This window comes from Microvirga sp. GCM10011540 (assembly GCF_042650665.1).
Taxonomy (GTDB): Bacteria; Pseudomonadota; Alphaproteobacteria; order Rhizobiales; family Beijerinckiaceae; genus Microvirga; species Microvirga lenta.
This window is the reverse complement of record NZ_JBHSBQ010000138.1, coordinates 53,056-97,258: the sequence shown is the minus strand read 5'-3', so window position 1 is coordinate 97,258 and position 44,203 is coordinate 53,056. Positions and strand designations below refer to the sequence as shown.

Genomic DNA, 44,203 nt, shown 5'->3' with positions numbered 1-44,203 from the left:
GGAACGACCCGTCCCCTCCCACCGCCAGCGAGCTCGCGACTCGCTGGCGGTATCCTCATCTTGCTCGATCAGGACGGGAAAATCATAAGACAAGCATCGTGCGGAACCGAAGGTCCGCGCCAGCGAAAAGGGGATCCGGTTTTCCGCATGAACGATGCTCTCATCCATAGGGAAAGCATCGGATCAGCCCCAAAAGTGCAAGTCCACTTCTGGGTCCGGTGCTTTAGGCGTTCTCCTCGTTCTCGATCATCGCCAGCAGCTCGTCCTTGAGCCTGACGCGGCGGCGCTTGAGGTCCTCCTCGACGTCCTCGGTGGTCGGCTCCACCCGGGTCTCGACCCGATGGATGGTGCGGTTCAACTCGTTGTACTCGTCGTAGAGCCGCGCGAAGTGGTTGTTGCTCGTCTTGAGCTGGTGGATCCGGTCGGTCTTGTCCGGAAAGTCCCCGGCGAGGTCGTTGGGGGCGTTGCTCATCGCCTGTCGTCTCCCTTTTCGTTTTCGACGTGTCGACACGACAACGTCACCCCGCATTTTCCGTTTCATCGCAAAAGGTGAGGACCATGGCCTCCGACTTCCACGAGGTGCGCTTTCCCCTCGACGTCAGCCTGGGCAGCCGCGGCGGGCCCGTGCGGCGCACCGACATCGTCACGCTGGCTTCGGGCCGCGAACACCGCAACAGCCGCTGGGCCCAGTCGCGCCGCCGCTACGATGCGGGCCTGGGCGTACGGACCGTGGACGCGCTGCATGCGGTCATCGCCTTCTTCGAGGAAAGGCGCGGGCGCCTCATCGGCTTCCGCTTCCGCGACCGCGCCGACTGGCGCTCCGGTCCGCCCTCGCGGGAGCCGACGCCCCTGGACCAGCGCATCGGCACCGGCGACGGGGCGAGCGTGGCCTTTCCCCTGGTCAAGACCTACGGCTCCGCTGACGCGCCCTACCGGCGCCCGATCGCCAAGCCGGTGGGCGGTACCGTGCGCGTCGCCCTCGACGGCGTGGAGCAGCCCGTCGGCGCCGCCTTCACCTGCGACCCGGCCGCGGGCGTCGTGCCCGACGGCAGCGCGTGGCACGATGCGCTCCGCGTCGATGCGGCGACGGGGCTCGTGTCGTTTCCCAGCGGCCACGCGGGGGAGACCGCGCCGAACTTCCTCGTCAACGGCCACTTCCTCGTCAACCAGAGCGCCTTCGCAGGCGGCGCCCTGGCGGCGGGCGCCTCCGGCTTCGACCGCTGGAAGGCGGGGCCGGGGGGCTGCACGATCACACGCACGGCCGACGGAACCGTGATCCTCACCGGGCCGGTCGAGCAGGTGGTGGACGTAGCGCAGGCGGCGGCGCTCACCGGCGCGTCCTCCTATGCGGGCAGCACCCTGACCCTCTCGGTCGAAAACCCTTCGGCCCCGATCCCCGTGGTCGTCGGCACGAAGGCCGCGACCATCCCGGCCGAAAGTGGCCGCCGCTCCGCCACCGTGACGCTCGATGCATCGGAGACCGGGCACGTCACCGTCCGCCTTCATCCGGCATGGGCCTGCACCTTCGCCCGCGTCCGGCTCGAACGCGGAGCGGTCGCGACGCCATGGAGCGCGGAGCCCATCGAGGTCACGGAGGCCCGCTGCCGCCGCTACTACCAGCGCATCGCGAGCGGCGGCGGCATGGTTCTCGCCCAGCGGGTCTCGGGCAATCTCATCGACGTGTTCTGTCCGGTGCCCGCGCCCATGCGGGCCGCTCCGGCCCTCCTGACCAGCGGCTTCGCGTGGTCGGGTGCGGCGCCTTCGGGCAACCAGATCGCCTTCTTCGACAATGCCGCCGGGCTCTGGGCGGGCCTGTCGGGCGGGCTCGCCCTGTCGCTGGCGCGCGCGGGGGCCGGCTCCGCCGTCGTGAGGCTGCAGGCGGGCACCTCGTTCAGCGGGTCGCCGGGAGCGGTCGGCGCGCTCCATCTCGGCGCCTCCGCCTTCATCGCCCTGCAGGCGGAACCGTGATGGCGGCGACCTTCGAGGCCTGCCTCGCCTGCGCGCCGCGGCACGAGGGCGGGTTCGTCCACCACCCGGCCGATCCGGGCGGAGCGACCAAGTTCGGCATCACCCGCGCGACCCTCGCCCGGTCCCGGGACCGCCCCGTCTCGGTGGAGGAGGTGCGCGGGCTCAGCCGGGAGGAGGCGGACGGGATCTATCGCCGCCTCTACTGGGACGTGGTCCGGGCCGACCTCCTGCCGCCCGGGCTCGATCTCGCCCTGTTCGATTTCGCGGTCAATTCCGGTCCGGCGCGGGCCGTGCGGACGCTGCAGGGCGTCCTCGGCGTCGCGGCGGACGGCGTCGCCGGGCCACTGACCCTGCAGGCCGCGCGGGAGGCGGACACGGCGGACGCCATCCGCCGCCTGACCCGCGCGCGGCTTGCCTTCCTTTCCCGGCTCGCCGCCTGGCCGTCTTCGGGCGGGGCTGGCGCATCCGGGTTCTCGCGGTCGAGCGGGAGGCTCTCCGGCTCGCCCCTTCCTCCATCCACCCTGAAAGGGAACCATCCTCATGATCGACACCAAGACCATTCTCGCCAGCCGCACCGTCTGGGCCAATCTGGTCGGCCTCGCGGCGCTCGTCCTCGGCCTCCTCGGCTTCGACGCCTCGGAGCTGGACTCGGGCGCCTTCGCGGAAGCGGCGGCGCAACTCGTTGCCGGCGCGAGCTTTATCGCTTCGACGGTGTTCCGGATCCTGGCCACGAAGCAGATCCTGAGCTAGTGTTACATTCAGACTTCGTTCAGTGCTGGAAAGGCATGGTCGCAACATGCGTCTGGTTTGGTCGATCATCGTCTTGTGTGGGTTGATGGGTTCCGCGCACGCGCAGAGCGCGTCGGCGGCGCTCCGGAACTGCCTGCCGCCCCGGGAAATGCAGGAGGCCGTGGCCTCCAAGGGCGTGGTCGCGCCCGCCGTCGCCGTGATGACGGCGAGGCGCCAGGTTCCCAACGCCGACGTGGTCCGGGCCAATCTCTGCCGAAGCAGCGATGCCCTGGTTTATGTGATCATGGCCTTGCAGAAGAACGGCCGGATCGTGCAAGTGATGATCGACGGTTCTTCGGGACGCGTGAAATCGGTTCAATAAGGAAAGCTGAAAAGCGTGCGCCTTCTCGTTGTCGAGGATGACAATACCCTCAATCGCCAGATCGTGACCGCCCTGGAGCAGGCCGGCTACGCGGTCGACTCCGCCTCGGACGGGGAGGAGGGGCAGTTCCTGGGCGACACGGAGCCCTACGATGCCGTGATCCTCGATCTCGGCCTGCCGAAGGTCGACGGCGTGTCCGTGCTCAACGCCTGGCGGCGCGAGGGGAGGAAGATGCCCGTCATCATCCTCACCGCCCGCGACCGCTGGAGCGACAAGGTGCAGGGCTTCGACGCCGGCGCCGACGACTACGTGACCAAGCCCTTCCACATGGAGGAGCTGCTGGCCCGGGTGCGGGCCCTGCTGCGCCGGGCCACGGGCCATGCGACGAGCGAGATCAGCTGCGGCCCGGTCAAGCTCGACACGCGCTCCGGCCGCGTGGCGGTGGACGGCAATCCGATCAAGCTCACCTCGCACGAATACCGGCTGCTGTCGTACCTGATGCACCATACCGGCCGCATCGTCTCCCGGGGCGAGCTGACCGAGCATCTCTACGACCAGGACTTCGACCGGGATTCCAACACCATCGAGGTGTTCATCGGCCGGCTGCGCAAGAAACTCGGCGTCGACATCATCCAGACCGTGCGCGGCCTGGGTTATCTCCTCGACGCGAGCCAGTCGAAGACGTGAGCGGGCTCCGCCCGATCCTCAAGGGCTTCACGGGCCGGTCCATCGCGGTCCGCCTGGCGGCTTCCTCGGTCTTCTGGAGCTTCGCGATCCTGCTGATCGCGGGGCTCATTCTTTCGACCCTCTACCGGGACACCACCGAGAGGGCGTTCGACCAGCGCTTGCTGGTCTATTCCAACACCCTGGCCTCCAACCTCGTCGCGCCGGGCGATCCCGACCGGGACCTCGGCCCCATCGGCGACCCCCGTTTCGAGCTGCCCCTGTCGGGCTGGTACTGGCAGGTGGCGCGGCCGAATGCGGGGCCGGGGGAGGTGCGCTCCTCCAAGTCGCTCTTCGGCGGAATGCTGCCGAGCCTCGGGCCGGTGAGCGACGAGACCTTCGGGCAGATCCGCCGCGGCTACGGCAAAGCCCCGGACGAGCGCGGCCTGCGCATCATCGAGCGCGACATCGACCTGGGCGAGGACGGCCGGTTCATCATCCGCGTCGCCGGCCCCTCCGACGAGATCGCCACGGACGTGCGCAACTTCGTGTTCGCGATGACCGTGACCTTCGCGCTGCTCGGGCTCGCGCTCGGCTTCACGACCCTGCTGCAGATCCGCTTCGGCCTGCGCCCGCTCGCCAACCTGCGCAGCGCCCTCGGGGCCATCCGGCGCGGGGAGGCGGAGCGCATCGCGGGCGAGTACCCGCAGGACATCGCGCCGCTGGCGAGCGAGCTCAACCTGCTCCTCGACACCAACCGGGAGATCCTGGAGCGGGCGCGGACCCAGGTGGGCAACCTCGCCCATGCCCTCAAGACGCCGCTGAGCATCGTCGTCAACGAGGCCGAGAACGCGCCGGAGGAGGTGGCCGCCAGGGTGCGTGAGCAGGCGGCGGTCATGCGCGACCAGGTGAACTACTATCTCGACCGCGCCCGCGCCGCGGCGCTCGCCGGCACCCTGGGCACGCTGACGGATGTGGACCCCGTGATCGACAGTCTCGCCCGCACCTTCGCGAAGATCTACCGCGACAAGGATCTGGCGGTCGAACTCGCCGTTCCGAAGGGCCTGCGCTTCCGGGGCGAGAAGCAGGACCTGGAGGAGATGGCGGGCAACCTCATCGACAACGCGGCCAAGTGGGCTTCGGGCAAGGTGGCGGTGACGGCCGAGATCGTCCGCACCGACGCGGACCGGACCAACCTGCGCCTGTTCATCGACGACGACGGCCCCGGCCTGCCCGAAGCCGCGCGGGAGGAGATGCTCAAGCGCGGACGCCGCCTCGACGAGACCAAGCCGGGCTCGGGGCTGGGCCTATCCATCGTCAGCGACCTGGCCGCGCTCTACCGGGGCTCCCTCAAGCTCGACGCCTCGCCCATGGGCGGTCTGCGCGCGATCCTCGAACTCCCCGGGGACAGAGCTTGACCCTGTGCGCTTTGCGCGTGACACCGTGCCGCCATCGTGCTTGACGGGTGCGCGGGTTAATTAGGAGCCCATGGTGATCTGGATAATACTCCTGGCGATGACGGCCGCGGCCGTGATGGTGGTCCTGTGGCCCCTGTCGCGCCACGCCGCCGCGCGCGGGCAGGCGGATCCCGACATCCAGTTCTACCGCGAGCAGATCGCCGAGATCGAACGCGACCAGGAAAGAGGTGCGCTCCTGCCGGGCGAGGCGGAGGCCGCCAAGGCCGAGGCCGGACGCCGCCTCCTGCGCGCCACCGGCACCCAGGACGAGGGCTTCGCGGCTCTCGGCGAGCCCGCCCTGCGCCGCCGTCGCGCCGTATCGGCCCTGGCCCTGTCCGTCGTTCCGATTCTCGCCATCGCCCTCTACGGCGCCTACGGCTCGCCCCACATCTTCGACCGCCCCGCGATGATGGCGAGTCGGCCACAGGCCGCTGCGCCCGACCTCGACGTGGCCGTCACCCAGATCGAGACCCATCTGGCCCAGAACCCGCAGGACGGGCGCGGCTGGGAGGTTCTGGCGCCGGTCTACCTGCGCATGGGCCGGGTGGACGATGCGGTGAAGGCCTACGGGAATGCCCTGCGCATCCTCGGCGAGAATGCGGACAGGCTCTCCAATTACGGGGAGGCCATGGTGCTCGCCGGGAACGGGTTGATCTCGTCCGAGGCGCAGGCCGCCTTCGAGAAGGCGGTGGCCCTCGACAAAGCCACCCCCAAGGCCCGGTTCTATCTCGCCAAGGCCGCCGAGCAGGACGGGCGGACCGACAAGGCCAAGGCGGCCTACGAGGAGCTCCTGGCCGTCTCTCCCGCCGATGCCCCGTGGACCCCGCTCGTGAAGGAGCAGCTGGCCCGGCTCGGCGCCCCGCAGGCCGCTCCGGCTCAGAGCGGAGAGCCGCAGATGGGCCCGGAGGATATCCTGCGCATGGTCTCGGGCCTCGCCGAGCGCCTGGAAAGCCAGGGCGGCAGCGCCGAGGAATGGGCGCGACTCATGCGCTCCTATGCGGTCCTCGGCCAACGTGATAAAGCAGAGGCCGCAGCTCGACGTGCGCGCCAGGCACTGGCGAAGGACGACTCAGGGCTGAAGACCATCGAAACGATGGCCCGTGAACTGAAACTGACTGACGCCGCGCAATGACCAGAAAACAACGCCGCCTGACCTTGATCGGTGTCGCGGGCTGCTTCCTCGCGATCGCCCTGGGCCTTGTGTTCTATGCGATGAACGACACCATCGTGTTCTTCAACTCCCCTGCGGACGTTGTTGCCAAGAACGTGCAGCCCGGCACGCGCTTTCGCCTCGGCGGGCTCGTGAAGGAAGGCTCCGTCCAGCGCGGGGACAATCAGCAGGTGGCCTTCGAGGTCATGGACGCCGAGCGCTCGATCAAGGTGAGCTACCAGGGAATGCTGCCCGACCTGTTCCGCGAGGGGCAGGGCGTCGTCGCCGAGGGCATGCTCGACCCGGCCGGGATCTTCAAGGCCGACACGGTTCTCGCCAAGCACGACGAGAACTACATGCCCCGCGAGGTGGCGGACACCCTGAAGAAGCAGGGCCATTGGCAGGGCGAGGCCAGCGCCGCGCCGCCGACTCAGTAACGAAGGAGTGCCATCCGTGTTGGTCGAGGCCGGACATTTCGCGCTCGCGCTCGCGCTTGGCTTATCCCTGATCCAGTTCGTGGTGCCGCTCTGGGGCGCCCGTTCGAATGATCCGGTCCTGATGGCGGTGGCCCCGGCCGCCGCCCTGGCGGTTCTGGCCTGTCTGGGCTTCGCCTTCCTCAGCCTGACCGTCGCCTACGTGACCTCCGATTTCTCGGTGCTCAACGTGGTCGAGAACTCGCACTCGACCAAGCCGATGATCTACAAGATCTCCGGCGTGTGGGGGAACCACGAGGGCTCCATGCTGCTCTGGGTCCTGATCCTGGCCCTGTTCGGAGCCGTGGTCGCCCTGGCGCGCAACAGCGTGCCCGCGCGCCTCCAGGCCAACACCCTGGCCGTGCAGGGCCTCGTCACGGTCGCGTTCCTGCTCTTCATCCTCACCACGTCCAACCCCTTCACCCGGGTGGTTCCGATGCCGGCCGAGGGACAGGACCTCAACCCGCTGCTGCAGGACCTGGGGCTCGCGATCCATCCGCCGCTGCTCTACATCGGCTATGTCGGCTTCTCGATCTGCTTCGCCTTTGCGTGCGCCGCCCTCATCGACGGGCGCATCGACGCTGTCTGGGCGCGGATCGTCCGACCCTGGACGCTCGGGGCCTGGGTGTTCCTGACGCTGGGCATCGCCATGGGCTCCTACTGGGCCTATTACGAGCTCGGCTGGGGCGGCTGGTGGTTCTGGGACCCGGTGGAGAATGCCTCCCTCATGCCGTGGCTCGCGGGAACGGCCCTCGTGCATTCCACTGTCGTCATGGAGAAGCGCGACGCCCTCAAGGTGTGGACGATCCTGCTCGCGATCCTGACCTTCTCGCTGTCGCTGCTCGGCACCTTCCTGGTCCGCTCCGGCGTGCTGACCTCGGTTCATTCCTTCGCGGTGGACCCGGAGCGCGGCGTGTTCATCCTCGGCATCCTGGTCCTGTTCATCGGCGGATCCCTGGCGCTCTTCGCGTGGCGCGCGCCCCTGCTCAAGCAGGGCGGCCTGTTCGCACCGGTCTCGCGGGAAGGGGCGCTGGTCCTCAACAACCTCTTCCTGGCGACCGCCTGCGCCACCGTGTTCATCGGCACCCTCTACCCGCTGGCTCTCGAGGTGGTCACTGGCGACAAGATTTCGGTCGGTGCGCCGTTCTTCAACTTCACTTTCCTGCCGCTCGTGGTCCCGCTGCTCCTGCTCGTGCCGCTGGGGCAGACGCTGGCCTGGAAGCGCGGCAACTTCCTCGGCACGGCGCAGCGGCTTTACGCGGTGCTGGGCATCTCCCTCGTCGCCACGCTGGCCCTCGTCGCCTTCCGCAACGGCGGCCCCGTGGCCGCGCCCCTGGGAATCGGCCTCGGCATCTACCTGATCCTGGGCTCCTTCAACGAGATCGTGACCCGGTCCTGGAGCCGGGGCACTCCCCTGGCCTCGGCCTGGCGCAAGGCCTCGGGCCTGCCGCGCTCGACCTGGGGCACGGTGCTGGCCCATGCGGGAGTGGGCGTGACCGTGATCGGCATCGCCGCCACCGCCTGGGACGCGGAGGGACTCGGAACCCTGAAAATCGGCGACACCATGCGGGCCGGCGCCTACGAGGCGCGGCTGGAGCGGGTGGTGCCGCGTCAGGCGGCCAATTACCGCGAGGACGTCGCAACCCTGCGCATCTCCCGCGGCGGGCGGGAGCTCGGCACGGTCGAGACCATGAAGCGCCTCTACGTGACGCGCGGCATGCCGACCACCGAGGCGGGAATCATGACGGTCGGCCTCAGCCAGGTCTATGTCAGCATCGGCGAGATCCTGCCCGACGGCTCCATCGGCATGAGGATCTATCACAAGCCCCTGGTCCTGCTGATCTGGCTCGGCGCCGTGGTCATGGCCGCGGGCGGCACCCTGTCGCTCACGGACCGGCGCCTGCGCATCGGCGCCACGTCGCGGGCGAGGGCCATGCAGGCGGCATCCGTACCGGCGGAGTAAGGGCATGCGGTTCGTTCTGGCGCTCGTCGCAACCCTGTTCATCGGCACCGCGGTCCATGCGGTCCAGCCCGACGAGGTGCTGAAGGATCCCGCCCTGGAGCGGCGCGCCCGCGACATTTCGGCGGGCCTGCGCTGCCTCGTCTGCCAGAACCAGTCCATCGACGATTCCGACGCGCCTCTCGCCAAGGACCTGCGCCTGATCGTGCGCGAGCGCCTGCAGGCGGGGGACACGGATGCGGAGGTCGAGTCGTTCCTGGTCCAGCGCTACGGCGAGTTCGTGCTGCTGAAACCCACCTTCGGCACGCACACGCTGCTGCTGTGGCTCGCGCCGGCCCTGGTGCTCGTCCTGGGCGGAATCGGGGCCTATGCCGCCCTGCGCCGCCGGCCGCAGCCCGCGGCCGCGCTCGATATCGAGGAGCAGCAGGCTTTGGAGGCCGTGCTCAAACGGGACGAGGGCGCCCGGTCCTGACCGGATGCCAGCCTTGCCTTTCGGAGGCGTCAGCTCTTGGGATTCACGCCGCTGCAGAATTGCGGGGTGTTGATGTTCCAGTTCCCGCACTTGTCGCAGGCCGACGCCAGGAGCCCGAGCCCGACCACGCATGCGACCTGAATAATACGCTTCATCTTCAAACCCCCACTCTGCGCCGCCACCCTATGACACGACCCTCGAGGCTTCCAGCCTCCCGGGGCCGGCGCGGACGGCCGGGCAGGGACCCTATGGGGTCATGCCCAACAAAACCTTACCAACATTTCATCTGCGCGTGAGGGTACGGTAACGCGGGGGACCCCATCTTCCTCTCACGACGATCCCACAAGGGTTCCTCCCCAAGGGTCCTCGAGGAGAGACAGAAATATGATGGACAAGGTTTCCACACCCCGCAAGCGTATGACCACGTGGCTCGGCGCGGCGGCCGTCGCAGCATTGATTGCAGGCGGCGCTGTCGAGTCCGGTCTCATCGCTCCCAATTCCGCCCATGCCGAACTGCGCTCCATGACGCAGGCCGTTCCGGCCGCCCCGTCCTTCGCGGACGTGGTCGAGCGCGTGAAGCCCGCCGTGGTCTCGGTCAAGGTCAAGGTGCAGAACGTGGCCGACCGCAGCGGCGACGGCGACGGACAGCAGTTCTCGATGCCCGACCTCCCGCCCGGCCACCCGATGGAGCGCTTCTTCCGCAACTTCCGCGACCGGCAGGAGCCGGGCGAGCGCGGTCAGCGCGGCCAGCGTCAGCAGCCCCGCCGCTTCGGCCAGGCCGTCGGCTCCGGCTTCTTCATCTCGGCCGACGGCTATGTGGTGACCAACAACCACGTGGTCGACAAGGCCAGCGAAGTGACCGTAACCATGGACGACGGCAAGGAGCTCGACGCCAAGGTGATCGGCACCGACCCGAAGACCGACCTCGCCCTGCTGAAGGTCGAGGGCAGCGACTTCCCTCACGTCCGCCTTGCCGGCCAGAAGGCCCGGATCGGCGACTGGGTGGTGGCGATCGGCAACCCCTTCGGCCTCGGCGGCACCGTGACGGCAGGCATCGTCTCGGCCCAGCACCGCGACATCGGCGCGGGTCCGTACGACGACTTCATCCAGATCGACGCCTCCGTGAACCGGGGCAACTCGGGCGGCCCGACCTTCAACCTCGCGGGCGAGGTCGTGGGCGTGAACACGGCGATCTTCTCGCCGTCCGGCGGCAATGTCGGCATCGCCTTCGCGATCCCGGCCAGCACGGTGGACAACATCGTGACGGCGCTCAAGGAGAACGGCTCCGTGACCCGCGGCTTCATCGGCGTGCAGATGCAGGCGGTGACCAAGGAAATCGCGGAAGCGATCGGCCTGTCCGAGCCCAAGGGCGCCCTCGTTGCGGAAGCCATGAAGGACGGCCCCGCCGCCAAGGCGGGCGTGAAGACCGGCGACACCATCGTGGCCGTCGACGGCCAGCCGATCCGCGAGGCCAAGGACCTGTCCCGCAAGGTCGCCCAGGTCGCGCCCGGCAAGTCCGTGTCGCTCACGCTCTTCCGTGACGGCAAGGAGCGCACCGTGACCCTCGAGGTCGCCCCTCAGCCGAAGGGCATCTAAGCCCTTCGCCCAAGTCGGATACCGGGTTTCTTGTTGATAGCCCCCGTACCCGGTGTCCCTTGCCCACGGCAGGCCGGCCTCTTTCCCCTCCAGGGCTGGCCTGCCGCTGGGAAATCAGTACGTTACGCTCATGTCCATGCGGATTCTCATCATCGAGGACGACCGAGAGGCGGCCTCCTACCTCGTGAAGGCGTTCCGTGAGGCCGGCTACGTGGCCGACCATGCCGCCGATGGCCTCGACGGCTACGCCATGGCCGAATCCGGCGATTACGACGTGCTCGTGGTGGACCGTATGCTCCCCAAGCTCGACGGCCTCTCCCTCATCCGCTCCCTGCGCGAGCAGAAGGTCGAGACTCCGGTGCTGATCCTTTCGGCCCTCGGCCAGGTGGACGACCGGGTGAAGGGCCTGCGCGCGGGCGGCGACGACTACCTCCCCAAGCCCTATGCCTTCTCAGAGCTTCTCGCCCGGGTCGAGGTTCTCTCGCGCCGTCGCGCCGCGACGCCGAACGCCGAGCCCACGATCTATCGCATCGCCGATCTTGAGCTCGACCGCCTGTCCCATCGCGTCACCCGCTCCGGCCAGGAGATCGTGCTGCAGCCGCGCGAATTCAGGCTGCTCGAATACCTGATGAAGAACGCCAACCAGGTCGTGACCCGCACCATGCTGCTGGAGCACGTCTGGGACTATCATTTCGATCCGCAGACCAACGTGATCGACGTCCACGTCTCGCGCCTGAGGGCGAAGATCGACAAGGGCTTCGACAAGCCGCTGATCCACACCATCCGCGGCGCGGGCTACATGGTGCGCGTGGGGGCGGAAGGGGCCGAGGAGTGACGGGGGCCGATCCATGACCGCCCTCGGCAAGCTCTTCCGGACGACCGCGTTCAAGCTGTCCTTCGCCTATCTGCTGGTCTTCACGATCTTCGCCTTCGTGACCCTGGGCTATGTGGCCTGGAGCGCACAGAGGCTCCTGACCGAACAGTTCATCTCCACCATCGAGGCCGAGATCAACGGCCTCTCCGAGCAGTACCGGGTCGGTGGATTGCGCCGTCTGGTGAACATCGTCGAGCGGCGCTCCCGGGCGCCCGGCGCCTCCCTCTACCTCGTGACCACGAATGCCGGCGAGCGGATCGCCGGGAATGTCGGGGCGCTGCCGCCGGGCGTGATCGACCGGCCCGGGCAGTTCGAGACGCCCTATAGCCGGACCGAGGATGCGGATGCCGGGCCCAACCACGCCATCATCCGGGTCTATCGCCTGCCGGGAGGTTTCCGCCTGCTGGTGGGACGGGACGTGGAGGAGCGCATCCGTCTGCGGGACATCATCCACCGCGCCTTTGGTTATTCCCTTCTCTTCATCGGCATTCTCGGCTGCGCCGGAAGCTGGTTCATCGCCAGGCGCGTGCTCAAGCGCGTCGACGACATGACGGAGACCACCCGGGAGATCATGGCGGGCGATCTCGGCGGGCGCCTGCGGATCGCCGGAACGGGCGACGAGCTGGATCGTCTCGCGCAGAACCTCAACGACATGCTCGACCGCATCGGCGAACTCATGCACGGCATGCGGGAGGTCTCCGACAACATCGCCCATGACCTGAAGACGCCGCTGACCCGCCTGCGCAACAAGGCCGACGAGGCCCTGCGCACCGCCAAGTCCCCCGACGAGCTGAAGGGCTCCCTGGAGGCCATCATCGAGGAGAGCGACAACCTCATCCGCATCTTCAACGCGCTCCTGATGATCGCGCGCCTGGAGGCCGGCAACGCCCGCGAGGGGCTCGCGGATTTCAACGCCGCCGAGACCGTGCGCGACGTCGCCGAACTCTACGAGGCCCTGGCGGAGGAGGCGGGCCTGCCCCTGGAGGTGACGGTCGACGAGGACCTGCCTCTTCACGGCAGCCGCGAGCTTCTCGGACAGGCGGTGGCGAACCTGCTCGACAACGCACTGAAATACGGCGCCCAGGCCGAAGGCAGCGACGCCTTTCGCTCCATTACCGTATCTGCCCACCGGATCGACGGGGCCATGCGCATCGTGGTGGCGGATCGCGGCCCGGGCATTCCCGAGGCCGACCGCGGCCGCGTGCTGGAGCGCTTCGTGCGGCTGGAGACGGCCCGCTCTCGCCCGGGTTTCGGCCTCGGCCTGAGCCTCGTCGCCGCCGTCGCCCGCCTGCATGGCGGAGCCCTCACCCTGGAGGATAACGAGCCGGGCCTGCGCGCCGTCCTCGTCCTGCCCCTGGGCAATGCGCAGGCCTCGCCGGAGCCTGCGCAAACGGCGGCGTGAAGGTCCGATATTTCGATTGCCTTCCCGGCAGCGGCATGGAGACATAGGCTCCGATGACCCTTTCCATGGATTGGCCGTGCCGGACCAGAACCGTTCCCTCCTCAGCCGCCTGAGCAAGGCGCCTCCCGTGTCCGATCTCCGGCGGGCGAAGGCGCAACTCGCCGACTTCGTCGAGCGGGTGCGGGACAATCCCGAGGCCGCCGCGCTGCTGCCGCATCTGGAAGGGGGAATCCTGCGCGATCTCCTTCTCGCCCTGGCCGACCATTCCACCTTTCTCTGGCAGCTCGTGGTGAGCGACCCCGCCCGGATGGCGAGGCTCGTCCTGCAACCCCCCGAGGAGAGCCATCGCGCCATCGTCGAGAGCCAGGCCAACCTGTTCCGCGAGCTGCGTTCCGGCGCGCGGACCCGCGACGACGTGGTCCGCGCCTTCCGGCGCAACCGCAACTCCCATGCCCTTCTCGTGGCGCTCGCGGATATCGGCGGTCTCTGGAGCGTGGAGGACGTCATCGGAGCCCTGTCCGCCTTCGCGGATTCCTCCGTGCGCGGCGGCGTCAATCTGGTTCTGACCGAGACCGCCGATCTCGGGCGCATCCGCCTCAAGGACCCCGAGGATCCGGGGGAGGGCTGCGGCTTCACCGTGCTGGCGCTCGGCAAGCACGGGGCGGGCGAGCTCAACTATTCGAGCGACATCGACCTGGTGATCTTCTTCGATCCTCAGTCGTCCGCTTTGCCGGAAGGGGCGGAGCCCGCCACCCTCTATACCCGCATCGCCCAGCAGCTCGCCCGGCTGCTGCAGGAGCGCACGCCGGACGGCTACGTGCACCGGGTCGATTACCGCCTGAGACCCGACCCTGGCTCGACGCCCACCGCCGTCGCCCTGCCGTCGGCCTATATCTATTACGAGACCGTCGGCCAGAACTGGGAGCGCGCGGCGCTCATCAAGGCGCGGCCCGTGGCGGGAGACATCGCCCTCGGCGAGACCTTCCTGGCCGAATTGCGGCCGTTCATCTGGCGCAAGTATTTCGATTTCGCCTCCATCGCCGACGTGCACGCCATGAAGCGGCAGATCCACGCGGTGCGCGGGCATGACGAGATCGCGGTGGCCGGGCACGACATCAAGCTCGGGCGCGGCGGCATCCGCGAGATCGAGTTCTTCGTGCAGACGCAGCAGCTCGTCTTCGGCGGACGCCGTCCCGCCTTGCGCGGCCGCCGTACCCTGGACATGCTGGAGGCGCTGCACGACGAAGGCTGGATCACGGAGACGGCCCGCGACGAGCTCTCCGACGCCTATCGCTTCCTGCGCACCATCGAGCACCGGCTGCAGATGGTGGCGGACGAGCAGACGCAGCGCCTGCCTTCCGACGAGGAAGCGCTCAAGAGCTTCGCCAAGTTCTGCGGCTATCCCAACCTCAAGGCCTTCGCCAAGGCGCTGACGCAGCAGGCCCGGATCGTGCAGGGGCATTACGCGCTGCTGTTCGAGGAGGGGCCGGAACTCGCCTCGGACGTGGGCAATCTCGTCTTCACCGGCACGACGGACGATCCCGAGACGCTCGCCACCCTGGAGCGCATGGGCTTCCGCAATCCCGCGCAGGCGGCGGAAACCGTGCGCGGCTGGCATTTCGGCCGGCGGGCCGCCATCACGAGCCAGCGCGCCCGCGAGGTGCTGACCGAGCTCGTGCCGGCGCTCCTGGCGGCGCTCGGCGGCACGGCGGACCCCGACGGGGCTCTCGCGGCGCTCGACCGGGCCTTCGGCAGGATGCCGGCCGCCGTCGAGCTCCTCACCATCCTGCAGTCGCACGACCGCCTGCGCCTGCGCTTCGCCGATCTTCTCGGCACCGCGCCGCGCCTCGCCGACACGGTGGCGCAGTCGCCCCACGTGCTCGATGCGCTGATTGATCCGGCCTTCGGCATTCCGTTCAACGACGATGCCGCCGTGGGCGAGCAGGTGCGCCAGATCATCGGCACTCCCAGCGATCACGAGGATTTCCTCGACCGGACCCGCGACGCGGCCCGCCAGATGCGCTTCATCACCGGCGCGCGGCTCCTCTCCGACATTCTGTCGCCCGCCCAGGCGGGAGAGGCCTATGCGTCGATCGCCGATGCGGTGATCCGCGCTTCCTTCGATGCGGTGCGCAAGGTGTTCGAGGCCGATCACGGCGTGGTTCCCGGCGCGAGGATCGCCATCCTGGGCCTCGGCCGTCTCGGGTCCCGCGAGCTGACCGCGGGCTCCGATCTCGACCTCGTGGTCATCTACGATTTCGACGAGGACAGGCGGGAGAGCGACGGGCCGAGAAAGCTCGACGCGGTGGTTTATTTCACGCGCCTGACCCAGCGCCTCGTCGCGGCGCTCACGGTGCCGACCCGGCGCGGCCTGCTCTACGAGGTCGACCTGCGCCTGCGTCCGCAGGGAGGGAAGGGGCCGGTCGCCTCGCAGTTCCGCGGCTTCCTGAGCTACCAGAAGACCGAAGCCGATCTGTGGGAGCACATGGCGCTCACCCGCGCGCGCGTCATCGCCGGCAACGGCGACTTCGCCGCCGAGGTCGAGGCGGCGGTGAAGGAGATCGTCGGCACGCCCCGGGACCGCAAATACGTGATCTCAGAGGTTGCCGCCATGCGGGAACTCATCGCGCAGGAGAAGGGCGACGACAATCCGTGGGACCTGAAGCTCGCCCGCGGCGGACTGACCGATATCGACTTCATCGCCCAAGGACTCGTCCTGACGCACGGCGCGGAGCATCCCGCCCTCATCGGCCTCGCGCCGGAAGCGCTCTTCGCCGAGGCGCGAAAGGCGGGTCTGCTGAGCCGCGACGATGCCGAAACCCTCATCGAGGCGCATCGCCTCTTCAACGCGATCTTCCAGTGGCAGCGGCTGACGATCGAAGGAAGATTCGATCCTGCGACGGTGCCGCCGGTCATCCTGAAACGGCTCGCCTCCGTCGCCGGGCTGCCGGACGAAAAGGTGCTGCTCGAGCACCTGGGCGAGACGCGAGGGCAGGTGACGGAGGTGTTCGGCCGGGCGCTCGATGCGGGCGCCGCGAAGAGATCGAGGCGGTCGGGCTGATTGCGCCCGCAATCATCAACGCCGGGCGAACGCCACCCTCCGCAGGGAGCCGGATCCTGATTCGGGCACCGGCTTGTCCGAAGGGACGATATCCGATATGTTACAAAATATCATTTTGGATGTGCCGCAGGGCACATCTTCCCCGGTCCACCCGGCCTAGTGTGGAAATGGGGACAGGATATCGCTCACGAGGCGATGGGGTGACGAGTCATGGACGGCGACAACAGCCAGAATGCGGGTCGGACGTCACGCTGGGCAGAGATCACAGCCGTGCTGTCGGTCGTCTGCGTCATCGGCGTTCTGTACCTGCCTCTCATTCTCTGAGGGGACCGCACACCTGACGGCCTTGCGGCCGGGCCGAAGACATCTAAGCTCGATCCGCCCGGCGCGGGCCGGAGGTCGGCCTTGCCGATGGCAGGCGCCCGGTGCGGAGGCTCGTCATGCACATTGTCTGGCCCAATATTCCCTATGCCGATTGGCGGGAGACCGCCACGACCCTCCATCTCTGGACCCAAGTGGTCGGCAAGGTCCGTCTCGCGCTGTCGCCCTGGCTCAACCACGGCTGGCACGTTCCGCTCTACGTCACCGCGCGCGGGCTCGGAACCTCGCCCGTTCCGTTCGGGTCCGAAATCCTGGAGATCGACTTCGATTTCATCGCGCATCGCGTCGTCGTCCGCACGAGCCGCGGGGACGAGGCGGCGCTCGACCTGAGGCCCAGGACGGTCGCGGATTTCTACAGTGACCTCATAGGCATCCTGCTCCGGACCGGCATCCCGGTCGCGATCAACGAGATGCCGAACGAGGTTTCCGATCCGATCCGCTTCCCGGAGGACCGGACGCACTCCGAATACGATGCCGAGGCGGCGCACCGGTTCTGGCGCGCGCTGGTGCAGGCCGACCGCGTCTTCAAGCTCTTCCGCAGCGGCTTTCTCGGCAAGTCGAGCCCGGTCCACTTCTTCTGGGGCAGCTTCGATCTCGCGGTGACGCGCTTCTCCGGCAGGCCGGCTCCCCTTCATCCCGGCGGTGTGCCGGGACTGCCGGACGCGGTAACCCGCGAGGCCTATTCGCATGAGGTGAGCAGCGCCGGCTTCTGGCCGGGCAGCGAGGCCTTCCCGCAGGCCGCCTTCTACTCCTACGCCTATCCGGAGCCCCAGGGCTTTCGCGAGCACGCCGTGCCGCCGCCAGCCTATTTCGATACGACCCTCGGCGAGTTCATCCTGCCCTACGAGGCCGTCCGCACGGCGGATGCGCCGGATACGCTGCTGCTCGATTTCCTGTCGGCCACCTACGAGGCCGCAGCCGAGACAGGCCGCTGGGACCGGGCGGCGCTGGAATGTCCTTTCGGCGTTCCGGCGCAGCCGCGTGCCGTCGGGTAGAGTGGGGAACTCAGCCCGTCCTCACGCCGCCGCGTCGGCCAGCGCGATGTCGGCGCTGGTGGCCTCCGAAAGCGGCAGGTGGACCAGCACGATGGTGCCGATGCCTTCCTGGCTCTTGATGCGCAGGGAGCCGCCGTGCAGTTCCGTGAGCGAGCGGGCGATGGCGAGGCCGAGGCCAGAGCCCTTGTAGCTCTTGGAGAACTCGGTTTCGACCTGCTCGAAGGGACGCCCGAGCTTCTGCAGGGCATGGGCGGGAATGCCGATGCCGTTGTCCTCGACGTAGATGTTGACCGCCTTGCCGGCCTGACGGGTGCGCACCGTGATGCAGCCTCCCTCGCTCGTGAACTTGGTGGCGTTCTGGAGCAGGTTGACCAGGATCTGGTGCAGGGCGCGCTCGTCGGCCGGGACCACGATGTCCTCGGGGTTCACGTCGACGGAGACGGAGAGGCTCTTGCCGCGGATCTGCTCGCTCACCAACTTGATCGCCCGCTGGATCGAGGCATGAACCTCGATGGGCTGTTTCTTGAGGCTCGTGCGGCCCGCCTCGATGCGCGACATGTCGAGGATGTCGTTGATGACCGAGAGGAGGTACTCGCCGCTGGAGCGGATGTCGGAGCAGTATTCCTCGTACTTGTCCGAGCCCAGCGAACCGAAGATGCCGCTCTGCATCACTTCCGCGAAGCCGATGATGGCGTTGAGCGGCGTGCGCAGCTCATGGCTCATGTTGGCCAGGAATTCGGACTTCGCGCGGTTGGCGCTCTCGGCCTGGGCCTTCTGGTCGAGATAGCGTTCGGCGAGATCGGCGAGCTGGTGCGTCTGCGCCTCGAGCTTCTGGCGCGACTGCTTGAGGTCGAGAACCGTGGCGATGAGTTCCTTCTCGGATTCCACCAGACGGTGCTCGTGGCGCTTGAGAGCGGTGATGTCCGTGCCGACGGAGACGTAGCCGCCGTCCTTCGTGCGCCGCTCGTTGATCTGCAGCCAGCGGCCGTCCTGAAGGCGGGCCTCGAAGGTGCGCGCGCCCACGTCCTGGTTCTGCGCGCGGACGAACTGGTGCTGCACTTCCGGCGGACGGCCGAGCGCCATCACCTCGGCGTAGCTCATGCCCTGAAGCGGCGCCTCGGCCGGCAGCTCATGCAGCTTCTGGAATTTCGAGTTGCAGAGAACGAGTCGGTTGTTGGCATCCCAGAGAACGAACGCCTCGGAGATCGCCTCGATCGCGTCGTGCAGGCGGGCGTCGGCCTTGGCGGTCTTCTCTTCCAGCTTGCGCTGTTCCGTGACGTCGACCGCGATGCCCACGAGATGGCTCGCCGCATCGTCGGGATCGTTCATCAGCTCGGCGCGGGCGCGCAGCCACACCCAGTCGCCGCTGAGGCTGCGGATGCGGAACTCGTAATCCACCAGCGAGGTGCTGGCCGAAGCGAGCTGCTCGGCCAGCGTGTACAGGTCCTGATCCTCGGGATGGATCATGGCGTTCACTTCGCCGAAGGAGAGGAACTCGTCCTGCCGCTCGTAGCCGAGGAGTTCGTACATCGAGTCGGACCAATAGATGCGGCCACGGCCGATATCCCAGTCCCACAGGCCGCAGCGGCCTCGGTTCAGCGCGGAGTCGATGCGGTCGCGCACCTTCTCGCACACCTCGTCGGCGGCGCGGGCGCGGTTCGCCTGCATCACATAGGCGATGCCGATGCCGATCAGCACGACGATGGTGGCGGCCAGCAGCGACACGTGACCGATGGTGCGCGTCCACCAGCCGGAGAGCACATCCGGCAGGGGCTGGATCACGGCGATCCGTCCGGACGATGCCGGCAGGGAGCGTACGGTCGCGATGCCTTCCTGGCCGCTGGCGAGCCTGATTGTCATCACGCCCGCGCGGTCCGCGAACAGGGCGAGGGGCTGTGCATCGCCGAGCACCTCGGCGAGCGTGCCGGGCGCGTTCTCCATCGCCGGGTAGACGGCCAGAACCTTGCCGGACTGATCGACCAGAAGCAGCGTGCGGCTGTGCGCGAGGGCGCTGTCCGGCATGCTCTCCGCAAGACCCGCGAGCTGTGCGACGGCCGCGGCATGATCGGCCGGTGCGGCCCGGTCGCCGAGCTTCGCGGCAGAAAGAGATGCGACGATGTCGATATCCGCGATCGCATCGACGAGCGTGTCCTCCCGGTTCTCGCGAACCTGGATCCACGCGCTGCCTGCGAGCGTGATGAGAAAGAGGGCGAGAAGAGCGGGAACTGCAAGCCTGAGCCAGGGTTCGTATTGCTCAAGTCGCCGATATGTCGGGTTCGCGTCGGATCGCGTTACCCCGAGAATTGTACCCGCGCGAGCGGGTACGCATGCGGTCACCGCCCCCGCCATGCGATTCTCCCTCCGGAACCATTTACGTCCTTGATCGGAGGACGTGCCGCATCTCTCCGAATCACCATCAATAGAATCATGGGCGAGTGATTTGTCTAGCTATGTGATCATCTAGGTTAACAGAAATTTACGCTGCCGATTGCGCATCAGCCGTTCGTGGTACTGGACAGAAAAACCAAGTCCTTTCAGGAGGTTGTCAGGCATTCTGTTCCTCCAGCGAACGCGCCGCGATGTCGCCTACATCGCGGGAAAGATTGGGCTTTCCAGCGATGCGGCGCAGGGCCTGTTCGGCCTTGCCGCGACGCGTTTTTTCCATCATTCGCCAGCTGCTGAACGAGGTCAGAAGCCGTGCCGCAAGTTGAGGATTCAACGCGTCCACGCGCAGCACGATATCGGCCAGGAACTCGTAGCCCGATCCGTCCGCGCGATTGAACTGCATCTGATTCAGCATCGCGAAGCTTCCCACCAGCGAGCGCACGCGGTTGGGATTGTTGATCGAGAACGCGGGGTGCTGCATCAGGCGCTTCACGCGCTCCAGAGTGCCATCCTCGGGAATGGCGGCCTGCAGGGTGAACCACTTGTCGAGCACGAGCGGCTCATGGCGATAGCGCTCCTCGAACTGCGCCAGCGCCTTCTCCCGTGCATCGCCGGGCAGCGTCGTCAGAACGCTCAAGGACGCGAGACGGTCCGTCATGTTGCCGGCGGATGCGAACTGCTCGCCCGCAAGCGCCTCGCCGAGCTCCGCGTCTGCGGCCGCCAGGAGATCCAGCGACGCATTGCGCAGGGCGCGCCGTCCCGCGCTCGCTGCATCGGGGCTGTAGGCGCCCGTCTCCGCAAGCGAACGGCGGAAATCCTGCAACGTTTCGAGGCAGGCCTGCCCGATATGCCGGCGCATATGCCTGCGCGCGCGATGGATCGCGTCGGGGTCCACATCCGCGCCGATCTCCTGCGCGATATCGGCCTCGCCGGGAAGCGTGATCGCAAGGGCCGCGAAAGCAGGATCCTGCAGGGCATCCGCCTCCATGAAGGCGCGCAACGCCGAGGTGAAATCTGCGATTGCCGCATCGGGAACGGACGTTCCCTTCGAGAGATCGACCAGAAGGCGCATGGCGACGGTCTGTGCCGCCTGCCAGCGGTTGAAGGCATCGCTGTCGTGGCGCAGGAGAACGAGAAGTTCCTCGTTCGTCAGGTCGAGCGAGACCTTCACCGGAGCGGAGAAGCCCCGGAAGACCGAGGGGACGGGCCGGGAGGCCACGCCCGTGAAGGTCACGCTGTCGCTGGCCTTGTCGAGCAGGAACACGCCCTGGGCATTCACGCGGTCGCCGGAGGCGTCGAGCGCGCTTCCGTCACGCGCCACGAGGCCGAGCGCCACCGGGATCGCCATGGGCTCTTTCGTCGGCTGCCCCGGCGTCGCGGGCGTTTCCTGCGTGAAGTCGAGGCGGTAGGTCCGCGCCGCCTCGTCGTAGGTTCCCTTCACCGTCACCCGTGGTGTGCCGGCCTGGGCATACCAGCGGGCGAAATGGGACAGGTCGCGGCCCGTCACCTCCGCAAAGGCGTCGAGGAAATCCTCCACCGTCGCGGCGGTGCCGTCGCAGCGTTCGTAATAGAGGTCCATCCCGCGCCGGAAATCCTCGGGGCCGATCAGCGTCTTGAGCATCCGCACGATCTCGGCGCCCTTCTCGTAGACGGTGGCCGTGTAGAAGTTGTTGATCTCCCGGTACTGCGCCGGGCGCACCGGATGGGCGAGGGGGCTCGCATCCTCCAGGAACTGGCGCGCGCGCAGGGTCTTGACCTCGGCGATGCGGTGCACGGGACGCGAGCGCTCGTCGGAAGAGAATTCCTGGTCGCGGAAGACCGTCAGGCCCTCCTTGAGGCAGAGCTGGAACCAGTCGCGGCAGGTGACGCGATTGCCCGACCAGTTGTGGAAATACTCGTGCGCGATGATCGCCTCGATATTGGCGTAGTCCGCGTCCGTCGCGGTCTCGGGGCTCGCCAGCACGTATTTGTCGTTGAAGATGTTGAGGCCCTTGTTCTCCATCGCGCCCATGTTGAAGTCCGACACGGCGACGATGTTGAACACGTCGAGATCGTATTCCCGGCCGAAGGCCTGTTCGTCCCAGCGCATGGAACGCTCCAGCGCATCGAGGGCGTAGTCGGCGCGATCCTCCTTGCCGGGCTCCACATAGATGGCGAGTTCCACCTCGCGGCCGCTCATGGTGGTGAAGCTCTTCGCCACGCGGCCGAGGCGTCCGCCGACCAGGGCGAAGAGATAGGACGGCTTCGGGTGCGGATCGTGCCACACGGCATAGTGCCGGCCCGTGCCCTCGATGGCGCCGGCCTCGACCAGGTTGCCGTTGCCGAGGAGCACCGGCGCCTCCTCCCGCTCGGCCTCGATGCGGGTGGTATAGACCGCCATCACGTCCGGCCGGTCGAGGAAATAGGTGATGCGGCGGAACCCTTCCGCCTCGCACTGCGTGCAGTAGTTCCCGCTCGACCGGTAGAGGCCCATGAGCTTGGTGTTCGAGGTCGGGTCGATCTCGGTCTCGATCGTGAGCGTGAAGGGCCGCCGCGGCGGCTGCGCGATGGTCAGGGATTGCGGCGAGGCCTCGAACTCGCCGCCCGGCAGGGACCGTCCGTCGAGGGCCAGGGCCTTCAGGTTCACCTCGTCTCCGTCGAGCACGAGGGGCGCATCCGCGCGCCCTTCCGGATTCGGCCGCAGGGCCAGCGTGGCGGTAACCCGCGTCGCCGTGGGATGAAGCCGGACATCGAGTTCCACGCGGTCGATCAGGAAGTCGCTGGGCCGGTAATCCTCAAGGCGGACAATCTGGGCAATGTCGGTGCGCATCGGAAAAGCTTTCGTGCTGGCGTAACTTTGTTTTGATCTATGGCCTGGACGATTCAGTGCAAGGCTGCGGCGGTGCGAACGGCGAAAGGTTAACAAACATTAAACATCCTCAAGCTTTCCTGGTGCTTGTGACAGGTGGCTCTTGATCTCTGCGTCAAATGCGCCATCACGTAGCCTCGGCAAAAGGGGAGACCATGATGGAATACCTGCACACGATGGTTCGCGTTTCGGACCTGGACAAATCCCTCGACTTCTTCTGCAACAAGTTCGGCCTCGTCGAGACCCGCCGGATCGAGAACGAGAAGGGCCGTTTCACCCTCGTCTTCCTCGCCGCCCCCGGAGACGTGGAGAAGGCCAAGGACACGAGGGCTCCCCTGCTCGAACTCACCTATAACTGGGACGAGCATGAATATGCGGGAGGGCGGAATTTCGGCCATCTCGCCTATCGGGTCGACGATATCTACGAGACCTGCCGGAAGCTGATGGATGCGGGCATCACGATCAACCGTCCGCCGCGCGACGGCTACATGGCCTTCATCAAGACCCCGGACAACATCTCCATCGAGCTGCTCCAGCGCGGCGAGCCCAAAGAGCCGCAGGAGCCCTGGGCCTCCATGCCGAACACCGGAAGCTGGTAAGGGCCAAGCGTTTCGGCGCTTCCCGGCCTTCGTCCGAGGCCACGCCTAAGGATGGTGTTGGCGAAAAGCCCTTGCTCCGTCATTCTACCCGGCTCACCATAAGGAGCCGGGTGCAACCGGCGGAGGATGATTGTGACACGGGAAGCGATCCGCTTTTGGCGGCATGGACGAGTTGTCGAAGCCGCGGGCTTTCACCCGCGCACCACGCTTCTGGACTACCTGAGGCTTCAGGAACGCAAGCTCGGCACAAAGGAAGGCTGCGCCGAAGGCGATTGCGGCGCCTGCACGGTCGCGCTCGGGCGCGTGCGCGGCGGGCGGGTGCAGTACGAGCCCGTCAATGCCTGCATCCTGCTTCTCGGCCAGGTGGACGGGGCGGAGGTGGTGGCGGTGGAGGATCTCGTCGCCGACGGCGACTTCCATCCGGTTCAGGCCGCCATGGTCTCCCATCACGGTTCCCAATGCGGCTTCTGCACCCCCGGCATCGTGATGAGCCTGTTCACGCTCTATCACGAGGGCGAGCGTCCCCTGACGCGCGAGGCGGTCAACGATGTGCTCGCCGGCAATCTCTGCCGCTGCACCGGCTACCGTCCCATCGTCGATGCGGCGCTCGATGCCTGCGGCGGCGACCCCGACGATTCCTTTACGCAATCGAGCGAACGGACCTTGGAAGGCCTCACGAGTCTTGCGGACGGGCAGGACGTGTTCGTCGGCGGCACGGACGGTTTCTTCGCCGCTCCGGCCACGGAGGATTCCCTCGCCGCGCTCTATGCGCAGCATCCCGACGCCACGCTGGTTGCGGGCTGCACCGATGTGGGCCTGTGGATCACGAAGGGAATGGCCGAGCTCGAAAAGATCGTCTGGCTCGGCCGCGTGGCTGGCCTCGACATCATCGACGACGGTACGGACGCGCTCGTCATCGGGGCGACGGCGACGCACGCGCAGGCTTACGCCTCGCTCGCCCGCATCGATGCGGATCTCGGCGAGCTGATGCGCCGCTTCGGTTCCGCGCAGGTGCGCGCCTCGGGAACCGTGGGCGGCAACATCGCCAACGGTTCGCCCATCGGCGACCTCGCCCCAGCGCTGATCGCGCTGGGCGCCGAGCTCGAACTGCGCCGGGGCGAGAGCATCCGCACCATTCCCCTCGAAAACTTCTTCATCGCCTATCGCCGGCAGGATCGCCTGCCCGGTGAGTACGTGCGCCGCATCGTCCTGCCGAAGCCGAAGGCCCACGAGGTCTTCCGCGCCTACAAGGTCTCGAAGCGCTTCGACGAGGACATCTCGGCCGTCATGGGGGCCTTCAGGCTGACGCTGGACGGGCGCCGCGTCGCCTCGGCCCGCATCGCCTTCGGGGGCATGGCGGGCATTCCGAAAAAGGCCTCTGAAACGGAGCAGGCGCTTGCCGGCATCTCCCTCGACGAAGCGTCGTCCTGGGGCGAGGCGCTCGCGGCCATCGGGCGCGACTACCAGCCCCTCGACGATCTCCGGGCCTCGTCCGCCTACCGTGCGACGGTCGCCCGCAACCTCCTGTTCAAGGCCCTGAGCGAGACCGCCTCCGGCCAGACCCATGCCACGCGCATCGTCGGCCGGCGCGATGCGCTCGAGGCGGCGGAGTAGACCATGAACGAGCGTATGAAGTTGGACGAGGCCGCCAGTGCTTCCGCATGGGCCGGAGAGCAGGGCGAGGCCCTGCGCCATGTCCGGCAGCCGCTGCCGCACGATTCCGGCGCCAAGCACGTGCAGGGCTCCGCGCAATACATCGACGACATTCGCGAACCGGAGGGCACGCTTCACGTGGCCATCGGCCAGTCGCCGAAGGCGCGGGGACGGCTGCTCTCCCTCGATGTCTCCGCCGTGCGCGCCGTGCCCGGCGTCGTGGCGGTTCTGACAGCCGCCGATATTCCCGGCAAGAACGACGTGTCGCCCGCCTTCGGCGACGATCCGCTCTTCGTCGAGAACGAGATCGGCTTTCTCGGCCAGGCGGTCTTCGCGGTCGTCGCCACCACCCGCGACGTGGCGCGCCGGGCGGTGAAGCTGGCCGTGATGGAGATCGAAGCCGAGACGCCCAGCATCACCGTCGAGGATGCGCTGGCGCGCGGCGAGACCGTGCTGCCGGACTATGCCTTCGGCCGCGGCGACGCGAAGGCCGCCATTGCGGCGGCGCCGCACCGGATCGAGGGTCAGTTCCGGGTCGGGGGACAGGAGCATTTCTATCTCGAAGGCCAGGTGGCCCTCGCGGTGCCGGGCGAGGACGGCGACATCCACGTCTATTCCTCGACGCAGCATCCGAGCGAGGTGCAGCACGTGGTCGCCCGGGTGCTCGACATTCCCGATGCCTATGTGGTGTGCGAGACGCGCCGCATGGGCGGCGGCTTCGGCGGCAAGGAGAGCCAAGCGACGCAATGGGCCGTGACGGCGGCGCTCGCCTCCCGCGTCACGGGCCGCCCGTGCAAGCTGCGCCTCGACCGGGACGACGACTTCATCCTCACCGGCAAGCGCCACGATTTCCGCTGCGACTGGTCGGTGGGCATCGACGGGGAGGGGCGCATCCAGGGCTATTCCGTCGAGCTTCTCGCCCGCTGCGGGTACTCGGCCGATCTGTCCGGCGGCGTGGTCGACCGTGCCATGTTCCACGCGGACAACGCCTATTGGATGCCGGCCGTGCACGTGGGCTCGAAACGGCTCAAGACCAACACCGTGTCGAACACCGCCTTCCGCGGCTTCGGCGGGCCGCAGGGAATGCTCGCCATCGAGCACGTGATGGACCAGATCGCCTGGGCGACCGGGCGCGACCCGCTCGACGTTCGCTATGCCAATTTCTACCGGCCCGACGGCAACCTCACGCCCTTCGGCATGGAGGTGGAGGAGATCGAGACGCTGCATGGCCTCGTGCAGACGCTGGAGCGAACCTCCGATTACCGGGCGCGGCGCGCGGAGATCGCGGAGTTCAACGCATCCTCGCCCATCATGAAGCGGGGGCTGGCGCTCACGCCGGTGAAGTTCGGCATCAGCTTCACGCTCACCCATCTCAACCAGGCGGGTGCGCTGGTCCATGTCTATCAGGACGGCTCCGTACACCTGAACCACGGCGGCACCGAGATGGGGCAGGGGCTCTACATCAAGGTGGCGCAGGTGGTGGCCGAGGAGTTCGGCATCGCCATGGAGCGCGTGCGCATCACCGCGACGACCACGGCGAAGGTGCCCAACACCTCGCCCACGGCGGCCTCCTCCGGCTCCGATCTCAACGGCATGGCGGCCCGCATCGCGGCCGGCGCCATCAAGCGCCGCATGATCGCCCATGCGGCGCAGAGCTACGACGTGCCCGAGGAGCAGATCCAATTCCGCGACGACAGGGTCTTCATCGGCAACGAAAGCATCTCCTTCACCGAGCTCGCGCGCAAATGCATCCAGTCCCGCGTGGCGCTCTCGGAAGCGGGCCATTACGCGACGCCGAAGATCACCTGGGACCGGGCGAGCGCCACGGGTCGCCCGTTCTTCTACTTCGCCTACGGGGCCGCCTGCTCAGAGGTGATCGTCGACACGCTGACCGGCGAGAACCGCCTCCTGCGCGCGGATATCCTCCACGATGTCGGCAAGTCCCTGAACCCGGCCATCGACATCGGCCAGATCGAGGGCGGGTTCGTTCAAGGCATGGGTTGGCTCACCACGGAGGAGCTGGTCTTCAACAGCGAGGGGCGCCTGCTCACGCATGCGCCGTCCACCTACAAGATCCCGGTGGCGTCCGACGTGCCGGCGGATTTCAACGTCGCGCTCTATCCCAACGCCAACCGGGAGGAGACGGTCTACCGCTCGAAGGCGGTGGGCGAGCCGCCGATCATGCTGGCGAACAGCGTGTTCTGCGCGCTGGCCGATGCGGTGCATTCCCTCGATCCGTCGAAGCCCGTGCCCCTGCACGCGCCTGCCACCCCCGAGGCCCTCCTGAGAGCCTGCGAGGCTCTGCGCGGGAGGCCGATGGGGTGAAGGTCTGGCGGCAGCTTGCCGAGTTCGTGGGCCGGCACGGTTCCGCCGCCCTCGTCAGCGTCCACGAGGTGAAGGGCTCGGCTCCGCGCGAGGCGGGCGCCCGCATGGTCGTGCGCCCGGACGGCGCCTTCCACGGCACCATCGGCGGCGGCCAGCTCGAGTTCCTCATGCTCGACATCGCCAGGGACATGCTGGCGAGGGGCGACCGGCAGGCCCGCCTGCTCGATCAGGCGCTCGGCCCCGATCTCGGCCAATGCTGCGGCGGACGGGTGAAGATCCTGATCGAGACCTTCGACGCGCACGATCTGGAGGACATCGAACGCCTGGCGGAGGCCGAGGAGGGCGGCACGTTCGAGGTGGAGTGCCGCCTCGTCGACGGCCGCGTGGTGCGGGACATGTCCTCCGCCGTCGGCGACGACGCGGAGACCCAATGGCATGAAACCCATGGAGAGGAGCGGACGCCGGTTCTCGTCTTCGGGGCCGGGCATGTGGGGCGCGCCCTCGTGCTGGCCCTGGCGCCCCTGCCGTTCTCCGTACGTTGGCTCGACGACCGGGAGGACGCCTTCCCCCGCCATGTGCCCGGGAATGCCGTTGCGGTCCGCATGCAGGATCCGGCCGCCGAGATCGCCCAGGCGCCGCCCGAGGCCCTCGTGCTGGTCATGACCCACGACCACCCCCTCGACATGGCGGTCACGGCCGCGGCCCTGAGCCGGGGCTTCCCTTACGTGGGCCTGATCGGCAGCGCCACGAAGCGGGCGCGGTTCGAAAAGCGCTTCCGGGAGCTGGGCCTGAGCGAAAGCCGCATCGGCTCGCTGGTCTGCCCCATCGGCCTTCCCGGCATCGGAGGCAAGGAGCCCGCCGTCATCGCGGCCTCGGTGGCCGCCCAACTGCTCCAGGTGCGCGAGCGGGGCCTTTCCGGCCTAAACTTCTCGCGTCCCACCGCCGCAAACGATAAAAGCGCCCCATGACAGACGACAGAACAGAAGATCAGCGCCATCTCGCCCGCGCTGTCGCCCTTTCGCGCGAGCACATGGCCGAAGGCGCCGGCGGCCCCTTCGGCGCCGTGATCGTGCGCGACGGCAAGGTGCTGGCCGAGGGCTGGAACCAGGTCACGTCCACCAACGACCCGACGGCCCATGCGGAGGTCACGGCGATCCGGCGCGCCTGCGAGGCGGTGGGGGATTTCGCCCTCCATGGCGCGACCCTCTATACGAGCTGCGAGCCGTGCCCCATGTGCCTGGCCTCGGCCTATTGGGCGCGGGTGTCCCGCATCGTCTACGCCAATACCCGGCAGGATGCGGCCGAGATCGGCTTCGACGACAGCCTGATCTACGACGAGATCCCGAAGGCGCCCGAAGAGCGCCTGATCCCCATGGACCACCTGCCGAGCCTGGAGGCCAGGGCCGTCTTCGACGCCTGGGCGGACAAGCCGGACAAGGTGAGCTATTAAGGAGCGCCCTCCGGCATGGGTTTTGCCGGCGGCACGTCCTATCTAAAGAGCCCGCACCTCCACCCTTCCGAGACAAAGCCATGCCCCGCGTCACCACCATCGTCCGCAAGCCCGCCGTGAAGGCCGACCGCGTCGTCGACACGATCACGCTCGACCATGCGGCCCGCAACCGCCGCCAGGGGACGCTCAAGGGGGAGGGCGGCACCGAGATCCTGCTCGACCTCGACATGGAGACCACCGTCAACGACGGCGACGCCCTGCGCCTCGAGGACGGACGCCTCGTCCAGGTCAAGGCCGCTCCCGAGCGCCTGCTGGAGGTGAAGGCCGAGAACCCGCTGCGTCTCACGCGCCTCGCTTGGCATCTCGGCAGCCAGCACGGCCTCGTCGAGGTGACGGCGGACGCGCTCTACGTGGAGAACGACCCGGCCGTCGCCGAGCTGGTGCGCGGGCAGGGCTGCACGGCGACCCCCGTCGAGCGCCCCTTCCGGCCGGAGCGCAGCGCCCACCATTGCGACCACGACCATCACGGCCACGGCCATCACCATCATCATGGCCATTCCCATTCCCATGGGCACGACCATGGACATCACGACCACGGCCATGCCCACAGCCACGACCATGCGCACCACGATCACAAGCACGGTCATGCCCACGACCATGACCACCATGAGCACGGTCCCGGCTGCGGTTGCGGGCATCACCACCACGGGCACAAGCACGAGCACTGACCGGGCATCTTCCGGAGCCTGAACGGCCATGTCCAAGACCACCCGGGCCACGCTCGCCCTGCAGCAGGCGGGCGTCTCCTTCACGGTCCATGCCTACGACTACGATCCCAATGCGGAGCGCATCGGCCTCCAGGCCGCCGAGGCCCTGGGCGCCGATCCCAACAGCGTTCTCAAAACCCTCATGGTGACGGTGGACGGCAAGCCCGCCTGCGCCGTGGTCCCGTCGGACCGGGAGGTGAACCTGAAAAAGCTGGCGGCGGCTCTCGGCGGCAAGTCGGCCCAGATGATGAAGCCGCCGGATGCGGAGCGCATCACCGGCTATCATGTGGGCGGCATCAGCCCCTTCGGGCAGAAAAGGCGGGTGCCGACCGTGATCGAGCAATCGGCCCTGGAGCACGTCAGCGTCTTCATCAATGGCGGCCAGCGCGGGCTGCAGGTGAAGCTCAGCCCGCGCGATGCGGCCTCGGCGCTGGAGGCCAAGGCCGCGGTCCTGATCTAGATCAGGAAATCCCCCTTCCAGGGCAGGTCGAGCCTGTCGGCCAGGGCGGCGAGCGACGGGGGAGGGCTGTCCGGGACGAGGACGGCGGCCCAGTCGAAGGCATCGCCGTCCAGGAGGTCCCGCAGGTCGTCCAGCTTCGCCGTCGTTGCCATGGTCTCGACCGCATCTTCGAGATGTGAGCCCAGGTCTTCCAGGAAATCGAGCGCTTCGTCGGTCAGCACGTTCTGGAACTCGGCCGGAGGCGCGGCGGCGAGGGATGCCGCGAGATCGAGGAACTCCTCGGAGAGCGCATCGCCGAGCGGGCTGTCGGACTGGGCGAGCGCATTGCCCGTGGTCGTGAGCCAGGTCACGAAGCCTGCGATCTCCTGCGGGTCGGGCTCGACGCTGCCCTGTTCGATGAGGTCCACCGCGCCGCGGATCGTGTCCCTCAGGTCGATCTGGGCCAGAACCTGCGGCTGATCGTGCCTCTCCACGATCTGATAGATCATCGCCAGGACGGCGGCGCCCGCATAGAGGTCGCCTTCGCCGGTCACCGCCTCCTCGGGAAGGGCCAGGATGTTCTCGATCAGGAGGATGTCGGCCTGGGCGAGTTCGCCCTGCGTCGCCGTGGGCGTGTAGGCGGCGTCGTGCTGCCGGAAGAGAGCATCCAGCGGGTCCTGGGGCTGGAGGGTGGGGTCCGGGACCTCGCCCGCGCCGATGAGCGCGCCGCCGGAATAGCCGGGGCCGCCATAATAGCCGTAGGTCGGGAGCAGGAGGCTTTCGGGACCTGGGGTCAGGATGAGCCAGTTGATCGACATGGGCGTTCCCTTGTGTGATGGAGCCGCGATTCGGCTGGTCCGATGGCTCAGGTCAGCGGCCCATTCGGGCGAGATTGCGGTAGCGCAGCAGCAGGAGAGCCGCCGCCGTCCCGGCGCCCGATGCGGCGCAACCGCTTATTTTCCTTGAGTTTCGCGCTCCGGGCCACAAAAGCCGCCAGGGCCGGCGCAATCGCAGGACTGTTTGCCCAAAGCGATGCCGGCGGGGCGGGGGAAAATTTTTTGCTCTCGCGAGGGGCGCGGCCCGTCAGCCGTCGATCTCGATCCTCAACCGGATCGAGTCCGGGGGAATGCCCATCGCCTGGGCAAGCTGTTGCCGGGCATCGTCGAGAATGTCCTGAACGTGCGAGCTGGCGGAAGCCTGGGCCGCCCCGGCCCCGCGGCCGGTCTCCGGCTGCTTCTGGACGAAGGCGATGCCGTGGCTTCTGTCCTTGGACCAGATGATCTGGGCCCGATGGGACTGCCCCCGCTTCGGGATGTCGATGTCGAATTCCCGGGGGAGGTCGACGGAGGGGGAGCCCAGATCTGCGCCCCGGCCTCCGAAAGGTCGCGGACGGTGCATTCGATGTCCGGCATCCGCTCACCGACCCGAATGCGCCCTTCCAGGATCGTAGGCTTCCGGCTGTCCGAACGATGGTCTTGCAGTGCAGTCCTCCCATGAACGCGCGCCGCGCACCGCACTTGTTACAACATAACTTATTCCGCTCTCGCCTCCAAGCCGCAAGTGATCCCCAGGTTCCAGCCTGCGGCGCATTTCGACGCGGCCGCGCTTGCTGCCCTTTGCCACCGTCGCCATGTCTGGCGCGGCTGCCGATCCGAAAAGGCGCGACGGACCTTGATCCGGGGTGCGTCGGGACGGTATCGGGAGCCACGTGGTGAAGATGCCGGAGGTGGTTCGGCAGGAAGGGATCGAGAGAAGTGCTGCCTGTCGAGGACATGAGGCTGAGCGTTGCACCCATGATGGAATGGACTGACCGTTTTTGCAGGTCGCTCCATCGGGTCATGTCGCGCCGGGCGCGGCTCTATACGGAAATGGTCACCACGGGCGCGGTCATTCACGGCCCGCGCGAGCGCCTGCTCGGCTTCGACGAGGCCGAGCACCCGGTGGCGGTGCAGCTCGGCGGCTCCGACCCCAAGGACCTGACCGAGGCCGCCCGGATCTGCGCCGATTTCGGCTACGACGAGATCAATTTGAACGTGGGCTGCCCCTCCGACCGGGTGCAGAACGGCCGCTTCGGCGCCTGCCTCATGCAGGAGCCGGAACTGGTGGGCGATTGCGTCGCCGCCATGAAGGCCGCCGTCTCGCTGCCCGTCACGGTGAAGTGCCGCATCGGCGTGGACGACCAGGACACGGAAGAAGCCCTGGACCGCCTCGCCGAATGCGTGGTGGCGGCGGGCGTCGACGCCCTGACGGTCCATGCCCGGAAGGCCTGGCTCCAGGGCCTGTCGCCCAAGGAGAACCGGGACATTCCGCCCCTCGACTACCCGCGCGTCTACCGCCTGAAGCAGGCGCGGCCGGACCTGCCGGTCGCCATCAACGGCGGCATCCGCACCATGGCGGAGGTGCGCGAGCACCTGCGCCATGTGGACGGCGCGATGCTGGGCCGCGTGGCCTATCAGGAGCCGGAGATCCTGCTGGCCGTGGACCGCGAGCTCTACGGCGAGGAACCGCCGGTGGCCGATGCCTTCGCGGCGGTCGAGGCCTACGAGCCCTACGTCGCCGCCCGTCTCGCCGAGGGCGTGCGCCTCCACGCCATGACCCGCCACATGCTCGGCCTCTTCACCGGCCGCCCCGGCGCCCGCGCCTATCGCCGCCATCTGGCGACGGAAGGCGTGAAGCCGACCGCGGATCTCCAGACCCTGCGCGACGCGGTGGCCCATGTGTCCCGCGGCGAGGCGGCGCCGGAAGAGGCGGCGCTGTCGGCAGCGGGTTGAAGACCCGTCGGCATTGCGGAACGGGCGATCCGGGTTCCGCTTCGTCTGCGGGCTGCCGAGCAGAAGGGCTCAGCCGGCCATCGTCACGATCAGAGGCCCGTTTCGGGTTGCCACGACGGTGTGCTCGTACTGGACGGTAGGGGCCTCGGGGCTGCTGTAGAGCGTCCACGGATCGTCGCCATCCTCGGCCCACTCGGCGCCGAGGGACAGGAATGGCTCGACGGTGAACACCATGCCGTCGCTCATGATGCGGCGTTCGGAGGAGTCCGGCCATGTGGCGATCTCTTTCGGCTCCTCATGGAGCGACAGGCCGACGCCGTGACTGGCAAGGTTCCTGACGAGACTGTAGCCGTTCTTCCGCGCAAAGGCCCCGATGGCTTGACCGATGCCGGCAATCGGCTTGCCGGCTCCCACCTGCCGCAGGCCCGTCCACATGGCCCGCCGACCGTCCCGGCAAAGGCGTTCGATCGAGCGGGTTACCGGTGGGACGGCGAACGAGGCTCCCGTATCGGCAAAGAAGCCGTTCTTCTCGGCCGAGACGTCGATGTTGACCAGGTCGCCACGCTCGATCCGTCGGGCGCCCGGGATGCCATGGGCGATCTCCTCGTTCACGCTGATGCAGGTCGCCCCAGGAAACGCGTAGGCCAATTCCGGAGCCGGACGCGCCCCGGCCGCTTCCAGGAGCTTTCGCCCGATCAGGTCGAGTTCGGAGGTGGTCATGCCCGGCTCGAGGGCCTTCCCCATCGCCTCGAGAGTATTGGCGACGATACGCCCGATCTCCTTCAGGTGGGTGAGGTCGTCGTCATTCGAGATTGTCATGCCAGGCTCTTCCGAAAGCCACGACATAGCGCTTGTGAACCCGACTTACAAACGGGAGAGCGCGTCGGAATTCGTGGAATGTGCCTTGCGGAATGCGAGCTGCGGACCGACTGGCGACGTCAAGGGGCGCTCTCTTCAGGCGTGTGCTGGATCGAAAGGGAGATTACGACCCGTTCCGGACCTTGATGCACGGCTTAGGAAAGTTCCCTGGTGCCGGCGGGCGTTTCTATCTGCGCGCGGTAGCGCAGGGCATCGCAGCGGATGATATGAGGCGAGCGGTCGACGCCGATCTCTCGATAGAGTTCAGAGATGGCTGCAGCGTCAGGATGTTCGAGCGAGAATGATCTGAGTCTGGCTCCCAGATCGGCGATCGTATCCATCGACCGAGGTTTGCCGCGTCTGTCGATGATCGAAGGAGCCGCGCCCCCAAGAGGAAGCGAGCCGTCGTCCGGAATCGCAAAGTCGAATGACGGATTGGACCACGGAAGGGACACCTTCTTTCCGAATATCCCTTCCCGACCGGCCAGGACGGTATCGATTGCGTCCGTCCGCGCCACCCAGCTCCGAAGGCGGCGGCCGGCATCCCAATCGGCTCTGACGGCTTTACCATCGTCCAATCCAAACCAGCGCCCTCGACCCGGCCTTGTCGCGTCCGGGTCGAGGGCGATGATTTCCAAATAGACGCCGTCCCCCAACTGCAGCAGGTGATTGTAGGTGCCCATGTAACCATGGTGCTGCCCGAAGGGGACATCGAGATCAAGGCACCTTCGTACGTGCGCCACTCCCTCTGCGAGCGTTGGAGCGATGATGGTCAGATGGTCAAGTTTGAGCATGGAAAACCAAGGAGGGCGGGCGACTGGACCATTATAACAGAGTTGCGAGGTTGTCTGTCGCCTGCTCGCGGCCCGAAAGGCGCGGCGGGCCGAGCGCTTCCGGTCAGTCGTCGCCTGCGCTCACATCGCCCTTCGCGCGCAGGATCAGCCGGTTGCCCCGGACTTCGAAGGATGCGAGCCGCTCCAGGAACGTCATGCCGAGCAGGTTGGCGTGCAGCACGCCTTCGCGCGCGATCAGGGCGCGCACGTTGCGCTCGGTGATCGGGCCCACCGATATGCTCCCGATGGTGACGGGGGCGGCGAGCGCCGTGCCGTTCGCGGTCGAGACGGGAATGGAATAGTCCAGCGCCTCGGGATCGATGCCGAGGGCCTCGGCGCTTTCCGCGCGCAGCACCACGGTGCTGGCCCCGGTGTCGAAGATGAAGCGGGTGTCGCGCCCGTTGACCTTGCCGGCGACGATGAAGCTGCCGTCCGAGCGGCGCGCGGCCACCACCTCGCCCTCGGGCGTCACGACGGTCCGGCCGTAGGAGATGTCGCCGATGGCGCGGTCGAGCACCGCCTGCCATTCGCCCCGCGAGGCGTGGATCACCAGCAGCGCGACGAGAATGCCGCCGCTGACGGCGATGGACTGCACACCGTAGGTCCAGTGGCGGCGGAAGCCGTCGATGATCGTGCCGGCCATGACCAGGGCGATGCCGCCGAAGCCGACCAGGAGGGCGGCCTCCATGGGGGAGAGATCCCCGATGGGCTCCACGCGGACGAGGGCGATCATGACGGCGGCGCCGAGGAGAAGGCTGCTGACGAAGCCGATGCCCGGCATCAGGACTCCTCGTCCGTCTCTGCCGTCGTGGCGAAGGCCCGCCGCATGCGCTCCGGCAGTTCGGCCATGATGCGCAGGCGCTCCTCCTCCGGCAGCCGGAACCAGCGGCCGATCTCTTCGCGCGTGCGTCCGCAGCCCTCGCACAGGCCCGTTTCGGGATCGAGGAGGCAGACGCGGATGCAGGGGCTCGAAACGCGGGTCATGCTCAAGGGTTCATGTTGTCAACGTTCGACCACGGTCAAGAGGCCGACGAGCGCGGCGATCTCCGCGACCTGCTGGGCCGCGCCCGCGATATCGCCCGTCTGCCCCTGGATGTGCCGTGCCGCCAGGCGGGTCAGCGCCCAGCCCGACGCGGTCGAGAGGATCAGCATGAGGCCGATGCCGGACGGGTCCAGGCCTGAGAGGGTGCCCAGAACGACGGCGATCACGCCCGCGAGCGCCGCCGCGCGCCAGAAGGTGTCGCGGGTTGGTTGCCCGACCGCATGGGAGGCGCCGTCGAGGCGGGCGGGTGGCAGGAGGACGAGGGGCATCAGTCCCGCGGTGCGCGACAGGGCGGCGGCGATCAGGACTGCCGTGCAGGCTCCGGCCGTGTCGACCCGCGAGACGAGCTCCGCCAGAGCCCCGATCCGAAGCGCGAAGACGAGCACGAGGCCCGAGGCCCCGAAGGAGCCGATGAGGCTGTCGCGCATGATGGCGAGACGCCGCTCGCGGGTCGCGCCGCCGAAGCTGTCGGCGGTGTCGGCGAAGCCGTCCTCATGGAATGCGCCGGTGGTCACCGTCATGGCAGCGACGGAGAGGGCGGCGGCGAGCCAGGGGCCGAGATCGAGCAGCAGGGCACCCGCCAGAACTGCCGCCGGCAGGATGCCGAGGACGAGCCCCGCCAAAGGCACCAGGCGCGTTATACTGGGAAAATCCGGCAGGGCGTGCGGGTCTTGCTCCCAGGGCAGGGCCGGTACCGGCAGGCGGGAATAGAAACGCAGGCAGGAGGCGAGATCCGCCAGGACACCCTGCCACGATCCCATCGCGACGGGTCCGGTCTCTTCCAGTTGCTCGGCCATGCTCGACTCCCTCGAGCCGACCGATAAAGCATGGCCGGGTCTTACGGAACCCGGCCAGGGTGAGAACCCGGTCGTCGCTCATTTCTCCTCCGCCTTCGTGGTGGGAAACGCCGACCGGCTCTCCTCCCCACGGACCTCGGGCCTCGCCGAAAGCGCCGCGTTGCTCTCCTCCCCCTTGTGGGGAGGAGGTGGAGGTGGGGTGTGGGCGATAGCCTATGAGGGCTTGGCGCTGGCACCCCCACCCTGGCCCTCCCCACAAGGGGGAGGGAAGGAGGTCGCGCCATCACAGCCAAATCCTACAGCGGTATCATCCTCTCCCGACCCCATCCTGAGGAGCCGCGAAGCGGCGTCTCGAAGGAGGTTCCAGTTCACTCCGGAGGCGCCTCGACGTTCGGCTACGGGATCGCTGATGCTTTGGGAGCAAAGGATGCGCATCCTGCGGGCTCCGCCCGTCACACCCGCTCCTGGCGCACGTCGGGGATCAGGAGCAGGCTCTGCGGCGACAGGGACGGGTCATCGTAGATGCCGTCCACGTCGGCGAGGGAGAGGCCGATATCGGCCAGCGCCCGGTCGTCGAGGCGGTACAGGGCGCGGCGGCTGGCGCGGCGGTCGAGCCAGGCCTCCACCTTCAGGAGCAGCGGCAGCAGAGTGCCGCTCCTGCGCGACGGGGCGGCCTTCGAGCCAAGATTTACTGCGGCAATTCCGATGGTCATGGCAGACCTCATCTGCATGTGTTTCTCTAGGCGTAAATGTGCTCCTGGGCTAGGATGGAAGCAAACGAGATGTTCTTGTGTTTCGCCCAAGCACAGCTTGGGCAGAGGCATCCATTCAGGCTGAAAAATCCATGTCCCGTCGCCGCCTACCGCCCCTGAATTCCCTGCGCGCCTTCGAGGCCGCCGCCCGGCATCTCAATTTCGAGCGGGCGGGGGACGAGATCGCCGTCACGGCGAGCGCGGTCGGGCAACAGGTGAAGGCGCTGGAGGCCTGGCTCGGCATTCCCCTCTTCGTCCGCCTGCCCAGCAAGGGCGTCGTCCTGACCCCCGCGGGGGAGCGCTATGCCGCCACCCTGTCCCAGGTGCTCGACGAACTGGACGAGGCGACCGCCCGGGTGATGCGCTCGGAGGCCTCCCGGGTCGTGACCGTGAGCACCCTGCCGAGCTTCGCGTCGAGCTGGCTCATCCCGCGCCTCGGCTCCCTAAGGGCGCGCCACCCGGACCTGGAGATCCGCGTCTCGGTCTCCACCAGCCGGACCGATTTCGCCCGTGAGGACGTGGACGTGGCGATCCGCTTCGGCAAAGGGGGCTATCCCGGCCTGCGCACGGACCTGCTCATGGAGGAGACGTTCTTTCCCGTCTGCAGCGCCGCGCTCCTGGACGATGCCGAGCATCCCCTGCGCGAGCCGGCGGATCTGCGCCACCACACGCTTCTGCACGAGATCCCCGAGGGCGTTCCCGATTTCATGACCTGGCCGCGCTGGCTCGCCGCCGTGGGGGTGCAGGGCGTGGACGCCTCCCACGGACCCCACTTCTCCCACACCTTTCTGGCCCTTCAGGCCGCGGCGGCGGGGCAGGGGGTCGCGCTGGCGACCAACGTGCTCATCGGCGACTATCTCAAGGCGGGGCGCCTCGCGCGGCCCTTTCCGCACCAGGTAAAGGGGGCTTACCAATACTACGTGGTCTGCCCGGAAGCGGTCGCGGAGCGGCCCGCCATCGCGGCCTTCCGTACCTGGCTTCTCGACGAGGCGAAGGCCCAGGCCGAACTCGACGGGGTGCTGTGACGGACGGGCCCGCGCCATTCGCCAGCCGCACGGCGGGTCTTGCGTCAGTGCATCCGTCGGGCGCAGAACGCGCCTCCCCATCCCGGCAAAATGGTCTATAGGTCGGGCCGAATTCTTCGTCTTCTTCAGCGCCCGCACGGGCTGGAGCCCTCCATGACCGACGCCGCCACCTCGCCCTTCGACGACATCCGCCGCCTGATCACGACCATGCCGGGGCCGGACGAGGCGGCCGTCGAGGCCGTGCGCCTGCGCGAGCGGCAGCTCACGAAGCCGGCCGGCAGCCTCGGGCGGCTGGAATGGGTTGTCGAATGGCTCGCCGCCTGGCAGGGCAAGGAGAGGCCTTCCGCCGACCGGCCGCTCGTCTGCGTCTTCGCCGGCAGCCACGGGGTGACGGCGCAGGGCGTCTCGGCCTTCCCGCCCGAGGTGAACCGGCAGATGCTGGAGAACTTTGCCGCCGGGGGCGCGGCGATCAACCAGATCTGCGCCAGCCTGGGCCTCGGCTTCAAGGTGTTCGACCTCGCCATCGACATGCCCACCAACGACATCACCGAGCGCGAGGCCATGGACGAGAAGTCCTGCGTCGCCACCATGGCGTTCGGCATGGAGGCGATTGCGGGCGGCACCGACCTTCTGGCCGTGGGCGAGATGGGCATCGGCAACACCACCATCGCGGCGGCCATCTACACGGCCCTCTACGGCGGGCCGGCCGAGCACTGGGTCGGCCGGGGCACCGGCATCGACGACGAAGGCTTCAGGCGCAAGGTCGCCGCCGTGGAGGCCGCCGTCGCGCGGCACAAGGACCACCTCAAGGACCCGCTGGAGGTGCTGAGCCGCCTCGGTGGCCGCGAGATCGCGGCCATTGCCGGCGCGATCCTGGCCGCGCGCCTGCAGAAGATCCCGGTCATCCTCGACGGCTACGTGGCGACGGCGGCCGCCGCCGTCCTTCACGCCATCCATCCGTCCACCATCGATCACTGCCTCGCCGGTCATCTTTCGGCGGAAGGCGCCCATCAGGACGTGCTGGCGCGGCTCGGCAAGATCCCGCTCCTGGCGCTCGGCATGCGCCTCGGGGAGGGCACGGGCGCGGCGCTGGCGGCCGGAATCGTCAAGAGCGCGGCGGCGGTCCATCGGGACATGGCGACATTCAGTCAGGCCGGGGTTTCCGAGCGCCTGGCCTGACCATGGCGCGACGTGGTTTCCGGCCCCGCCGCTCCTCCCGTTCCTCCGGCCTCAGTTCCCTGGTCCTGGCCCTCGGGCTCGCGGCGGGCGCCTGGTTCCTCCTCGAGCCGAGCGACCGCACGATCGAGGGCCGCGCCCACGCGGTCGACGGAGACACGATCCGCATCGGCGACAGGAGCCTGCGCCTGGAGGGCATCGACGCGCCCGAGATGCGCCAGACCTGCACGCTCGACGGCGAGGTCTATCTTTGTGGCGAGACCTCCCGCAACGCGCTGATCCGCATGATCCTGAACCGGGATGTCCAATGCCGCTCGTCCGGCCGCGACCGCTACAGGCGCCTGCTGGTGTCGTGCACGGTGGACGGGCGCGACCTCAACGCCCGGATGGTCGAGGAGGGCTGGGCCGTGTCGTACGGGCGCGAGTACCAGGCGGAGGAAGCCGCCGCCCGCAGCCGCTCTGCGGGCCTGTGGGCCGGAAGGTTCGAACGGCCGCAGGATTGGCGGCGGCAGAACGCGCCCGCGCAGTGACGCTGCGCCGCGCTCCCTGAGGCGGGCATCCGTCCCCAGATGAGGGGAATGGATTCCGCTCCCGATTTCGACCAGCTTTCCCGCCGGCTCAGGGCCTGCCGCATCTGCCGCGATGCGCCGCGCTACGGCTCGGCGCTGCCGCACGAGCCGCGCCCGATCATCCAGGGCAGCGCCACCGCGCGGCTCTGCATCGCCAGCCAGGCCCCCGGAACCCGGGGACACGCCATCGGCATTCCGTTCCCGGACCGGTCGGGCGCGAGGCTGCGCACCTGGCTCGGCCTCGACGAGAAGACCTTCTACGACGCCTCGCGCATCGCCACCGTCCCCATGGGCCATTGCTTCCCGGGCCAGGATGCCAAGGGCGGCGACCTGTCGCCGCGCCGGGAATGCGCGGAGATGTGGCGCCGACCGGTCTTCGAGGCCCTGCCCAATCTCGAACTGATCCTGCTCATCGGGCAATACGCCCAAGCCTGGCACCTGGGCGACGATTTTCGCGACGGGCTGACGGAGACCGTCAAGCGTTGGCGGGAGATCCTGGCCGGCCCGCGCCGGCCGCGCATCCTGCCCCTGCCGCATCCCTCCTGGCGCAACAACGGCTGGCTCAGGAAAAATCCCTGGTTCGAGGCCGAGCTCCTGCCGGTGCTGCGGGCGGAGATCCGCACCATGCTCCAGCTCGACGAGAGAGACGATGCCGCCTGATCCTGCGGGAAGCAGGGTCGTCGGCAGCCAGCCCAAGGTTTTATGCTCGAATTTACCTGTAAATTCTCGAAGTATTTTTTATCGTCCGCGCTGAGATCCGGGATTTTTATTTCCGGAACAAAAGTAGAATTCATCCGTTTGCTTCATGACCTCAAGAAATCATTATAAGGATCGCCGACGTGGCACGGTTCGCGGGCACGAAACATATCGGCTTCATGGGCCGCAACCTGCGGGATGCCCAAGCCAAGTGGAGCCGCCTGACCCCGTCGGATCTCGATCAGATCAAGACAAAGGCGCAGCTGATCGCGCGCGTGCAGGAACGCTACTGCCTGCCGCACGAGGTCGCCGCCGAGGACGTGGACATCTGGGGGCAGGACCGGCATTTCTGAGCCGGCGGATCCCTTACGACCGACCGCACACCTTCGGACATCGTTCGTGTATTGCGGCCTGCGCGGACCTCACCTCGAAGGACAGTCCTATGACCCATCGTTACGCCGTCGGCGAGCGTGTTCTCTACACGCAGCGGCTCTTCCCGAATCTCACGTGGAAGGCGCCCTACACGATCACCCGGTGCCTGACCGCCGACTCCGTCGAGCCGCAGTACCGCATCCATTCGGTCCTACGGTCGGACGAGCGTCTGGCGGGGGAGCACGAGCTCACCCGGTTCGCCCAGCCGCAGCAGGCCTTCCGCGCCGGAGCGTCGGACCCCGTGGACTGCATCGGCCCGGATGCCGCGGCCAATCTCAACCTGATCCCGTCCGACCTGCGGCGCAGGGCGTGGCACAAGAACGAACGTTTCGTGCGTGCCGGGAGATGAGAGCCATGTCGCGCAGTCCGCTCGCCTTGAGCCGTAACCAGAAGACGTGGCTGTCCTTCGCCGGGCTGGCCGCTGTTTTCGCCTTCGGGATGTCCTGCGTGATCTTCCTCCAGTGACGTCCCCGCTTCGAATCCCTCGAAAGGAAATCGGATGACCGAACATCTCTATGCCTGCGGCCAGCATGTGAGCTTCACGGACAGGCGCTTCACCGGTCCGGCCTGGACCGGCTCGTTCGTGATCGCGGAACTGCTGCCGTCCGGCGGCGGGGCTCCGCGCTACCGCATCAAGAGCACCGGCGAGACCTACAGCCGGGCCGTCTTCGAGCACCAGTTGACGGCCGATGTCGGGATGCTCGACGGCATCAGGAGCCGCGGCGCCTTCTGAAGGCGTCAGGCTGCGCTTTAATTGCGTCTCGCTCCCCTCTATGCTCCAGCTCGACGAGTCGGGAGCTGAGACCTCATGAGTTTGACCACCCTGCGCTGCACCGTGAACGGACCCGTCGCGACCCTCGCGCTCGCGCGGCCCGACAAGCTGAATGCCCTGAACGCCACGATGCATGCGGAACTGCGGGAGACCCTGCAGAAGCTGGAGGACGACGAGGCGGTGCGCGTCGTCGTGCTGACGGGGGAGGGGCGCGCCTTCTCGTCGGGCCAGGACCTGACCGAGGACCTGCCGCGGGATGCGGACGGGCGCCTCGATCTCGGGCCGGCTCTCTCCCGCGACTACAATCCCCTGGTCCTCAAGCTCGCCAACTATTCCAAGATCACCGTCGCGGCCCTGAACGGCCCGGCGGTGGGCGCCTCCATGAACGTGGCTCTCGCCTGCGACGTGGTGGTGGCGGCCCGCTCCGCCTATCTGCAGGAGGCCTTCGCCAAGATCGCCCTCGTGCCCGATGCGGGCGGCACCTGGATCCTGCCCCGCCTCGTCGGGCCGAAGCGGGCCCTGGCGCTCATGCTGACCACCGATCCGGTTCCGGCGGAGGAGGCGCAGCGCATGGGGCTCGTCTACAAGGTGTTCGAGGATGCCGCCTTCGCGGATGAGGTCGCGGCTTTCGCGGCCAGGATCGCGCAGGGGCCGGGCCTCGCCTACCGGCTGACCAAGCAGGCGGTAGCGGAAAGCCTCTCGAACGACCTCGAGACGCAACTGGCCCTCGAAGCGAAGCTCCAGCAGCAGGCCGGCTTCAGCCACGACTTCATGGAAGGCGTCACCGCCTTCCGCGAGAAGCGCGCGCCCCGGTTCGAAGGCCGGTAAGGGAGAACGATCATGCGTCCCAATTATCTGATCCTCATCCTTCTCACCCTGATGATCGTGCTCGGGATCTTCATGTCCCGCGACCCGGAGCGCGCCGCCCAGATGTCCCAGATGTACCGGGACGCGGCCTTCACCGGCGAGACCCGCCAGATGGTGCTGATGCTGCTCGCCGTCGGGATCGGCGCCTTCATCGTCTATCTCACGGTGACGCGGCGCTGACGGGGGCCTCGCGCCGCTCCACCCTCATCCTGAGTTTGCGCAGGGGCCTCAGGGTCACCTTCATGGTGGGCTTCGGCGTGTCGGCGGACGTGTTTCTCAGCCGCGCGGCCTTCAGCAGCACGGCGAGGATCGCGACCGCCTCCATGGTCGCGAAGGCGCTGCCGATGCAGATGCGGGGGCCGGCCCCGAAGGGCATGTAGGCATAGCGGTGGCGCCCCTTCGCCTGCTCGGGCGAGAACCGGTCCGGATCGAACCGCTCCGGGTCCTTCCACAGCCTCGTGTGGTGATGCACCGCGTAGATCGGCACCACGGTGATGGTGCCGGCCGGAACCGTGAAGCCGGCGAGCGGGAAGTCCCGCGCCGCCGTCCGGGTGATGACGGGGGCGGGCGGGTAGAGGCGCATCGCCTCCGAGAAGACCTGGCGGGTATAGGTCAGCCGGGAGATGTGCTCCGGGCGCACGGCCCCGCCCTCCGTGACCTCCTCGATTTCCGCCAGCGCCTTCGCCTCGTGCTCCGGATGCCCGGCGAGCAGGTGGAAGGTCCAGGCGAGGCCCAGCGCCGTGGTCTCGTGTCCGGCGGTCACGAAGGTGATGAGGTTGTCGGTGATTTCCTCGTCGCTCATGGTCCGGCCGGTCTCGGGATCGGCCGCCGCCAGCAGCAGGGCCACCAGGTCCTCGCGTCCTTCGCCGGTGCGGCGGCGCTCGGCGACCATGGCCATGATGGCGGAGCGCAGATAATCCGCCGCCGCCGCGGCCTTGCGCCGGCCGGGATAGGGCAGCCATTCGGGGGCCTTGAGCAGGCTCAGCGCGAAGACCCAGCCCGTGGGATGCAGGTATTCCGTGATGCTGCGCTCGACCCGCGCCACGTCGATCCCGCCGGGGCCCGACATCATCGTCTCCACGATGATGTCGAAGGTCGTGTGCATCATCTCGTGGCCGATATCGACGACCGGCCCCGCATCGGGCGCGAGCCAGCAGTCGCGGGTGCGCTCCGCCGCCGCGATCATGGCCGGCAGGAGACCGACCAGCCTCTCGTGCCGGAAGGCCGGCGCCACCGACTGGCGCTGCCAGCGCCAATGCGCCCCGTCGGAGGTGAGCAATCCCTGGCCGAGGGCAGGGCCGAGGGTGCGCCGGATGTCGTCGCCCTTGAGCTGGGAATCGGCGTTGCGCACCAGGGCTTCGTGGATCAGCGCCGGATCGGTGATCAGGATGCGCCGGCTGCCGGCGATGCGCGAATAGACGAGAGGCTCGTGGAAGATCTCGGGCGGCAGGGCATCGAGCGGGTTGCGCACCATGGCGCCGAGAACGGACACGGGCGAAGCGCGGCTGACGGCGATGCCCGGGCTCCGCTCGGACATGACCGGAAGGGCGGCTTGGCTCATGAGACATCCTTTCGCATCGCATC

General features: G+C 68.0%; 43 protein-coding genes and 2 pseudogenes. 32 read left to right on the top strand and 13 right to left on the bottom strand.

Going from position 1 to position 44,203, the window contains the following annotated elements:
• Positions 1-223: 223 nt before the first annotated feature.
• Positions 224-472, bottom strand: coding sequence for a YdcH family protein (locus ACFOYU_RS21925; RefSeq protein ID WP_377035226.1), 249 nt, complete (start codon positions 470-472; stop codon positions 224-226).
• An 86-nt stretch (positions 473-558) separates the two neighbouring features.
• On the opposite strand from ACFOYU_RS21925, the pseudogene ACFOYU_RS21920 reads away from it, so the two are divergent.
• The 10 genes and pseudogenes from ACFOYU_RS21920 to ACFOYU_RS21875 form a co-directional block, all read left to right on the top strand.
• Positions 559-1,041, top strand: a pseudogene (locus tag ACFOYU_RS21920) (TIGR02217 family protein); the annotation flags it as partial.
• A 470-nt stretch (positions 1,042-1,511) separates the two neighbouring features.
• Positions 1,512-2,234 (top strand): annotated as a pseudogene (locus ACFOYU_RS21915) (glycosyl hydrolase 108 family protein); the annotation flags it as partial.
• Between the two features lie 274 nt (positions 2,235-2,508).
• Positions 2,509-2,718 (top strand): hypothetical protein, encoded by a 210-nt coding sequence (locus tag ACFOYU_RS21910; protein ID WP_377035225.1) that lies wholly within the window; start codon positions 2,509-2,511, stop codon positions 2,716-2,718.
• A gap of 85 nt (positions 2,719-2,803) precedes the next feature.
• Positions 2,804-3,079: a PepSY domain-containing protein gene (locus tag ACFOYU_RS21905; RefSeq protein WP_226741291.1), complete on the top strand. Its 276-nt coding sequence runs from the start codon at positions 2,804-2,806 to the stop codon at positions 3,077-3,079.
• Positions 3,080-3,094: 15 nt separating this feature from the next.
• Complete coding sequence (locus ACFOYU_RS21900; RefSeq protein WP_226741290.1) at positions 3,095-3,766, top strand: response regulator transcription factor; 672 nt, start codon at positions 3,095-3,097, stop codon at positions 3,764-3,766.
• On the top strand, positions 3,763-5,160 hold the full coding sequence (locus ACFOYU_RS21895) for an ATP-binding protein (protein WP_226741289.1): 1,398 nt from the start codon (positions 3,763-3,765) through the stop codon (positions 5,158-5,160). The genes ACFOYU_RS21900 and ACFOYU_RS21895 overlap by 4 nt, the downstream gene beginning before the upstream one ends.
• A gap of 70 nt (positions 5,161-5,230) precedes the next feature.
• Positions 5,231-6,331 carry a c-type cytochrome biogenesis protein CcmI gene (gene ccmI, locus ACFOYU_RS21890; RefSeq protein WP_377035224.1) on the top strand — a complete coding sequence of 367 codons (1,101 nt, stop codon included), beginning with the start codon at positions 5,231-5,233 and terminating at the stop codon, positions 6,329-6,331.
• Positions 6,328-6,786, top strand: coding sequence for a cytochrome c maturation protein CcmE (ccmE, locus tag ACFOYU_RS21885; RefSeq protein ID WP_226741287.1), 459 nt, complete (start codon positions 6,328-6,330; stop codon positions 6,784-6,786). The genes ccmI and ccmE overlap by 4 nt, the downstream gene beginning before the upstream one ends.
• 16 nt (positions 6,787-6,802) lie before the next feature.
• On the top strand, positions 6,803-8,785 hold the full coding sequence (locus ACFOYU_RS21880) for a heme lyase CcmF/NrfE family subunit (protein ID WP_377035223.1): 1,983 nt from the start codon (positions 6,803-6,805) through the stop codon (positions 8,783-8,785).
• Positions 8,786-8,789: 4 nt separating this feature from the next.
• The gene (locus tag ACFOYU_RS21875) at positions 8,790-9,254 is read left to right on the top strand and encodes a cytochrome c-type biogenesis protein CcmH (protein ID WP_377035222.1); all 465 of its coding nucleotides are present in this window, start codon (positions 8,790-8,792) and stop codon (positions 9,252-9,254) included.
• A gap of 29 nt (positions 9,255-9,283) precedes the next feature.
• On the opposite strand, the gene ACFOYU_RS21870 is transcribed toward ACFOYU_RS21875, so the two are convergent.
• Positions 9,284-9,409 (bottom strand): hypothetical protein, encoded by a 126-nt coding sequence (locus tag ACFOYU_RS21870; RefSeq protein ID WP_264196507.1) that lies wholly within the window; start codon positions 9,407-9,409, stop codon positions 9,284-9,286.
• Between the two features lie 229 nt (positions 9,410-9,638).
• Here ACFOYU_RS21870 and ACFOYU_RS21865 point away from each other — a divergent pair, with 229 nt between their 5' ends.
• The 5 genes from ACFOYU_RS21865 (at position 9,639) to ACFOYU_RS21845 (ending at position 17,563) form a co-directional block, all read left to right on the top strand.
• A complete protein-coding gene (locus tag ACFOYU_RS21865; protein WP_377035221.1) occupies positions 9,639-10,850 on the top strand; it encodes a S1C family serine protease in 1,212 nt (403 codons plus the stop codon).
• 136 nt (positions 10,851-10,986) lie between these two features.
• Positions 10,987-11,685 carry a response regulator transcription factor gene (locus tag ACFOYU_RS21860; RefSeq protein WP_226741468.1) on the top strand — a complete coding sequence of 233 codons (699 nt, stop codon included), beginning with the start codon at positions 10,987-10,989 and terminating at the stop codon, positions 11,683-11,685.
• Between the two features lie 13 nt (positions 11,686-11,698).
• Positions 11,699-13,126 (top strand): HAMP domain-containing sensor histidine kinase, encoded by a 1,428-nt coding sequence (locus ACFOYU_RS21855; protein ID WP_226741284.1) that lies wholly within the window; start codon positions 11,699-11,701, stop codon positions 13,124-13,126.
• Positions 13,127-13,202: 76 nt separating this feature from the next.
• Complete coding sequence (locus tag ACFOYU_RS21850; RefSeq protein ID WP_377035220.1) at positions 13,203-16,187, top strand: bifunctional [glutamine synthetase] adenylyltransferase/[glutamine synthetase]-adenylyl-L-tyrosine phosphorylase; 2,985 nt, start codon at positions 13,203-13,205, stop codon at positions 16,185-16,187.
• Between the two features lie 440 nt (positions 16,188-16,627).
• Positions 16,628-17,563: a DUF5996 family protein gene (locus ACFOYU_RS21845; RefSeq protein ID WP_377035219.1), complete on the top strand. Its 936-nt coding sequence runs from the start codon at positions 16,628-16,630 to the stop codon at positions 17,561-17,563.
• A 21-nt stretch (positions 17,564-17,584) separates the two neighbouring features.
• On the opposite strand, the gene ACFOYU_RS21840 is transcribed toward ACFOYU_RS21845, so the two are convergent.
• Entirely contained in the window at positions 17,585-19,912 is a 2,328-nt protein-coding gene (locus ACFOYU_RS21840) for an ATP-binding protein (RefSeq protein WP_377035218.1), read from the bottom strand.
• 196 nt (positions 19,913-20,108) lie between these two features.
• A complete protein-coding gene (pepN, locus tag ACFOYU_RS21835) occupies positions 20,109-22,757 on the bottom strand; it encodes an aminopeptidase N (RefSeq protein ID WP_377035217.1) in 2,649 nt (882 codons plus the stop codon).
• A 197-nt stretch (positions 22,758-22,954) separates the two neighbouring features.
• On the opposite strand from pepN, the gene ACFOYU_RS21830 reads away from it, so the two are divergent.
• The 7 genes from ACFOYU_RS21830 (at position 22,955) to ybaK (ending at position 30,050) form a co-directional block, all read left to right on the top strand.
• Positions 22,955-23,395 (top strand): VOC family protein, encoded by a 441-nt coding sequence (locus tag ACFOYU_RS21830; RefSeq protein ID WP_226741467.1) that lies wholly within the window; start codon positions 22,955-22,957, stop codon positions 23,393-23,395.
• A 126-nt stretch (positions 23,396-23,521) separates the two neighbouring features.
• Positions 23,522-25,009 (top strand): xanthine dehydrogenase small subunit, encoded by a 1,488-nt coding sequence (gene xdhA / locus ACFOYU_RS21825; protein WP_377035216.1) that lies wholly within the window; start codon positions 23,522-23,524, stop codon positions 25,007-25,009.
• A gap of 3 nt (positions 25,010-25,012) precedes the next feature.
• Positions 25,013-27,373, top strand: coding sequence for a xanthine dehydrogenase molybdopterin binding subunit (gene xdhB / locus ACFOYU_RS21820; protein ID WP_377035215.1), 2,361 nt, complete (start codon positions 25,013-25,015; stop codon positions 27,371-27,373).
• Entirely contained in the window at positions 27,370-28,341 is a 972-nt protein-coding gene (xdhC, locus tag ACFOYU_RS21815; protein WP_377035214.1) for a xanthine dehydrogenase accessory protein XdhC, read from the top strand. The genes xdhB and xdhC overlap by 4 nt, the downstream gene beginning before the upstream one ends.
• Positions 28,338-28,823, top strand: a complete 486-nt coding sequence (locus ACFOYU_RS21810) for a nucleoside deaminase (protein ID WP_226741277.1) — start codon at positions 28,338-28,340, stop codon at positions 28,821-28,823. The genes xdhC and ACFOYU_RS21810 overlap by 4 nt, the downstream gene beginning before the upstream one ends.
• An 80-nt stretch (positions 28,824-28,903) precedes the next feature.
• The gene (locus tag ACFOYU_RS21805) at positions 28,904-29,551 is read left to right on the top strand and encodes an urease accessory protein UreE (RefSeq protein WP_377035213.1); all 648 of its coding nucleotides are present in this window, start codon (positions 28,904-28,906) and stop codon (positions 29,549-29,551) included.
• Positions 29,552-29,579: 28 nt separating this feature from the next.
• Complete coding sequence (ybaK, locus tag ACFOYU_RS21800; RefSeq protein ID WP_377035212.1) at positions 29,580-30,050, top strand: Cys-tRNA(Pro) deacylase; 471 nt, start codon at positions 29,580-29,582, stop codon at positions 30,048-30,050.
• On the opposite strand, the gene ACFOYU_RS21795 is transcribed toward ybaK, so the two are convergent.
• Together ACFOYU_RS21795 and ACFOYU_RS21790 are read right to left on the bottom strand one after the other, a co-directional pair.
• Entirely contained in the window at positions 30,047-30,847 is an 801-nt protein-coding gene (locus ACFOYU_RS21795; protein WP_377035211.1) for a hypothetical protein, read from the bottom strand. The two genes, ybaK and ACFOYU_RS21795, sit on opposite strands and share 4 nt — an antisense overlap.
• A gap of 265 nt (positions 30,848-31,112) precedes the next feature.
• Positions 31,113-31,427, bottom strand: coding sequence for a hypothetical protein (locus ACFOYU_RS21790; RefSeq protein WP_377035210.1), 315 nt, complete (start codon positions 31,425-31,427; stop codon positions 31,113-31,115).
• A 374-nt stretch (positions 31,428-31,801) separates the two neighbouring features.
• Here ACFOYU_RS21790 and dusA point away from each other — a divergent pair, with 374 nt between their 5' ends.
• Entirely contained in the window at positions 31,802-32,800 is a 999-nt protein-coding gene (gene dusA / locus ACFOYU_RS21785) for a tRNA dihydrouridine(20/20a) synthase DusA (protein ID WP_377035209.1), read from the top strand.
• A 69-nt stretch (positions 32,801-32,869) separates the two neighbouring features.
• Here dusA and map read toward each other — a convergent pair whose 3' ends face one another.
• From map to ACFOYU_RS21755, 6 genes are all read right to left on the bottom strand, one after another.
• The gene (map, locus tag ACFOYU_RS21780; protein ID WP_377035208.1) at positions 32,870-33,619 is read right to left on the bottom strand and encodes a type I methionyl aminopeptidase; all 750 of its coding nucleotides are present in this window, start codon (positions 33,617-33,619) and stop codon (positions 32,870-32,872) included.
• Positions 33,620-33,813: 194 nt separating this feature from the next.
• Complete coding sequence (locus tag ACFOYU_RS21775) at positions 33,814-34,452, bottom strand: VOC family protein (RefSeq protein WP_377035207.1); 639 nt, start codon at positions 34,450-34,452, stop codon at positions 33,814-33,816.
• A gap of 103 nt (positions 34,453-34,555) precedes the next feature.
• Positions 34,556-35,272 (bottom strand): TIGR02281 family clan AA aspartic protease, encoded by a 717-nt coding sequence (locus tag ACFOYU_RS21770; protein ID WP_377035206.1) that lies wholly within the window; start codon positions 35,270-35,272, stop codon positions 34,556-34,558.
• Complete coding sequence (locus ACFOYU_RS21765) at positions 35,272-35,475, bottom strand: DUF1289 domain-containing protein (RefSeq protein ID WP_226741268.1); 204 nt, start codon at positions 35,473-35,475, stop codon at positions 35,272-35,274. Before ACFOYU_RS21765 ends, ACFOYU_RS21770 begins: the two co-directional genes overlap by 1 nt.
• A gap of 18 nt (positions 35,476-35,493) precedes the next feature.
• Complete coding sequence (locus tag ACFOYU_RS21760) at positions 35,494-36,330, bottom strand: adenosylcobinamide-GDP ribazoletransferase (protein ID WP_377035205.1); 837 nt, start codon at positions 36,328-36,330, stop codon at positions 35,494-35,496.
• Positions 36,331-36,782: 452 nt separating this feature from the next.
• Positions 36,783-37,043, bottom strand: coding sequence for a DUF1127 domain-containing protein (locus ACFOYU_RS21755; RefSeq protein WP_377035204.1), 261 nt, complete (start codon positions 37,041-37,043; stop codon positions 36,783-36,785).
• 131 nt (positions 37,044-37,174) lie between these two features.
• Between ACFOYU_RS21755 and gcvA the strand changes: the two genes are divergently transcribed.
• The 9 genes from gcvA (at position 37,175) to ACFOYU_RS21710 (ending at position 42,799) form a co-directional block, all read left to right on the top strand.
• A complete protein-coding gene (gene gcvA / locus ACFOYU_RS21750) occupies positions 37,175-38,107 on the top strand; it encodes a transcriptional regulator GcvA (RefSeq protein WP_377035203.1) in 933 nt (310 codons plus the stop codon).
• A 153-nt stretch (positions 38,108-38,260) separates the two neighbouring features.
• Positions 38,261-39,286: a nicotinate-nucleotide--dimethylbenzimidazole phosphoribosyltransferase gene (gene cobT, locus ACFOYU_RS21745; RefSeq protein WP_377035202.1), complete on the top strand. Its 1,026-nt coding sequence runs from the start codon at positions 38,261-38,263 to the stop codon at positions 39,284-39,286.
• Between the two features lie 2 nt (positions 39,287-39,288).
• Positions 39,289-39,813, top strand: a complete 525-nt coding sequence (locus ACFOYU_RS21740; protein WP_226741263.1) for a thermonuclease family protein — start codon at positions 39,289-39,291, stop codon at positions 39,811-39,813.
• A gap of 48 nt (positions 39,814-39,861) precedes the next feature.
• The gene (locus tag ACFOYU_RS21735; RefSeq protein WP_377035201.1) at positions 39,862-40,512 is read left to right on the top strand and encodes a uracil-DNA glycosylase family protein; all 651 of its coding nucleotides are present in this window, start codon (positions 39,862-39,864) and stop codon (positions 40,510-40,512) included.
• Between the two features lie 179 nt (positions 40,513-40,691).
• Entirely contained in the window at positions 40,692-40,901 is a 210-nt protein-coding gene (locus ACFOYU_RS21730) for a hypothetical protein (RefSeq protein WP_226741261.1), read from the top strand.
• 89 nt (positions 40,902-40,990) lie between these two features.
• Positions 40,991-41,329: a hypothetical protein gene (locus ACFOYU_RS21725; protein ID WP_377035200.1), complete on the top strand. Its 339-nt coding sequence runs from the start codon at positions 40,991-40,993 to the stop codon at positions 41,327-41,329.
• Between the two features lie 150 nt (positions 41,330-41,479).
• Positions 41,480-41,713 carry a hypothetical protein gene (locus ACFOYU_RS21720; RefSeq protein ID WP_226741259.1) on the top strand — a complete coding sequence of 78 codons (234 nt, stop codon included), beginning with the start codon at positions 41,480-41,482 and terminating at the stop codon, positions 41,711-41,713.
• Between the two features lie 75 nt (positions 41,714-41,788).
• A complete protein-coding gene (locus ACFOYU_RS21715; RefSeq protein WP_377035199.1) occupies positions 41,789-42,580 on the top strand; it encodes an enoyl-CoA hydratase-related protein in 792 nt (263 codons plus the stop codon).
• A gap of 12 nt (positions 42,581-42,592) precedes the next feature.
• Positions 42,593-42,799 (top strand): hypothetical protein, encoded by a 207-nt coding sequence (locus ACFOYU_RS21710; RefSeq protein WP_226741257.1) that lies wholly within the window; start codon positions 42,593-42,595, stop codon positions 42,797-42,799.
• Here ACFOYU_RS21710 and ACFOYU_RS21705 read toward each other — a convergent pair.
• Positions 42,780-44,180, bottom strand: a complete 1,401-nt coding sequence (locus ACFOYU_RS21705; RefSeq protein ID WP_377035198.1) for a cytochrome P450 — start codon at positions 44,178-44,180, stop codon at positions 42,780-42,782. The two genes, ACFOYU_RS21710 and ACFOYU_RS21705, sit on opposite strands and share 20 nt — an antisense overlap.
• Positions 44,181-44,203: the final 23 nt, after the last annotated feature.

Coding starts and splice junctions, on each gene's coding strand:
- ccmI (WP_377035224.1), top strand. CDS start 5,231: ATGGTGATCTGGATAATACTCCTGGCGATGACGGCCGCGGCCGTGATG.
- map (WP_377035208.1), bottom strand. CDS start 33,619: ATGACAATCTCGAATGACGACGACCTCACCCACCTGAAGGAGATCGGG.
- ACFOYU_RS21805 (WP_377035213.1), top strand. CDS start 28,904: ATGCCCCGCGTCACCACCATCGTCCGCAAGCCCGCCGTGAAGGCCGAC.
- ACFOYU_RS21860 (WP_226741468.1), top strand. CDS start 10,987: ATGCGGATTCTCATCATCGAGGACGACCGAGAGGCGGCCTCCTACCTC.
- ACFOYU_RS21845 (WP_377035219.1), top strand. CDS start 16,628: ATGCACATTGTCTGGCCCAATATTCCCTATGCCGATTGGCGGGAGACC.
- cobT (WP_377035202.1), top strand. CDS start 38,261: ATGACCGACGCCGCCACCTCGCCCTTCGACGACATCCGCCGCCTGATC.
- ACFOYU_RS21830 (WP_226741467.1), top strand. CDS start 22,955: ATGGAATACCTGCACACGATGGTTCGCGTTTCGGACCTGGACAAATCC.
- ACFOYU_RS21705 (WP_377035198.1), bottom strand. CDS start 44,180: ATGAGCCAAGCCGCCCTTCCGGTCATGTCCGAGCGGAGCCCGGGCATC.
- ACFOYU_RS21775 (WP_377035207.1), bottom strand. CDS start 34,452: ATGCTCAAACTTGACCATCTGACCATCATCGCTCCAACGCTCGCAGAG.
- ACFOYU_RS21755 (WP_377035204.1), bottom strand. CDS start 37,043: ATGACCATCGGAATTGCCGCAGTAAATCTTGGCTCGAAGGCCGCCCCG.
- ACFOYU_RS21760 (WP_377035205.1), bottom strand. CDS start 36,330: ATGGCCGAGCAACTGGAAGAGACCGGACCCGTCGCGATGGGATCGTGG.
- ACFOYU_RS21720 (WP_226741259.1), top strand. CDS start 41,480: ATGACCGAACATCTCTATGCCTGCGGCCAGCATGTGAGCTTCACGGAC.
- ACFOYU_RS21865 (WP_377035221.1), top strand. CDS start 9,639: ATGATGGACAAGGTTTCCACACCCCGCAAGCGTATGACCACGTGGCTC.
- ACFOYU_RS21765 (WP_226741268.1), bottom strand. CDS start 35,475: ATGACCCGCGTTTCGAGCCCCTGCATCCGCGTCTGCCTCCTCGATCCC.
- ACFOYU_RS21725 (WP_377035200.1), top strand. CDS start 40,991: ATGACCCATCGTTACGCCGTCGGCGAGCGTGTTCTCTACACGCAGCGG.
- ACFOYU_RS21855 (WP_226741284.1), top strand. CDS start 11,699: ATGACCGCCCTCGGCAAGCTCTTCCGGACGACCGCGTTCAAGCTGTCC.
- ybaK (WP_377035212.1), top strand. CDS start 29,580: ATGTCCAAGACCACCCGGGCCACGCTCGCCCTGCAGCAGGCGGGCGTC.
- xdhA (WP_377035216.1), top strand. CDS start 23,522: ATGATTGTGACACGGGAAGCGATCCGCTTTTGGCGGCATGGACGAGTT.
- ACFOYU_RS21910 (WP_377035225.1), top strand. CDS start 2,509: ATGATCGACACCAAGACCATTCTCGCCAGCCGCACCGTCTGGGCCAAT.
- ACFOYU_RS21925 (WP_377035226.1), bottom strand. CDS start 472: ATGAGCAACGCCCCCAACGACCTCGCCGGGGACTTTCCGGACAAGACC.
- ACFOYU_RS21810 (WP_226741277.1), top strand. CDS start 28,338: ATGACAGACGACAGAACAGAAGATCAGCGCCATCTCGCCCGCGCTGTC.
- pepN (WP_377035217.1), bottom strand. CDS start 22,757: ATGCGCACCGACATTGCCCAGATTGTCCGCCTTGAGGATTACCGGCCC.
- ACFOYU_RS21840 (WP_377035218.1), bottom strand. CDS start 19,912: ATGGCGGGGGCGGTGACCGCATGCGTACCCGCTCGCGCGGGTACAATT.
- xdhB (WP_377035215.1), top strand. CDS start 25,013: ATGAACGAGCGTATGAAGTTGGACGAGGCCGCCAGTGCTTCCGCATGG.
- dusA (WP_377035209.1), top strand. CDS start 31,802: ATGAGGCTGAGCGTTGCACCCATGATGGAATGGACTGACCGTTTTTGC.
- ACFOYU_RS21735 (WP_377035201.1), top strand. CDS start 39,862: ATGGATTCCGCTCCCGATTTCGACCAGCTTTCCCGCCGGCTCAGGGCC.
- ACFOYU_RS21795 (WP_377035211.1), bottom strand. CDS start 30,847: ATGTCGATCAACTGGCTCATCCTGACCCCAGGTCCCGAAAGCCTCCTG.
- ACFOYU_RS21710 (WP_226741257.1), top strand. CDS start 42,593: ATGCGTCCCAATTATCTGATCCTCATCCTTCTCACCCTGATGATCGTG.
- ACFOYU_RS21905 (WP_226741291.1), top strand. CDS start 2,804: ATGGGTTCCGCGCACGCGCAGAGCGCGTCGGCGGCGCTCCGGAACTGC.
- ACFOYU_RS21875 (WP_377035222.1), top strand. CDS start 8,790: ATGCGGTTCGTTCTGGCGCTCGTCGCAACCCTGTTCATCGGCACCGCG.
- ACFOYU_RS21740 (WP_226741263.1), top strand. CDS start 39,289: ATGGCGCGACGTGGTTTCCGGCCCCGCCGCTCCTCCCGTTCCTCCGGC.
- ACFOYU_RS21790 (WP_377035210.1), bottom strand. CDS start 31,427: ATGCACCGTCCGCGACCTTTCGGAGGCCGGGGCGCAGATCTGGGCTCC.
- ACFOYU_RS21715 (WP_377035199.1), top strand. CDS start 41,789: ATGAGTTTGACCACCCTGCGCTGCACCGTGAACGGACCCGTCGCGACC.
- gcvA (WP_377035203.1), top strand. CDS start 37,175: ATGTCCCGTCGCCGCCTACCGCCCCTGAATTCCCTGCGCGCCTTCGAG.
- ACFOYU_RS21870 (WP_264196507.1), bottom strand. CDS start 9,409: ATGAAGCGTATTATTCAGGTCGCATGCGTGGTCGGGCTCGGGCTCCTG.
- ACFOYU_RS21770 (WP_377035206.1), bottom strand. CDS start 35,272: ATGCCGGGCATCGGCTTCGTCAGCAGCCTTCTCCTCGGCGCCGCCGTC.
- ccmE (WP_226741287.1), top strand. CDS start 6,328: ATGACCAGAAAACAACGCCGCCTGACCTTGATCGGTGTCGCGGGCTGC.